This is a genomic window from Microbacterium lushaniae (assembly GCF_008727775.1).
Classification (GTDB): domain Bacteria; phylum Actinomycetota; class Actinomycetes; order Actinomycetales; family Microbacteriaceae; genus Microbacterium; species Microbacterium lushaniae.
Genome location: NZ_CP044232.1, coordinates 3,164,345 through 3,220,289, shown reverse-complemented (window position 1 = coordinate 3,220,289; position 55,945 = coordinate 3,164,345). Strand labels below are relative to the sequence as shown.

Here is a 55,945-nt window from a genome sequence, read left to right as displayed (position 1 = left end):
GGCCGGCAAGGGTCAGGTCCACGAGCACCTTGCGGCGATCATCGTCCATGGGAGTGCGCGTGATGAAGCCGGACTCCTGCAGGCAGTTCACGGTCCGGTTCATCGACGGCGCGGTGACGCGCTCGCGCTCGGCGAGCTCGCCCAGGGTGTGCGGGCCGTGCACCTTGAGCACCGCGAGCACCGCGAACTGTCCGTCGCTCATCGAGTCGACGGCACGTTCGGCGCGAAGTCGGCGGGCCAGCCGGAAGGTGGCCATGCGGACATCGGATGCGGCGGCGCTGAGGTCGGAGGGGGAAGTGTTCGACTCTGTCATGCCGTTGTTTAGCTTAGCTCATTAGTCTTGCTAAGAAAAGGTCGACGGGCGCCCCTAGACTCGGCGCATGCCCGAGTTCGTCGATGCGCACGGGGTCGCCATCGTCTACGACGTCGCCGAGGCCGCCGCACGCCCCCGGGCCGTCGTCCAGCTGCTCCACGGCGTCGGTGAGCACGCCGGCCGCTACGGCGCCCTCACCGCGGCCCTCGTGGGCGCCGGTTACACCGTCTACGCCGACGACCACCGCGGCCACGGCCGGACGGGCCTGCGCCAGCACGGCGGCGATGCGCGCAAGCTCGGCCGTCTGGGCCGGGGCGGGCACCGCGCGGCGGTCGACGCGGTGTGGATGCTGACGCAGCGCATCCGGGCGCAGCATCCGGATCTGCCGCTGATCCTCTTCGGGCACTCGTGGGGGTCGTTCCTCGCGCAGATCCTGCTGAACGATCACCCCGACGCCTATGACGCGCTCGTGCTGAGCGGATCGGGGCTGCGCACCCCGCGCTCGCTCAACGCCGGCGACCTGAACAAGCCGTGGCGCAGCGCCAAGGGCCACGGGATGCAGTGGCTGTCGTCGGACGACGCCGTCGGCGTCGCGTTCGTGGAAGACCCGCTGACCACCTCCGTGCCGATCGCCCGCCTGTTCGGCGTCGCCGAGGGCGTCCGGCTGTACGGGCTTCCGCGACGCGATCTGGGTCGCGACATCCCGGTGCTGCTGATGGTCGGACGTGACGACACTGTGGCCGGTCCGCGCAGCGTCCACCGCCTGGCCGACGCCTACCGCAGCCGCTCGAAGCTCACCGACGTGACGACGCTCGTCTACCCCGGCGCGCGCCACGAGATCTTCAACGAGGTGGCTCAGGCCGACGTGCGCGCCGACCTCCTCGCGTGGCTGGACCCGCGCTTCCCCGCGCGGGACTGACGCGCGGGGAAGCGCCGCCCCCCAGGGCTATTTCGTGCTGAAGGCCGCGTCGAAGGCCGCGCCGGACGGCTCGTACGACGACATCCGCCGCACGAAGCCCAGCGCCTCGGGGGCGCCGACGAGGCGATCCATCCCGGCGTCCTCCCACTCCACCGACAGCGGCCCCTGGTACCCGATCGCGTTGAGCATGCGGAACGCGTCCTCCCACGGCACATCGCCGTGGCCGGTGGAGATGAAGTCCCATCCGCGCCGCGGATCGGCCCATGCCAGGTGCGACGACAGCCGTCCGTTGCGCCCGTTGGTGAGGCGCTTCTTCGTGTCCTTGCAGTGCACGTGGTAGATGCGGTCCTGGAAGTCCCACAGGAACGCGACCGGGTCGATGTCCTGCCACACCATGTGCGAGGGGTCCCAGTTCAGCCCGAAGGCCTCGCGGTGCCCGATGGCCTCCAGCGTCCGCACGGTCGTCCAGTAGTCGTAGGCGATCTCGGAGGGGTGCACCTCGTGGGCGAAGCGCACGCCCACCTCGTCGAACACATCGAGGATCGGGTTCCACCGGTCGGCGAAGTCCTGGTAGCCGGCATCGACCAGCTCGGCCGAGGCGGGCGGGAACATCGCGACGTACTTCCAGATCGACGAGCCGGTGAACCCGGTGACGGTCTTCACGCCGAGCTTCGCCGCGAGCCGCGCGGTGTTCTTCAGCTCCTCCGCCGCGCGCGTGCGGACACCCTCGGGGTCGCCGTCGCCCCACACCACGTCGGGCAGGATGTCGCGGTGCCGCTGGTCGATGGGGTCGTCGCAGACGGCCTGGCCCTTCAGGTGGTTGGAGATCGTCCACACCTTCAGGCCGTTGCGCTCGAGCACGTCGAGCTTGCCCTGCACGTAGGCGTCGTCGTCCCAGCGCCAGGGGTCGAGGTGATCGCCCCAGCAGGCGATCTCCAATCCGTCATAGCCCCACTCCCCGGCGAGGCGGGCGACCTCCTCGAAGGGCAGGTCGGCCCACTGGCCGGTGAAGAGGGTGATCGGTCGCGCCATTGCGGGTGTCCTTTCGCGGAGGGAACGGGAGGTGGATCAGCCGACGTCGAGCCAGGCGCTGCCCTGGGCCGAGCTCTGCTGGACGGCGTCCAGCACGCGCTGCACGTGCAGCCCCTCGGCAAACGAGGGGTGCGGCTGCGAGCCGTCGGCGATCGCGGCGACGAAGTCCACGACCTGGTGGCTGAACCCGTGCTCGTAGCCCAGCATGTGCCCGGTGGGCCACCATGCCGACACGTACGGATGGTCGTGCTCGGTGACGAGGATGCGGCGGAACCCGAGCTCTGTCTCGGCCGCCGTGGCGTCGTAGAACTCCAGCTCGTTCATGCGCTCGAGGTCGAAGGAGAGGGCGCCGGCGGACCCGGAGACCTCGATGCGCAGCGCGTTCTTGCGCCCGGTGCGGAACCGGGATGCTTCGAACGACGCCAGCGCGCCGCTTTCCAGCCGTCCGGTGAACAGCGCGAGGTCGTCGACGGTGACCGCGCCGCGCTCGGCGGAGGCGGTGCCCGACAGGCCGATGCCTTCGCCCAGCAGCGGGCGCTCGGTGACGATGGTCTCCACCACGCCGGAGACGCGCGTGACGTGCTCCCCGGTGATGAACTCGGTGAGGTCGATCGCATGCGCGCCGATGTCGCCGAGGGCACCGGAGCCGGCCCGCTCCTTCTGCAGGCGCCACGTGAGCGGGGCGTCGGCGTCGGAGAGCCAGTCCTGCAGGTATTCCGCCCGCACCTGACGCACCTCGCCGATGCGGCCGGCCGCGACCAGGTCGCGGGCGAAGGTCGCCGCGGGCACGCGCCGATAGGTGAAGCCCACCATGGAGCGGACCCCCTGCGCGGCGGCGCGTTCGGCGGCGGCGGTCATCGCCTCCGCCTCGGCGACGGTGTTGGCCAGCGGCTTCTCGCACATCACGTGCTTGCCGGCCTCCAGCGCGGCGATGGCGATCTCTGCGTGCGAGTCGCCGGGGGTGACGATGTCGACGATGTCGATGTCGTCGCGGGCGATCACCTCGCGCCAGTCGGTGGCCGCCTCGGCCCAGCCCCACTTCTCTGCCGCCGCACGCGTGCTCTCCTCGCTGCGCCCGACCACGACCGCCATCTCGACCGCCGCCGGCAGATCGAAGAAGCGCGGCGCGACGCGCCATCCCTGCGAATGGGCGGCGCCCATGAAGCCGTGACCGATCATCGCGACGCGGAGAGATGTGCTCACAGAGGTGTCCTGTCTGGGGCGGAACGGAAGTGATGTGGGGCGTCCGAGGTTACCGGACGCCCCACGGGCTCAGGATTCGAACGCGAGGTCGATGAACTCCGACACGTTGTCCTTGGTCACCACCGGGGCATCCAGCACGACCCGGTTGGGCACGCTCGGGGTGATCAGGTCGCCCGCGGTCTTCCCCTGCGCGATCAGCCGGGCGAGGGCGATACCGTCCGCAGCCTGCGTCGAGGGGTAGATGACCGTCGCCTTCAGCACGGTGTCGTCCGCCTCGATGGCCTCCATCGCGTTGCGGGAGCCGGCGCCGCCGATCATGAAGAACTCGTCCCGGCCGGCCGAATCGATCGCCGCCAGCACACCGATCCCCTGGTCGTCGTCGTGGTTCCAGATGGCGTCGATCTGCGGGTTGGCCGACAGCAGCTGGGATGCCGCGCTCTCACCGCCCTGCACCGTGAAGTCGGCGGCGACGCGGGGGCCGACCTCGAGGCCGCAGTCCTCCAGCGCGTCCGCGAATCCTTGGGAGCGGTCCTGCGTCAGCGGCAGCGAGTCGATGCCGGCGATCTCGGCGACGACGGCGTCGGTGTTTCCGTCGAGCTGTTCGCAGATGTAGGTGCCGGCGCTGACCCCCATGCCGTAGTTGTCCCCGAGCACCGTCGTCCGCGCGGCGAACGGGCTGGAGAACTCCCGGTCGACGTTGACGACCGGGATCCCCGCCTCCATGGCCTTGATGGCCACTTCGGTGAGCGCCGCACCGTCGCTGGGCAGCAGCACGATGGCGTCCACGCCGTCGTTGATGAACGTCTCCACCGCCGCGATCTGGGCCGTGACGTCGTTCGTCCCCTCGGCCACCTGCAGATCCACGTCGGGGAAACTCTCCGCCGCCGCCAGCGCGCCGGAGTTGATGGCGCCGAGCCAGCCGTGGTCGGCGGCGGGTCCGGAGAAACCGATCGTGACGGTGTCGCCCTCTTCGGCGTTCTCCTCGCTCGTGGTGCCCTGGTCGACGACATCGGCCTCCTCGGCACCCTGGGTGCAGCCGGCCAGAAGTGCGACGACCGCGAGGGCGGCGCCGCCGAACAGCAGTGCGCGGGAGCGCGCAGTGCGCAGTGAATGCATGACTTCCTCCTTGAATGCGATGCAGGGTCAGGGCCGCGAGCCGGTGCTGTGGTGCTCCCCTGGTAGGCCGCGCTGACAGCGTCACGGTAGCAGAGGCGCCCGATGGCGAACAGCTTTTGTTCGCAACCCGTCATAAGCCTCGCGCCACAGGCCGGCCGTGCCGCAACGCCACCTCGCGCGGGTGCGGGTGGTCCGCCAGGGTCCGGAATAGGGGATGCGGGGGCATCGTGTTCTCGCCGGGTCACGTGTATTGTCTGCGACGTGATCAAAGATGACCACCCATCGGCATTACTCGAAGTGCGGGGGGCGACCAAGTCGTTCGCCGGCGTCGCGGCGCTGAAAGGGGTCGACCTGAACGTCCGCCCCGGGGAGGTGCACTGCATCCTCGGCCAGAACGGCGCCGGCAAGTCCACCCTCATCAAGCTGCTCGCCGGAGTGCACCGACCCGACGACGGCACGATCGTGTGGCAGGGCGAAGACGTCGAGATCCCCGACCCCGAAGCCGCACTGCGCCTGGGCATCGCGACGATGTACCAGGAACTCGACATCGTCGACGGCCTGACGGTCGCCGAGAACGTCTTCCTCGGCCACGAGATCGGGCGCGCGGGCTTCACGCGCCGTGCCGACGCCGCCGCGCGCACGCGCGAGCTGCTGGCCCGGCTCGGGCACCCGAACATGTCGCCGCACACCGAGGCCGGCGAGCTCAGCGCCGCCGGCAAGCAGATCGTGAGCATGGCGCGGGCGCTGTCGCATGACATCCGGCTCATCGTGATGGACGAGCCCTCGGCGGTGCTCGACACCGAGGAGGTCAAGAACCTCTTCCACGTCGTGCGCGAGCTGACCTCCGCGGGCATCGCGGTGATCTACATCACGCACCGGCTCGAGGAGATCCGGCAGATCGGCGATCGCATCACGGTGCTCAAGGACGGCCGGTCCACCGCATCCGGTCTCCCGGTGGCCGATACGCCGACGACCGAACTCATCCGCCTCATGACCGGACGCGCGGTGGCGAACGTCTTCCCCGCGCGCGTCCCGGTACCGCCGGATGCCCCCACGGTGCTGCAGGTGAGCGAGCTCGCCCTGGCGGGCGTCTTCGAGGACGTGTCGTTCTCGGTGCGTGCCGGGGAGGTGGTGGGGCTCGCGGGCCTCGTCGGCTCGGGCCGCTCGGAGATCCTGGAGACCGTGTACGGGGCGAGGCGGGCCACCGCCGGCAGTGTGCAGGTGGCGGGCCGGACGCTGCGTGCGGGGTCGGTGACCGCCGCCGTGAGGGCGGGCGTCGGCCTGGCGCCGGAAGAGCGCAAGAGCCAGGGGCTGCTCCTGGACCAGCCGCTCTTCGTCAACGTGACCCTCTCCTCCCTCAGCCGGTACGCGCGGGCCGGCTTCCTCGATGAGCGGGCGGAGCGCCGGGCGGCGCGCGAGCAGATCGAGGCGCTCGAACTGCGCCCCGCCGACCCCGACCGCCCGGCGGCGACCCTCTCCGGCGGCAACCAGCAGAAGATCCTGCTGGCCCGCTGGCTCGTCCACGGCACACAGGTGCTGCTGCTGGACGAGCCGACGCGCGGCGTCGACGTCGGAGCGCGCGCCGAGATCTACGCGCTCATCCGGGCGCTCTCCGCAGCCGGCAACGCCATCGTCGTGGTCTCCAGCGAGATCGAAGAGGTGCTCGGACTCGCCGACACCGTGCTCGTCATCGCCGAGGGGCGCGTGCTCCAGACCGTACCGGCGTCCCACATCGACGAGCACGGTGTGCTCGACCTCGTCATGAAAGGAGCTGCCGCGTGAGCGAGCAGACCGCATCCCGCCCGGCAGCGACATCGCCGTCGCCCTCCGGGCCGTCCGCCCGCGAACCGGTCCTGCGCCGCATGCTGCGCGGCTCGTTCGGCCGCAACCTCGGTCTCATCGTGGCCCTCCTCGTGCTCTTCGTGGTGGGGACCATCACCGCCGGCGACACCTTCACGAGCATCAACAACGTCCTCGTGATCCTGCGGCAGGCCTCGATCATCGGGGTCGTCAGCATCGGCATGACGTTCGTCATCATCTCCGGCGGCATCGACCTGTCGGTCGGATCGGTCCTCGGGCTCGCCTCGATCGTGGCGACCCTCAGCGCCGTGCAGGATCTCGTCGACAGCACGCACTGGATCGTCATGGTCGTCGTGGCGCTGGCCGTCGGCGTGGCCGCGGGACTGATCAACGGCGTCATCATCGCCTACGGGAAGGTCGTGGCCTTCATGGCGACGCTCGCGATGCTCGTCGCGGCCCGCGGTCTCGCGGAGATCCTCGCCGAGCGCCGCACCCTCATCGTCGACTCGAGGGCGTTCGTCTCCGCCCTCAACGCCGACTTCCTGGGCGTGGACATGCTCATCTGGATCTTCGTCCTCGTCGCCCTCGGCGGCTGGATCCTGCTGAACCGCACGACGTTCGGTCGTCGCACGGTCGCCATCGGAGGCAACCGTGAGGCCGCGCGCCTCGCGGGCATCGACGTCAAGCGGCACATCACCTGGCTGTACGCCCTGTCGGGGCTGACCGCCGGCATCGGCGCGATCATGATCCTCGGGCGCACCACCTCGGGCACGTCCACGCACGGCACGCTGCTGGAACTGGATGCGATCGCCGCCGTCGTCGTCGGCGGCACGCTCCTCGCCGGCGGCCGGGGGACCATCACGGGCACCGTGCTGGGCGTCCTGATCTTCGCGACGCTGCAGAACGTGTTCGTGCAGAACAATCTGTCCTCCTCCGTGCAGAACGTGGCGAAGGGCATCATCATCGTGGTCGCCGTGCTGCTGCAGCAGCGGTTCGCCCGCACGAACACCCGCGGGACGTGACGGCCGGCGGTGGCGCCGCACGCGCGGGTGCAGACCGCTGCGGCGGCTGTGATTCACTGACTTCGTGGCACTCATGAGCGAAGAATCGTCGGTGGGCTCCGGCGGTGTCGCCGAGCTGTTCCAGCTGCTGCGCGACGGCGTCCCCCGCACGCGCGCCCAGCTGGCCAAGGCGACGGGGCTGGCCCGCTCGACGGTGGCCGCACGCGTGGAGGAGCTCATGCGCCTGGGGCTCGTGTCGCCGGTGGCGGATGCCGCGTCCACGGGCGGGCGCCCGTCGTCGCAGTTCGCCCTCAACCCGGGCGGTCGTGTCATGGGCGCCGTCGACCTCGGGGCCTCGCACGCCACCGTGGCGCTCATCGACCTGACCGGCGCGATCCTGGTCAAGAGCACCGAACCGCTGGACGTCGCATCCGGGCCGGAGCCGGTGCTGACACGTGTCGTGGCGGCGTTGACGTCGCTGCTGGAGCGCACCGGCCGCTCCGAAAGCGACCTCGCTGCCATCGGGATGGGGGTGCCCGGCCCCGTGCAGCACTCCACGGGGCAGCCGGTGAACCCCCCGATCATGCCGGGGTGGGACCGTTTCGACGTACCGGGGTGGATGCTGCAGCACCTGTCGGCGCCGGCTCTGGTCGACAACGATGTCAACCTGATGGCCCTCGGCGAACGCGCCGTCGCGTGGAACGGTGCCGAGCACCTGATGTTCGTGAAGGTGGCCACCGGGGTCGGGGCGGGCGTGATCTCGGGCGGCCGGCTGCTGCGCGGCGCACAGGGGGTCGCCGGCGACCTCGGACACGTGCGGGTGGCGCGCGGCGCCGACGTGCCCTGCCACTGCGGCAGCCGCGGATGCCTCGAGGCGCTGGCGTCGGGGCCGGCCATCGCCCGCGTGCTTCGTGCACAGGGCATCCCCGCCGACGGCGGCGATGACGTGATCGACCTGGTCAAGCACAACAACCTCGAGGCGATCCAGGCCGTCCGCCAGGCCGGCCGCGACATCGGCGAAGTGCTGACGACGAGTGTGAGCCTGCTCAATCCGTCGGTCATCGCGATCGGCGGCTCGATGGCGCGGGTGGGCGAGCACCTGATCGCGGGCGTGCGCGAAGTGGTCTACACCCGCTCGATGCCGCTGGCCACAGAGCGCCTCGCGATCGTGCACTCCGCCGCGGCGGAGGACGCGGCCGTCATCGGGGCGGGGATCCTCGCCCTCCAGCACGCCCTCGCACCCGAGACGCTGCACCGCATCGTCACCGCGTGAGGCCGCAGCCGGACGTAGGCTGAGGGCCATGCACGGCGAATACAAGGTGCCCGGCGGCAAGCTCGTCGTCGTCGACCTCGAAGACCACGACGGACGCATCGCAGGCTTCCACCTGGCCGGCGACTTCTTCCTCGAGCCCGACTCGGCGCTCGGCGACATCGACGCGGCCGTCAACGGCCTGCCCGTCGAATCCGACGTGGCCACGATCGCGGCGGCGATCCGCTCGGCGCTGCCGGAGGGCGCGCAGCTGCTGGGGTTCACGCCGGAAGCGGTGGGCACGGCGGTGCGCCGCGCGCTCATCACCGCCCCCGGGTGGCGCGATTTCTCCTGGGAGGTCGTGCACGACCAGCCGGTCTCGCCCCTCATGAACCTGGCCCTGGACGAAGTGCTCACCACGCGCGTGGGCGACGGGCGGCGCAACCCGACGCTGCGGCTGTGGGAGTGGAATGAGAACGCCGTCGTGATCGGGTCGTTCCAGTCGGTGCGCAACGAGGTCGACCCCGCCGGCGCCGCCCGTCACGGATTCGACGTCGTACGGCGCATCTCCGGCGGCGGAGCGATGCTCATGGCGGCGAACTCGATCGTGACGTACTCCCTCTACGTCCCCGCATCCCTCGTGGCCGGGATGACCTTCGCCGACTCGTACGCCTTCCTCGACGACTGGGTGCTGCAGGCACTGCGCTCGCTCGGGATCGAGGCGACCTACCAGCCGCTCAACGACATCGCCTCCCCGCACGGCAAGATCGGCGGCGCGGCCCAGAAGCGCCTGGCCAACGGCGGCGTGCTGCACCACGCGACGCTCAGCTACGACATGGACGGGCAGGTGCTCACCGAGGTGCTGCGCATCGGCCGTGAGAAGCTCAGCGACAAGGGCACCCAGTCGGCCGCCAAGCGCGTGGATCCGCTGCGCAGCCAGACCGGCCTGCCGCGTGAGGCCATCATCGAGCGGTTCATCGAGACCTTCACGAAGCTGTACGGCGCGGTTCCCGGCCATATCACCGAAGAGGAATACGCCGAGGCCGAGGCCCTGGTGGCCTCGAAGTTCGCCACCGACGCGTGGCTGCAGCGCGTCCCGTGACCACTCGCGACGGCGGGGCAGACGCGCCCGTCGGGTCGGTCCGCATCCACGCCGGCGACAACCTCCACGTCGCAAGGTCGCTGCCGGACGCCGCCTTCACGCTGATCTACCTCGATCCGCCGTTCAACACCGGCCGCTCGCGGGCCCGCGCGGTGGAGACCATGCTCCCGCTCGCGGATGAGTCCGCGGCATCCGGTCCGGGTCCGGCGGAGGACGGGCTGACGCCGATGGGGCCGCGGTTCGGGTTCCGCGGACAGGAGTACGCGAAGCTGCGGGGCGACCTGCGCGTGTACGACGACCGGTTCGACGACTACTGGGGCTTCCTCGAGCCGCGACTTCTGGAGGCGTGGCGGCTTCTCGCACCCGACGGCACGCTCTACGTGCACCTGGACTATCGCGAGGCGCATTACGCGAAGGTGCTGCTGGACGCCCTGTTCGGCCGGGAGAGGTTCCTCAACGAGATCGTGTGGGCGTACGACTACGGCGCCAAGTCGCGGCGCCGCTGGCCCACCAAGCACGACACGATCCTGGTGTACGTGAAGGATCCGCAGCGGTACTGGTTCGATTCGGATGCCGTGGACCGCGAGCCGTACATGGCCCCAGGGCTCGTGACGCCCGAGAAGGCGGCGCGGGGGAAGCTCCCCACCGACGTGTGGTGGCACACGATCGTCCCCACTTCGGGCCGCGAGAAGACCGGGTACCCGACGCAGAAGCCCGAGGGGATCCTGCGGCGCATCGTGCAGGCGTCGAGCCGCCCCGGCGACCTCGTGCTCGACCTCTTCGCCGGCAGCGGCACGACGGGAGCCGTCGCTTCCGCGCTCGGCCGCCACGCGGTGCTCGTGGACGACAACCCCGACGCGATCGCGGTCATGCGGAAGCGGATGCCGCACGCGATCATCGAGGCCCCCACTGCCGGCGCCGGCGTCGGTTCCCACGTTCGCGCCACTTCGGTGCAATCGCGGCAGTAAGAAGTGGCGCGGTTGCACGGAAGTGGCGCAGACGGGGGATGCGGCGGAAGCGCCGCGGTGATCGAGCGCGAGTACCGCGCCTCGGCATCCCGCAACCGCATCCCGCCGTCGACGTCGCCGGTTCCCCACGTTCGCGCCTGTTCGGTGCAATCGCGGCAGTAAGAAGTGGCGCGGTTGCACGGAAGTGGCGCAGACGGCGGGATGCGGCGGAGCGCCGCGGTGATCGTGCGCGAGGTCGTGCCCGCGCAGACGGGGTGGCGCAGACGGGGGATGCGGCGGCAGCGAAGAGCGGTCAGGCGTCGCGCCACGAGTGGCGCGGGGCGTACCCGAGCAGGCGCCGGGCCTTGCCGATCGACAGCAGCGTGTCGTGCTCGCCGAGGTCTCCGTGCACCGGCACGTCGGGGAAGACCTCGGCGACCAGCTCGGCGTTCGGGCGGCTCATCACGGTGTCGGCGGCGGCGATGATGAACCGGTCGAAGCCGGCGGGGGCCGCCTCCAGCGCACGCTCGATCGCCTGCGCGCCGTCCCGCGCGTCGATGTAGCCCCACAGGTTCCACTTGCGCGAGCGTGGGTCGGCGTCGAAGGACGGGAACTCGGCGTAGTCCTGGGGCACCATGACGTTCGAGAAGCGCAGGGCGGTGATCGAGAGGTCGGGATGCCACCGCACGAGCTCGATCGCGAGCTGCTCCTCGAGGTGCTTGACGAGGGAGTACACCGATTCCGGGCGCGCGGGGTACTCCTCGTCCACCGGGATGTAGGGCGGCGGGACGTCGAAGGGCAGGCCCAGCACCGTCTCGCTCGAGGCGTACACGATGCGCCGCACACCGGAGCGCACGGCGGCCCAGAACACGTTGAAGGTCGCCGTGATGTTGTTGTGGAAGGTCGTCACGTCGGGGCGGAGACCGGGCGCGGGGATGGCGGCGAGGTGCACGACGGCGTCGATCGGCCCACGGTCGTCTCCGGCGCCGCCGAGGGCGTCGATGACCTGCCCGTAGTCGGTGAGGTCGACCTGCACGAAGCCGGGCCGGCGGCGCCCGACTGCGTCGAGAGCGACGATGTCGTGCCCGGCCGCGCGGAGTTCACGTTCGACGACGGTGCCCAGCTTGCCGGATGAGCCGGTCAGTGCGATGCGCATGTCTCAGCGTCGCACGTCCTCACGCCGGTGCGGGCCGTCGCGCCTCATCCCACCACTCCAGGACCCGCAGGGCGTGGAAGGTGAGCCACCGTGACGGCTCACCGGGCGGGGCGTCGACCTCGAACCAGCTGCGCCCCTCGTGGCGCAGCTGCTGGTGCCACGTGCCGTCGGCATCGCGGGCGTCGCGGATGAGGGAGATCGCCTCGGCCATGCGCTCGTCCGCCCCGACGCCGTCGTGCAGCGACGCAGCGCGGAAGTAGTCCGCCGCCCGCAGGACGCTGTAGAACCAGCGGTACGGGTAGGCGAAGTGCGTGGCCCACGGAGCATGGACCTCGCCGGTCGAGCGCCGCCGCATCAGGCCGCGCTCGAGGAGGTACTCCTGCGCGCCGCGGCGCGCCGCCGTCAGCTCCGGGGTCCCGCCGGTGCGCTCCTCGAAATCGAGGATGCCTGTGAGCGCGTTGAGTGTTGAGTGGAAGGAGGACCGGGTGGCGCCCTCGACCCAGTCGCAGTTCCAGCCGCCGTCGCTCAGGCGATGCCCGACGAGCCACCCCGCGATCGGGCTCACGTCGGCCCCGAGCCATCCGCCGTTGGCGAGGGTGTACCCGTTGATGCACGCGTCGACCTCGCCGCCCCAATAGGGAAGGTCGTCGTACTCCCACCGGGCGTTGCGGTGGAGCAGCCCCGCGGTGTCCGGACGCAGCGCATCCGGCGGGACGCCCCACTCCCGGAGGGAGTTGAGCGACCACGTCGTCGCCGTCCAGGGCTGGCCGGGCTCGTCGGGTGACGCGTCGGCGGGGAAGTACGCACCGCCCGCCCACTGCCCGTCCTCGTCCTGCAGCGCCAGGAGCGCGGCGCCGTGACCCTCCGTCACGACGCGCGACCGGCTCTCGCGCCACACCGCCTCGGGCGCGTGATCGAGGTCGCGCTCGACCTGCCAGCGCAGGCTCGGATCACTGTCACGGAGCCACGCGGCGATGTCGTCGTCGGTCATCCCCGGACGATAGCGCCGGCCGCCGACGCGCACCACCGGTCAGACGGCGGTGTAGCCGCCGACGCGCACCACGGTCAGACGGCGGTGTAGCCGCCGTCGATCAGGTACTGCGAGCCGTTGATGAACGACGCGCGGTCGCTGAGCAGGAAGACCACGAGGTGGGCCACCTCCTCGGCCGTGCCCAGGCGCCCGATCGGATGCTTCTGCACGAGTGCCTCGTACGCCTCTCTCGGGAGCGCATCCAGGAGCGGGGTGTCGATGTAGCCCGGATGCACCGAGTTGATGCGCACGCCCTGCGCGGCGTATGCGGCACCCGCCGACTTCGTCATGCCGGCGACGCCGTGCTTGGCGGCGGTGTAGGGCGCCGCGCCGGGTTCGCCGACGATCCCGAGGATGGAGGACGTGTTGACGATCGCGCCCCCGCCCGCGGCGATGATCGCGGGGATCTCGTACCGCATGCCGTAGTAGACGGAGTTGAGGTTGATGTCGATGAGGCGCTGGTAGGCGGCGAAGCCGTCGCTGTCGTCGTAGTCGCCGAGGAGGCCCTGCGGTCCGCCGATGCCGGCGTTGTTGAAGGCCAGATGGAGCCCGCCGAACGCCTCGACCGCGGCATCCACGCCCGACTTCACCTGCCGGGCGTCCGCGACGTCGGCCGGTGCGGCGATGGCCGATCCGCCGGCGGCGACGATCTCGTCGACGATGCTCCGGGTCGGGCCGTCCTTGAGGTCGACGGCGACCACCTTCGCGCCGTTGCCGGCGAGTTCGAGCGCCACGGCCCGGCCGATTCCGGATGCCGCGCCGGTGACGAGGGCCACTCTGCCATCGAATCCGTCAGTCATGTGAAGGCTCCTCTCGGTCGCGCTGAGCGCGGGAGTATCGGACTCTCCCGATCATGACGCGTGCGGGAGGCGCCCCGAGGGGCCTTGACGCGCCCCGCCTACGGGGGAACGCCCGCGCGAGCCCGCCGCCGTCAGGAGGCCAGGTTCACCACCAGGTTGAGACTGGTCGCGAGCACCACGACGCCCCACACGAACGACAGCAGCGCGTGCCGGAGGGCCTGGCGGCGCATCCGGGTGCTCGTCAGCGCCGTGTCCGACACCTGGTAGGTCATCCCGAGTGTGAAGGCGAGGTACGCGAAGTCGTGGTAGCGCGGCGGGTCGGTCTGATTGAAGTCGATGCCGGTGCTCCCGGCGGCGTAGTAGGTCTCCGCATACCTCAGGGTGAACAGGATCTGGATGAGGAACCAGGATGCGGCGACGGTGATCAGGGCCGCTGCCCCGAGCGCCACGGCCGTGGGGCCCCGCACCTGCCCCGACTCGAGCAGCAGGAGACCGATAGCGCCGAAACTCGCGACGCTCGCGAGGATCAGGAGGGTGTGCGCCACCGGCCGCGTCGGGTCTTCACGGGTGGCGTGCTCGGCCGTGGCGACGGCATCCATGCGCAGGACGAAAACCGCCACCCACAGGCAGTATGTCCCCGATGCCACGGTCCAGCCCACGGCCGGCGCGATCAGCCACGACCACGTCGCCCCGGTCACGACCGTGACCACCACCAGAACGATGAAGGTCACCACGAGGCGGGAGGCGGATCTGTGCCACGAGGGCGCGCGGCCCGGGTCCTGCGGCATCGCGGCACCTCCCGTCTTCGGTGGCCGGTCAGGGCCGCCGTACCGGGCGGGCCGCGGCGCGCGGTACCGACCGGGTGAGGGGGCTCAGTGCAGGGCCATGACGGAGGCGTACCCGTCGTGGAGGACGTCGGGCTCGGACGGCGGGCCGCCGAACACGCGGGTGGTGCCGGGGCGCTCGGACCACGCCTCCCACCCGGGTGCGCCGTCGCGCACGAACGCCACGGCGCTGGAGTGCAGGGCGTCGGCCAGACCGCGGGGCGGGGCGTCTCCCGCGATCGCGGCCACGCCGGGAGCGTCGAGGCAGTCGAACCAGAAGGGCACGTCCAGGCAGTGGCACGCCCAGCCGATCACCGGCGAGGTCCACCCGAACCGGTACACCCAGGTCGGGGATGTCCCGCGTGCCGCCGCGACCCGCGGGATGTCGGCGCGGAAGACCAGGTCGGTCGCGTATCGGCCGAGCACGGCCGCGTTGCCCTTGCGGCGCTGGGCGCGGTTGGCCCGCAGGTACGCGCGCTGTCGCGCCCCGCGGAGGCCCAGAGCGGCCAGCACGAGCTCGACCGGCAGGAACCCCAGGATGCCGCGGGCGCGGGCGGTGGCCATCGTGAACTCGTCGTCGGTCGTGCCGAGCACGAGCGGGACCGCGCTCCCCTCCCCGTGCGCGAGAGCGGGGAGCACCGGCTCCGGGACCAGGTCGCCGTCGATCACCGGCCCCCACGGGAGGCCCTCGTTCAGCAGGGAGGTGAGGATGCCGAGCCGGCCGCCGGTCTCGGGTTGCCCGGCCTTCTCCTGCAGCGCGAACAGCCGCTCCTCCGGCACGGAGGCGAATCCTTCGCGGGTGGCGGGGACGCCGGCGGCCGCCGCCAGACGCCGCGTGATCGCCCGGGCGCGTTCGGAGCCGATCTCGGTGAGGGCGGGGGAGATCGCGAGCACGGCGCGGAATAGTCCCCGTGCGGCGGGCATCGACAGGAGGGTGAGCGCCGCGCCGCCGCCGGCGCTCTGCCCGGCGAGGGTCACCTTCGCCGGGTCGCCGCCGAACGCGCGGATCTCGTCCTGCACCCACCGCAGCGCCGCCAGCCAGTCGCGCACCGCCCGGTTGGAGGGGGCATCTTCGATCTCGCCGAATCCGTCGAAACCCAGCCGGTACGACACGGTGACCGTCACGACGCCGTCGCGGGCGAAGGCGGCGCCGTCGTACCACGGGCTCGCCGGCGACCCGGAGACGTAGCCGCCGCCGTGCAGGTAGACCAGCACGGGCAGCGCGGCGTCCTCGTCGACTCTGGGGGTGAAGACGTTGACGTTCAGGGTCGCCTCGCCCGGCACACTGGGCTCGGGGATGAGCGTGGTGCCGGCGTCGCCGCGCTGCGGCGTGGGTCCGAATGCCGTGGCGTCGAGCACGCCCGCCCACGGCTCGGGAGGCACGGGCGCGGCGAAGCGAAGCGCGCCCACGGGCGCCTGGGCGTACGGGATGCCCAGGAACGCCGTGGAACCGTCCCGCGCGATCCCGCGCACGACGCCCTTGCGGGTGCGGACGACGGGTTCGCCGGATGTGGTCATGTGCGCATTCTCCTCGCTGTCACGCCGCCGACCAGCCTCCGTCACTGGCGAGCACGACGCCGTTGACGTTGACGCCGTCATCGCTGAGCAGGAACGTGATGGATGCGGCGACCGCCTCGGCATCCGCCGCATCCGGCATGGCGGCCATCGCGGTCTGCACGCGCTCGGCGCCCAGTGGGGAGGCGAACGTGGCCTGGATGTTGGTGATCGTCGCGCCTGGCGCCACCGCGTTCACGCGCAGCCCGGAAGGCCCGTACATGAACGCCGAGCTCTTGGTCAGGCCCACCACGGCGTGCTTGGACGCCGTGTACGCGGCGCCGGCGGCAGAACCGCGCAGCGCCGCCTCGGACGCGGTGTTGACGATCGACCCGCCGCCCTGGGCGAGCATGATCGGGATGACCGCGCGCATGAGCTTCATGGTGCCGTCGACGTTCACGCGGAACACGCGCTGCCACACCGCGTCGCTCATCTCGGCGACGGGGGTCATGTCGTCCATGATCCCGGCGATGTTCGCCAGTCCGTCGATCGTGTCGCCAGCGGCGGCGACGATGCGCGCGACGGCGGCGTCATCGGTGATGTCGGCCACGAGGGCCTCCATGCCGGTTCCGGGGTGCTCGGCGACGACCTCGTCCAGGCGCTCCTGCGAGACGTCCACCGCGATCACTCGGCCGCCCTCGCGGGCGATCCGGGATGCGGCGGCGCGGCCGATGCCGGAGCCGGCGCCGGTGACGATGACGGTCCGGCCGGAGAAGCGGCCCTGGTCGATCCGCTCGGTCCACTCGCGCAGCGACACGGCGTCACCGCCCTGGGTGGCGGCCTCCGTGACAGCACCGCCGTCGGCGGTGGCCGGAGTGGGCGCGACCGCGCCCTCCGGGACCTCTCCCGCGGCGGCCCGGCGGATGAGGTCGTCGAGCATCTCCTGCGTGAAGCTGCCGCGGCTCATCTTCACGAGGCGCTTGATGGCGAGGCGCCGCACGGGCTTGAAGACCTCGGGTGTCTGGCCGCCCTGGGCCAGCAGGTCGCGCAGGATGGCGCCGCCCACCGGGTCGTCGAGCCAGGTCGCGATGGATGAGTCGCCGCTGAGCGGGGCTCCGGTGTATCCCATGCTTGTTCTCCTCCGTATCGGACTACCGGACAACGGTGTCCGGTATTAAGATTACGCCGGTGTCGCGCAGTCCGGAAGTCCCGCCGAAGCACAATCGCGGGCCCGCGGCGGGCCCCGAGAACCGGCGGGCCCTGCTCGCCGCCGCGCGCGAGGTGTACTCCGAGCGCGGTCCCGGCGCCCCCTTCTCCGCCGTCGCGCGCCGTGCCGGCGTCGGCCAGGGGAGCCTGTACCGCCACTTCCCCGATCGGGTCGCCCTCGCGGCTGCCGTGTTCGAGGAGAACGTCGCCGAACTGGAAGCGATCGCCGCGCCCGGGGATGCCCGGCTCTCCGATCTGTTCGACGCCATCGTGACGCAGGCTCTGCCTTCCTCCGCCTTCATCGAACTGACCACGTCCCATCGACAGGATCCGACGGTCCTGCATCTGGGGGAGCGGTTCCGCACCCTCGTGGACCGTCTCATCGAACGCGAGCGCACCGCCGGCCGCATCGGAAGCCACGTGGAGACCGAGGACGTCGTCCTGGTCGCCGGGATGCTGGCGACGGAGCTTTCGCGCGCCGAGCCGGCCGCGCGCGTCGAGGTGGCCCGGCGCGTGCGGGCACTCGTGGAGCGGGCCTTCGCCCCCTGACGCGCCGGCCCGGAGCTCAGTGGGACGGCTCGGTCTCGCGCCGGTACTGGTAGGGGTTGGACAGGATCTCCTTCTCGGGGATGTCCGGATTCATGCCCTCGCGCCATGCCTCGTCGCCCAGTTCGCTGCGCAGGTACTCGATGGTGTCCGCCAGCTGCGTACGCACACCGGCCAGGTCGCCCGCGACGAGCTTCCCATCGAACTTCACCGCCTCGCCTCCCACGAGCACCGTGTGCACGTCGCCGCGCCCTGCCTGGTAGACGAGGTGACCGTAGGGGTTGACGATCGGCACCATCGTGGGGGAGTCGGGATTGTGGATGAGGACGACGTCGGCGAGCTTGCCCGCCTCCAGGCTCCCGATCTCATCCCACTTGCCCAGCGCCTTCGCCCCGCCCCGGGTGGCCCAGTCCACGACCTCCTCGACGCGGATGGTGGCGTGGGTGACGGTGTCGCCCTTCTCATGGGCGATGTAGTGCTCGAGGGCCCGGTCGGCGCCGATCGTGGTGCGCATCGCGGAGAACATGTCGGCGCTGAACCACACGCTGGTGTCCACCGAGAGCGACGCGCCGATGCCGTGCCGGCGCAGCGCGTGGGCCGGCGGGTAGCCCTGGCCGCACGTCTGCTCGCTCTCGGTCGCGAGTGACACCGTGCCGCCGGTGGCGGCGATCATCTGGTACGACTCGTCGCTGAGCGTGGCGGCGTGGACGTACACCGTCCCGGGCACCATCGCACCGTTTTCGTACATGAGGCGGATGCCGTTGTCGCCGGTGGCCCCCCACACCCCCGCGTGCGTCGTGACGGAGATCCCCAGGTCGCGCGCCGCCTGGAACGCCGCACGCTCGGGGAAGCCCTCGTCGCCGGGCACGTCGAAGGCCAGCTGGGCGCCGAACATGCGGGAGTCATCCCGTGCCTTCTCGATGACCCGGCGCACGGCGGGGTCCTGCGTCCACTCCCACGGGGCGCCGGCGAGGTTGCCGTAGGCCAGCACGAAGCGCCCGGGCGATCCGGCCAGCGCCTCCAGGGCGGCCTCGCCGTGGTCGGGGGTGCGCAGGCCGTGCGACCAGTCCAGGCTCGTGGTGATGCCGGACTCGACGGCGTCCAGCGCCGAGATGCGGTTTCCCGCCGCCACGTCCTGGGGGCGGAACTTCATGCCGTGCTCGAGGTAGTACCAGACGAAGTACTGCGTGAGGGTCCAGTCCGCACCGTACGCGCGCATGGCGGACTGCCACATGTGGCGGTGGGTGTCCACCATGCCGGGCATGACGATGCCGCCCTTCGCGGCGATCTCGAAGACGCCCTCGGGCGCGGCGAGGTCGACGCCGACCTCGGCGATCCTGCCGTCGACGACGAGCACGTCGCCTTCGGGGATCACGGTGTGCGCGTCATCCATCGTCAGCACGATGGCGTCGCGGATCACGATGGGCTGACCGGGCTGTGGTGCGGGAGTACCGGGCATGAGACGTTCATCCTCCTTGATTGCCGTCGGGTGGCCCGCCCCGCGGTGTGCGACATCGCGCACCGCTGCTCGACTGCCGTCGTGCGGGTCGACCTGGGGTTCACAGTAAGCACCACTGGACAGCTTGTCCAGTGGTGCTTTCGACGGCGCGTCTCGAAGGGTCAGAGGAGGTCGCGGCGGGAGACCTCGGCGATCGCGCTCCAGTCGGCGGACTTCAGATCCGGATCCGCCAGCGCCGTCTCGAAGACACGGATGAGGCCGGGCAGCGTCGCGGGAGTCACCCCGACGGAGGCGGCCACCTCCTCCGCGAGCGCGAGGTCCTTGCGGCCGAGACTCATGTGGAACCCCGGCGGGTGGTACGACTCCGCGGCGATGATCCTGCCGTATCCGCCGTAGACCACGCCCCCGAACAGCGTCTGGGACAGCAGCTCGGTGAAGTCCTCGGCCGGCACACCCAGCCGCTCGGTCATCGCGACCGACTCGCCGATGGCCTGGAGCGCGTGGATGATGTTGTAGTTGACCGCCACCTTGACGGCGTTCGCCGCCGAGGCGGTCTCACCCAGTCGCCACACGCGCTTGCCCATCGCCTCCAGGTACGGCATGACGGTCTCGACCGTGCCGGCGGGCCCGGCTGCGAGGATGTTGAGCTGCCCGGCGGCGGCGACTTCCGGTCGGCCCAGCACGGGCGCGGCGACGTAGCCCGCGCCGGCTTCGGTGAGGTGGTGTTCGAGGCGATCGGCCAGTGCGGGCGAGATGGAGGCCATGACGACGTGGATGCGGCCGGATGCCGCCGTCAGCGTGGCCGGAGTCAGCACCTCCTGCACCGCGTCGTCGTCGGCCAGCATCGAGAACGACACGTCCGCTGCGAGCGCCTCCTCGACGGTGGCCGCCGTCGCCCCACGCTCCACGAGTGCCGTCACCGGCGCCTCCGACCGGTTCCACACGCGCACGTCGTGGCCGGCGTCCACCAGGCGCGCGGCCATGCCGCGCCCCATCGACCCGAGACCGAGGAATCCGACGGTGCTCACGCTTCTCCGCGCCCCCACACCGTGTTCTTGTGCGACTGCGCGTCGCGCTCGAGGTTCAGCGGGCCGTCGATCGTGTAGTACCGGCGTCCGGCGACGATGAGCTCCTCGGCGGGGAACTTCGTGATGACCTCGCACCCGTCGGCGGTCACGACGAGCTCCTCCTCGATGCGCGCGGCACCCCACCCGTCGGCCGACGGCCAGTACGTCTCCAGGGCGAACACGTTGCCCTCCTGCAGCACCTCGGGGTGATCCAGCGAGGTCAGCCGGGAGAAGATCGGCTTCTCCCAGATCGACAGGCCCACGCCGTGGCCGTACTGCAGCGCGAACGCGGCCTCCTCGTCGGCGAAGCCGAACTCCTGCGCCGTGGGCCACACCTTGACGATGTCGGCGGTGGTCGCGCCGGGCTTCACCAGCGCGATCGCGCGGTCCATGTACTCCCGGGCGCGCGTGTACGCGTCGCGCTGGGCGGAGCTTGCCGACCCGACCGCGAAGGTGCGGTAGTAGCACGTGCGGTAGCCGTTCCAGCTGTGCAGGATGTCGAAGAACGCCGGGTCGCCGGGGCGGATGAGGCGGTCGGAGAAGACGTGCGGATGCGGCGAGCAGCGCTCACCGGAGATCGCGTTGACTCCCTCGACGTATTCGGAGCCCAGGTCGTACAGCGTCTTGGCGACCAGGCCCACCGCCTCGTTCTCGCGCACGCCGGGACGGAGGAACCGGTACAGCTCCTCGTACGCGGCATCCACCATCGACGCGGCCTGGGTGAGCAGGCGGATCTCGTCGTGCGTCTTCACGCGGCGGGCCTCCATGAACACCTGCTGCCCGTCGACGACCTGGATGCCCTCCTTCTGCAGCGCGAACAGGATCGGCAGCTCGATGACGTCGACGCCCAGGGGCTGATCGGCCACACCGAACTTCTCCAGTTCGCGCTTGATCTTCTTCGCCACGCCCTCGGCGATGCCCGCGTCGGGCGGGAAGGCGCCGCGCAGCGTCGAGATGCCCGCGCGGGCGCCGGACTCCATGCGGGGGCGCTTGGCGCCCTCGTGCGGGGCGCTGGGGTTCGCGTCCATCTCGGCGGTGGTGGTGTCCAGCCACGGGTTGTACAGCTGGTGGTGCTTGGCGGCCGAACCGAAGTCCCACACGATGGGGTCGGTGTTGCGTGTGAGCAGCGCGAAGCGGATGAGCTTGTCCATCGCCCACGTGCCGATGTGGGTGGCGCTCATGTACCGGATGTTCGAGAAGTCGAAGGCGAGCACCGCGCCGAGATCGGAGGTGTCCAGCTGCGCCTTCAGCCGGGCCAGGCGCGCGTCGCGCAGCCGGTCGAAATCGACCCGCTCCTCCCAATCGACGCCGTTCGTGCCGGTCGTGCCGGTGCTCTTCATCGAGTCCTCCTCGGTCGCAGGCGGTGGCGGTGAGGCTGCACGCGCGTGAAGCCGAGCTTAACAGCAGGCGAAGCTCGACGCCCGGAACTCCGGCGCTGCCTGGTCGTCTGGCCGGCGCGGGCGGGCCGCCATCGACCGTGACTGCACAGGCGCGGAAGGCGATCGCTCTACAATGACCCCAGTGCTCGCCGCCTCCACGGCGAACCGACACGGAAGGCGGCGCCATGCCCGAACATCTGGGTGAACGCATCCGGGCGGCTCGGACCGAACGCGGAGTGAGCCTGCGCAGCGTCGCCCAGGCCGTGGGGGTCTCGGCGAGCCTCATCTCCCAGGTCGAGATCGGCAAGACCCAGCCGTCGGTGGCGACGCTGTACGCCCTCGCCAGTCACCTCGGCGTCTCGCTCGACGATCTCCTCGGCATCCCGTCGACCCGGCCACCGGCCGCGCCGATGTTCGGCCACGCCGGTCCTCCCCTCCCCGACGTGCAGCGGGCCGCGGAGAACCCCGTGATCGAGATGGAGAACGGCGTGCGCTGGGAGCGCCTCGCCGCCGGCGCCGGCGGACCGGCCGACGCGCTCCTGGTCACCTACGAGCCGGGGGCCAGCAGCTCGGTGGAGGGCAAGCTGATGCGCCACGCCGGCATCGAGTACGCCTACCTCCTCGAGGGCGAGCTCACGCTCCACCTCGATTTCGAGACGCACGTGCTGCGCGCCGGCGACTCGCTGCAGTTCGACTCGGTGCGCCCCCACCTGTACTCCAACCGCTCCGACGCGGTCGCCCGGGGCGTGTGGTTCGTCGTGGGCCGTCGGCAGCAGAACCGTGCCCTGCCGGATGCTCCGGACGGGGGAGGCGAGGTCCTCGACTCGGTGGGCCCGGCTTCTGCGGTGGACGTCCTGCGGGCGATGGACGACCTGGGCTGACTCAGCGACGGCCGTGACGGGCCGGGCGCGCGTCGGTGGCCCACGGGTCGACGAGCGACTTGATGCGCGTGGAGCGGCCCTCCAGGAGCGGCGTCAGCGCGAGTTCGGCGACGTCGGAGAGCGGGATGACCTCGCCGGCGATGTCGGACCAGTCCTCGCGCGTGCCCAGCAGCCGGACGGCCTCGGGGAAGTCGGAGGCGAACACGTGGGCGACGGTGCCGACGATCGTGTACTCCCGCAGCGTCCACGAGCCCAGCGCGAGCGCGGGCTCGCCCCGCTGGATCCCGACCGGCACGATCGTGGATCCGGGCTTGGCCGCCTCCAGGATGGCGGCGAGCCCCGACGCGGATCCGCTCACTTCGAAGAAGATGTCGGCGTCCATGCCGAGCTCCTCCAGCGTGTCGGCCAGGGTGCTGCCGCCGGCGCGCAGCCCCGCGCTCGCGCCGAGCTTCTGCGCGAGGTCCAGGCGGTCTTGATTCGGGTCGACCACCAGCACCCGTGCGCCGGTGGCGGCGGCGGCGATCGTGATGAACGTGCCGATGCCGCCCGCGCCCACGATCACCGCATCCTGGCCCGCCCGCAGTCCGCTGCGGCGGACGGCGTGCACGCCGATCGCCATCGGCTGCGCGAGGGCGAGCGTGTCGGTGGCCAGCCCGGCGTCGGTGACGTCGAGGAGGATGCCGGCGGGGGCGAGGACGTATCCGGCCAGGCCGCCGTCGTGGTGGAAGCCGATCGTCGTGTACGACCGGCACAGGTTCGTGCGGCCCTCGCTGCAGGGCTTGCACTCACCGCACGCGATGCCGGCGCCGCAGACGACGACGGCCCCGGCGGAGAGGTCGTCCACACCCGCGCCCACGCTCTCGACCGTGCCGACGAACTCGTGGCCGAGCGTGACGGGAGGGGCGGCGAGGACGAGGTGGCGGCCGAACTCCGTCGCGTCGCTGCCGCACACCCCGCACGCGTCGATCCGAACCAGCACCTCCCCGGCGCCGGGCACGGGGACCGATCTCGTCTCGATCCGCAGGTCGCCCACGCCGTGCAGCACGGCGGCGAGCATGTCGGTCACCGGAAGGAGCCCTCCGCGATCGGCAGTTGGACGGCGGCGCGCTCGGCGAGCATCCGGCCGATGAAGCTCTCGTACGCCGCGAGGTGCTCGGGGTGATCCAGATAGGCGTCGAGCCCGGCCTGGTCGTCGAGGACCGCGGCCACGCCGTAGTCGAAGCCGGCCGGGCGCAGGTGCAGGTTGGGGGCGGCGACGTAGGAGCGGAGCTCCGGGATGCCGGCGGCCATGGTCATGAGCGCGTCGGTGAGTGCGGTGACGTCGGCCTCGGTGACGTCGTCCTTCCACCGGAAGGCGGCGATGTGCAGGATCATGCGCGTCCTGTCCCTTCTCTTCTCTTCTTCGAGCCGGGTCGAGCTGTTCAGCGGAGGTTTACATCCGCGACGCGAGGATGCGCCGTGCTCAGGGTATCCCGGAACCACGATGCCGTGATGTAAAGTGCCGCTGTCCAGCGTGGGAAGAGGTCGTCATGGGTCGTCCGCGGATCGCGGTGCTGGGGGCCGGCGCCAACGGGGCTTCGGTGGGGGCCGACCTGATCGCCGCGGGGCACGACGTCACCCTGATCGAGCAGTGGCCCGCGCACGTGGAGGTCATGCGCGCGGAGGGCCTGCACGTGCTCTCTCCCGACGGCGACCTGCACGTGCGGCCGCACGTGATCCACCTGTGCGAGGTGGCCGAGCTCACCCGACCGTTCGATGTCGTCCTGGTGCTGATGAAGGCCTACGACACCCCGTGGGCGGCGCGGATGCTCGCCCCCTATCTCGCCGGCGGCGGCCTGATGGCGGGCGTGCAGAACGGGATGACCACACGGACGGTCCAGGACGCCGTCGGCGCCTCGCGCACGATCGGCGCGGTCATCGAGTGCTCCGCCACGATGGACGAACCCGGCATCGTGCACCGGCACACACCGGTGTCGCGCTCATGGTTCGCGGTGGGCGCCCTGCCGGGCGGCCCGGCCGATCGGGTGGCGGAGATCGCCGCGCTGCTCAGGTGCGCCGGGACGGTCGCGACCGTGGACGACATCGAGGCGGCGAAGTGGATGAAGCTCGTCAGCAACGCCACGCTGCTGGCGACCTCCGCGATCCTGGGGCTGCCGATGCTCGACGCGCTGCACACCCCGGGGTTCCGCGCCGTCATGGTCGCCGCCGGCAACGAGGCGCTCGCCGTCGGCGGCGCTGCCGGGTACCCCGTCCTGCCGATCTTCGGGCTCACCCCCGACGAGGTCGCCGACCGCTCGAGCGTCGTGGACACCATGACCGACAGGCTCTTCGAGGGTTTCGTCGTCCCCGGTGCCACCACCACGGTGCTGCAGGACTGGACGAAGGGCCGTCACGCCGAGGTGGACGATCTCAACGGTCTGGTCGCCGAGGAGGGCCGGCGTCGGGGCGTCGCCACGCCGGTGAACGACGCCGTGGTGAGCCTGGCCCACCGGATCGAGCGCGCGGGGGTGCGCCCCGATCCGGCGCTGCTGAGCGAACTCGTCGCCGCCGCCCCGTGATCGCCACGGCGAAGCGGTAGCCGGTCAGCCGCGGCGATGGCGGTGTTGCCGGCGGCGTTGGCCACCTGGATGCTCGCGTCCAGCGCCTCTGCGAGATGCGGGTGCCGAGGGTGTCGTCGAGGTTGTCGAAGACCGCTGCCGCCGCACCCCAGGGTTTGCACCCGGCGCGCCTGGCTCGTACCTTCCGCCTCCGGAGGGCCGTCAGGCGTCGCGGCGGGCGCCGGCCGAGGGGGTGACGGTGAAGATCCGAGGAGCGCGGAAGCCGGCGGCCTCGAACGCGGCGGCCACGGCGGATGCGGCGGAGTCGACGCGGCCGGCATCCAGCAGCGCGATCGCCGCGCCGCCGAAGCCGCCCCCCGTCATGCGCGCGCCCAGCGCGCCGGCGCCCAGCGCCGTCTCGACGGCGAGGTCGAGCTCGGGCACCGAGATCTCGAAGTCGTCGCGCATCGACGCGTGCGACGCCGTCAGGAGATCGCCGATCGCGCGCGGACCGTCCTTCTCCAGGGCCGCGACGGTGTCGAGCACGCGCTGGTTCTCGGTGACGATGTGGCGCACCCGGCGGAAGGTCACCTCGTCCAGCTGCCGCTCGGCCTTGGGGAGGTCGTCGACCGTGAGGTCGCGCAGCGCCGTGACGCCCATCGCGCGGGCGCCGGCCTCGCACGACGCGCGGCGCTCGCCGTAGCCGCCGGAGGAGTGCGCGTGGGTGACGAGCGTGTCGATGACGAGGAGGTGCAGCTCCTCGCGGCTGAAGCCGAGGTCGACCGAGCGGGCCTCGAGCGACCGGCAGTCGAGGAAGGTCGCGGCGTCCGCCTCGCCGAGCATCGACGCCATCTGGTCCATGATGCCGGTCGGGGCGCCGACGGCGTCGTTCTCGGCGGTGCGGCCCACCCGCGCCAGCGCCACGCGGTCAAGGCCCGCGGCCCACACGTCGTTGAGAGCGACCGCCACGGCGCCCTCGATGGCGGCGGAGGACGACAGCCCCGCGCCCACCGGCACGTCCGAGGCGATGGCGATGTCGAGCCCGCGCGGGGTGGAGCCGGGCGCGGCGGCGCGCAGGGCCCACGCCACCCCGAGAGGGTACGCCGCCCACTCCAGCCCGCCCTCGGCGATGGCACGGTCGAGGTCCGTGAGGGCGACCTCCGCCGGCTCGTCGGTGAACGTCGTCGCCACCCGCAGGGTGTCGTCCTCGCGCGGGGCGAGGGCCGCCGACGTGCGGTGCTCGATCGCGAAGGGCAGCACGAAGCCGTCGTTGTAGTCGGTGTGCTCGCCGATGAGATTGACGCGTCCCGGCGCCGACCACTCCCCGGCGACCGGGCGGTCGGTGAGGGTGGCGAGGAGATCGGTGGCGGCGCTCATGCCGGGTCCGCCACGGTCGTGAGAGCCTCGCGCAGGCGCTCGGCCTGCGCCTCCGGCGGGATGTCGGCGATCCACGCCCCCATGGCGGATTCGGACCCGGCGAGGAACTTCAGCCTGTCGGCGGCGCGCCGCGGGGAGGTCAGCTGCAGGTGCAGGCGCACGGCCTCGCGCCCAGCGTGCACGGGTGCCTGATGCCAGGCCGCGATGTAGGGCGTGGGGGAGTCGTACAGCGCGTCGATCCCGCGCAGCAGCCGCAGGTACAGCGGGGCGAGTTCGGCGCGCTCGGCGTCGCTGGTCGCGGCCAGATCCGGCACGTGCCGGTGGGGGAGCAGGTGCACCTCGATGGGCCAGCGGGCGGCGAAGGGGACGAACGCGCTCCAGTGCTCCCCCTGCAGCACCATGCGCTCCGCGCCCCGTTCGAATTCCAGGATGCGCGCGAACAGGTCGTCCGACGTGCGGGCCGCGGCATCCAGCATCCGCTGGGTGCGGGGCGTGATGTACGGGTAGGCGTAGATCTGCCCGTGCGGATGCGGCAGGGTCACCCCGATCGCCTCGCCGCGGTTCTCGAACGGGAAGACCTGCTCGACCCCCGGCAGCGCCGACAGCGCGGCCGTGCGATCGGCCCACGCCTCGATCACGGTGCGGGCGCGGGTGGGTGTCTGCGTGCCGAAGGACCCGGTGTGCTCGGGACTGAAGCACACGACCTCGCACCGGCCCACCGAGGTGCGCGTGCGCCCCAGGCCCGGCTCGGCGAGGTCGTCGAGCCCGTGCGGGGCGTTCTCGGCCGCGGGGGCGTCTGCGGTGGCGGCGGCCAGTGCCGGGCCGAAGGAGGGCGAGCGGTTCTCGAAGACCGCGACGTCGTACCGGTCGGGGATCTCGGAGGGGTTCTCCGGCGTCTGCGGCGCGAGCGGATCCAGGTGCGCCGGCGGCAGGAAGGCCCGGTTCTGCCGCGCCGCGGCGATGGAGATCCAGTCGCCCGTGAGCACGTCCTGGCGCATCGTCGCGGTGGCCGGCCGCGCGTCGAGGGCCCGCGCGTCGACCGCTCGCTCGGCGGGGAGGGTGGTGCCGGCGTCGTCGTAGTAGATCAGCTCCCGCCCGTCGGCCAGGCGCGTCGGTCGCTTCACGACGCCGGCGCCGAGCTCGACCGTCTCGGCATCCGCGGGCGGCGTCCAAAACTCAGGCGTGTTCACGTCAACACGGTATCCCGGGCCCGTGGTAACGTCAACATTCCTGAATTCTGAGCGGAGGGCGGATGGTGCAGCCGCGGCGCGTGTCGATGTCGGATGTTGCCGCCCGCGCCGGGGTGTCGGGCCAGACCGTGTCGCGTGTCGTCAACGGCAGTCCTCGCGTCGATCCCGCCACCCGAGCCCGCGTCGAGCAGGCTCTGCGCGACCTCGGCTACCGCCCGCACGCGGCGGCCCGCGCTCTGCGGACCGGTCGGTCCCAGACCATCGGCGTCGTCGTGTCGACGCTGGCCTCGGTCGGCAACTCGCGGATGCTGCAGGCCATCTCCGACGCGGCCGCCCAGCGCGACTACGCCCTCGCGGTGGTGACCCTCACGCCGCAGCATCCCATCGCCGAGGCGCTGGCGCGGCTGCGGCACCAGGGCGTGGACGGGGCGATCGTGCTGAACGAGGCCACGACGCTCCTGCGGGGGGTGCAGCCGCCCGCCGGCATGCGCCTGGTGGTCGTGGACTCGCCTCCCGACGACCGGTTCACGATCGTCCAGACCGACCACGCCAACGCCGCGGCGGCAGCCGTCGCACACCTCCTCGCGCGGGGGCACCGCACGGTGCATCACCTGACCGGACCGGGGGAGTCCTACGCCGCGTCCGAGCGCGAGCGCGGATGGCTCCTCGCGCTGCAGCGCGCGGGGGCGCCGGTGCCGCCGGTGGCGCGCGGGGATTGGACCTCGCGCTCGGGGTACGCCGCCGCATCCGCGCTGCCCGGCGCGACCGCCGTCTTCGCCGCCAACGACCAGATGGCGCTCGGGGCGATGCGCGCGCTCGCCGACGCCGGCCTCCGCATCCCCGAAGACGTCGCCGTCGTCGGGTTCGACGACGTCGTCGACGCCGCCGAGTACCGGCCGCCGCTGACGACGATGCGGCAGGACTTCGACGCCCTCGGAGCCCGTGCGCTCACGGCGCTGGTGGCGATGATCGAGGAGGATGCTCCGCCGGCGGCGATCACCGTCGCGGCCGAACTCGTCGTGCGCGACAGCTCAGGGCCGCCGCCGGGCCACCGATAGCATCGAGCGGTGAGTCGCGTCGTCCTGGCCCCCGACAGTTTCAAGGGCACGCTGCCCGCCGCGGCCGCGGCTCGGGCGCTGGCCGAGGGATGGCGCGAAGCACGCCCCCACGATGAGCTCGTGCTGCGCCCCATGGCCGACGGCGGCGAAGGCACGCTCGACGCGGTGGCCACCTCGGTGCGCGGCGCCGAGCGCATCCCCGTCGCCGTGACCGGTCCCGACGGGGAGCGGGTCGCGGCATCCTGGCTCCTGCTTCCGCCGGCACCGGATGCGCCGGTGGGCACCGCGGTGGTCGAGCTGGCGAACACGTCGGGAATCGAGCTCCTCGGCGCGCGGCGGCTGCCGTGGTCGGCGTCGACGGCCGGATTCGGGCAGGCCATCGCCGCGGCGCTGGACGCCGGGGTCACCCGGCTGATCCTCGGGATCGGGTCGAGCGCCTCCACCGACGGCGGCGTCGGGATGCTCACGGCGCTGGGTGCGCGGTTCACGGATGCGTCGGGCGATCCGGTCGCCCCCGGCGCGGCGGGCCTGGACACCGTGGCCGCCGCCGACCTCACGGGCCTGCGGGCGCTTCCCGCCGCCGGGGCCGTCGTGCTCACGGACGTGACGAATCCGCTGCTGGGTGCGCAGGGCGCCGCGGCGGTGTTCGGCCCGCAGAAGGGCCTCGACGACGCCGGGGTCGCCCGCGCCGATGCCGGCCTGGCGCGCCTGTCCGCGCTCGTGCCGTCGGTCGACCCCGCCGCGCCGGGGATGGGCGCCGCCGGCGGGACGGGCTGGGCGCTGGCGGCGTGGGGCGCGCAGCTCGTCCCCGGTGCGCGGCACGTCGCCGACCTCACGGGCCTGCCCGCGGCCGCGGCGACCGCCGATGTCGTCGTGACCGGCGAGGGCGCCTACGACGCGCAGTCGGCGGCGGGCAAGGTGCCCGCGTTCGTCGCCTCGCTCGCGCCCGGCCGCACGGCACTGGTGGCCGGACGCGTCGCCGCGGATGCCGACACGTCGGCCTTCGCGGCATCCCTCTCGCTCACCGACCTGGCCGGGTCATCCGCCGCCGCCCTCGCCGACCCCGCGCGCTGGCTGCACGAGGCCGGGGTGCGTCTCGCGCGCACCCTCGCGGGCTGAGCCCACGTCGCACCGCCGACGAGCGGGCCGGTCGGCTCAGGCGTCGCCGAGGGCGGCGGTGACCACGGCGCGGGCCTCGGCCTGCACCTCGCGCAGGTGCTCCTCGCCGCGCAGGCTCTCGGCGTAGAGCTTGTAGACGTCCTCGGTGCCGGAGGGGCGGGCGGCGAACCACGCGTCGGCGGTCTGCACCTTGACCCCGCCGATCGCGGCCCCGTTGCCGGGCGCGTGCGAGAGCTTGGCGGTGATCGGTTCGCCGGCGAGCTCGGTCGCGGTCACCGCATCCGGCGACAGCTTCGCCAGCTGAGCCTTCTGCGCGGGCGTCGCGGGGGCGTCCACGCGCTGGTAGGCCGAGGAGCCGAACTCGGTCTCGAGCTCGGCATACCGCTGCGAGGGCGTCTTGCCGGTGACGGCGAGGATCTCGGCGGCGAGCAGGCACAGGAGGATCCCGTCCTTGTCCGTCGTCCAGACGCTCCCGTCGGTGCGCAGGAACGACGCACCCGCCGATTCCTCGCCACCGAAGGCGACCGAGCCGTCCAGGAGGCCCGGCACGAACCACTTGAATCCGACGGGCACCTCGTACAGCGGCCGGCCGAGCGAGGCGACGACCTTGTCGATGATCATCGACGACACCAGGGTCTTGCCGACCGCCGCATCCGCGGGCCAGCCCGGCCGATGCGAGAACAGGTAGTCGATCGCGACCGCGAGGTAGTGGTTGGGGTTCATCAGGCCGGCGTCGGGGGTGACGATGCCGTGCCGGTCGGCGTCGGCGTCGTTGCCGGTGAGGATGTCGTACTCGTCGCGGCGGGCGACCAGTGCCGCCATCGCCGAGGGCGAGGACGGGTCCATCCGGATCTTCTCGTCCCAGTCCAGCGTCATGAACCGCCACGTCGGGTCGACATCGGGGTTCACGACGGTGAGGTCGAGCCCGTACACCTCGGCGATGAGCGCCCAGTACTCCACGGATGCCCCGCCCAGCGGGTCGGCGCCGATGCGAACGCCCGCCGACCGGATGGCGTCGATGTCGATGATGCTCGCGAGGTCGCGCACGTATGCGTCGCGGAAGTCGTACTCGCCGAGCGAATCGAGGTCGATGTCGGCGTGCCGGGTGCGCTTGACCCCGGCCAGGCCGCCGGCGATGAGCTCGTTGGCGCGGTCGGCGATCCAGCTGGTGGCATCCGTGTCGGCCGGTCCGCCGTGCGGGGGGTTGTACTTGAATCCGCCGTCGCGCGGCGGGTTGTGCGACGGGGTGACGACGATGCCGTCGGCCCGAGCCGGGTCATCCGCGCCGAGATCGCGGTTGTGGGTGAGGATCGCGTGGCTGAGGGCCGGGGTCGGCACCCAGGAGTCGCGGGAGTCGGTGCGCACGTCGACGCCGTTGGCCACCAGCACCTCGATCGCGGTGTGCTCGGCCGGCAGCGACAGGCCGTGCGTGTCGCGCCCGAGGAACAGCGGTCCGGCGATGCCCTGACCGGCGCGGTAGTCCACGATCGCCTGGGTGGTGGCGAGGATGTGGTCCTCGTTGAAGCTCGTCGCCAGCGACGATCCACGGTGGCCGCTCGTGCCGAACGCCACGCGCTGCTCGGGCACGGAGGCATCCGGCTTGCGGTCGTAATAGGCGTTGATCAGTTCGTCGACGTCGATCAGATCGGATGCTTCGGCGGGGATTCCTGCGCGACTGCTCATCCTCCCAGTCTGCCTCGCGCGCGGGGTTCGCGGCACCGGTTTGACACGATCCGCCGCGTTCTGCCGCCCCGAGGGCGGCGACCCCCGGGGCGAGCCGGGCGCCGGGGCGGGTCTAGGCTGATCGCCGTGACGCCCGAGCACGAGAACCCGCCCGCCCGCCGTACGTACAGCTACCTGGGCCCGGCCGGAACCTTCACGGAGGCCGCTCTGGCGCAGGTCCCGGAGGCCCGCGACCAGATCTGGCGGCCCGTGCGCAACGTCGGCGAGGCGCTCGCCGACGTCGTGGAGGGCCGGTCGGACGCGGCCATGATCGCGATCGAGAATTCCGTGGACGGCGGCGTGTCCACCGCCCAGGACGCCCTGGCGACCATGCCCGGCCTGCGCATCATCGGCGAGTACCTCGTGCCGGTGAACTTCGTGCTCGTGGCTCGCCCCGGCACGCGCATGGAGGAGGTCTCCCTCGTCGCGGCGCACCCGGTCGCCTATGCGCAATGCCTGCAGTGGCTCACGACGACCCTTCCCGCCCACGCGCACATCCCCGCCGCCAGCAACGTCGCCAGCGCCCTCGGGATCCTGGACGGAACGTCGGATGCGGATGCCGCGGTGGCGGCGCCGGGCATCGTGGCCCATCACGATCTGACGGTGCTCGCCGAGGGGATCGGCGACAACCCCAGTGCCGTCACGCGCTTCGTCCTGGTCAGCCGCACCGTGGCCCCGGCCCCGCCCACCGGCGCGGACAAGACCTCGCTCATCGTCGAGCTGCCCGAAGACCACCCGGGCGCGCTGCTGGAGCTGCTGGAGCAGTTCGCCACGCGCGGCATCAACCTGAGCCTGCTCGCCTCGCGGCCCATCGGCGACGCGCTCGGGCGCTACCGCTTCGTCATCGACGCGGACGGCCACGTCCACGACGAGCGGATGGCCGATGCGCTTCTGGGGCTGCGCCGCTTCAGCCCCAAGGTGATCTTCCTCGGCTCGTACGCGCGAGCCGACCGCGCGATCGTGCGCTACCCGCCGCGATACTCCGACGACGTGTTCGCCGAGGCCCGCGACTGGCTGCGCGGACTGCTGAGCGGAGAACCGGAGACCTGATGCCCGCGGTGCTGCGGTACGCGGCGTTCACCGATCCGGATCGGCCCGGCGGCGGCAATCCGGCCGGAGTGGTGCTGGATGCGGACGGCCTCACCGACGCCGAGATACAGCGCATCGCCGCCGAGGTGGGATTCTCCGAGACGGCGTTCCTGTACGCGGACGGCAGCATCCGCTTCTTCTCGCCGGTGGCGGAGGTGCCCTTCTGCGGGCACGCCACGGTCGCGACGGCGGTGGCGCTCGCCGCCCGCGACGGCGCCGGGCCGCTCACCTTCGCGACCCCGGTGGGCGAGGTCGAACTCGAGACCTCGCGCGGGGCCGACGGTGTGCTGCGGGCATCGTTCACGAGCGTCGAGCCGCGGATCGAGGAGTTCGCTCCCGCCGTGCTGCGGCAGCTCCTGCACCTGCTGGGCATCCGGGGGAGGACCTCGACCCCGCCTTCCCGCCGCGTATCGCGTACGCCGGCAACCGGCACCCGGTGCTGGTTCTGCACGACGCCGGTGTGTTCGACGGCTTCGCCTTCGACCCGGCGGCCGTGCGCTCGCTGATGGATGCGGAGGGGTGGGCGGGCACGGTGACGGTCATGCTGCGCGTGGCCGACACGATGTGGGAGGCCCGCAACCTCTTCCCGGTCGCGGCGATCACGGAGGACCCGGCGACCGGTTCGGCCGCGGCATCCTTCGGCGGCTACCTGCGCGCGATCGACGCCGTGGACACCCCCGCGCGCATCGCGATCCGGCAGGGCCGGCACGTGGGACGGCCGAGTCTGCTCGTGGTCGACATCCCCTCCACCGGCGGCGTCACCGTCTCCGGAACCGCCGGCCCGCTCTGATCCGCGGGGCGGCGAGGGTCGCGGTCAGCGCGGTCAGCGGTGCGGGGCGTCCTGGAGGGTCGTCCAGGCGCTGCCCTGCTCGCGGTCCAGCGGCGTCTCGGCCCGGTTGCGCATGAAGAAGATGTAGACCGTGAGGCTCACCGCGATCACCGCGGTGACGTAGACGATGAACCACGTCACCCCGCCGCCGGTGAGCGAGGCCTGGTACACCGCGGGCGCCGTGCCGCCGAACACCGAGTTGGCCAGGGCGTAGCCCAGGCCCACGCCCAGCGCCCGTACGCGCGCGGGGAACACCTCCGCCTTCACGATCGCGTTCACGGAGGTGTACCCGGTGAGGATGACGTATCCGACCGCCGTCAGGGCGAATGCGTCGAGCGGCGACTGCGTCTGCGGGAGGAACGTGATGAGCACCCACGTGTAGAGGACGCCGCCGATTCCGAAGAAGACCAGCAGGGGCTTGCGGCCGATGCGGTCGCTGAGCAGTCCGCCGAGGGGCTGGAGCAGCATGAGGAAGATGAGGCCGAGGAGGTTGGTCCACGTCGCTGCGACGGCGCCTTCCTCGCCGAACGCCGTCTTGACGATCGTGGGGGCGTTGACGCTGTAGGTGTAGAAGGCGATCGTGCCGCCCGCCGTCACGAGGAACACCCACACCAGCGGCCGCCAGTACGACGTGAGGAGCGACTTCAGCGATCCCGAGTCGCGGTCGGTGCCCGAGCGCACCGCCTCCAGATGCTCCTCGCTGAGCGATTCGTCCATCGTCCGCCGCAGCCACAGCACCACGAGGGCCGCGATGCCGCCGATGAAGAACCCGATGCGCCAGCCCCAGTCCTCGACCGCTTCGACCGGCATGACCGCGAGCACGATGAGCAGCGTCAGCTGCGCGAGCACGTGTCCGCCGATCAGGGTGACGTACTGGAAGGAGGAGAAGAACCCGCGGCGGCGGGCGGTGGCGGCCTCCGACATGTAGGTGGCCGACGTGCCGTACTCGCCGCCGGTGGCGAAGCCCTGCACGAGCCGCGCGCCGATGAGGATCACCGCCGCCCACATGCCGATCGCCTCACGCGTCGGCATCACCGACACCAGGAACGAGCACGCCGACATGATCGTGATGCTGACGGTGAGGGCGGCGCGGCGGCCGCGGCGGTCGGCGAACCGGCCGAAGAACCACGATCCGATCGGCCGCATGATGAAGGTCACGGCGAAGATCGCGTAGATGTAGAAGGTCGAGTTGCGGTCGTCCGGAGCGAAGAACTGCGCTTCGAAGTACGTCGCGAACACCGTGTAGACGTACACGTCGTACCACTCGACGAGGTTGCCCGCCGAGCCCTTCACGGTGTTGAGGATGGCGCGGCCGGTGCTCACCGGCGCGCGCGTCGGGCCGGCCGGCGCGGGAGCTGCGTTCACGTGGTCGAGGGTACGCCTGCGTGCGGCATCGTGCCGGGCCTTGCGGGCACGTCGCGGGGCCGTTACACCGCGCCGTCGCACGGAGAACGAGGGCGTGATGTCCTCGGATCCGGGGCGCGTCAGGCCACGCGCGCGGGGGTGGCGAGCAGCTCGAGCGTGCGGATGCGGCCGGGTGCGGTGTCGCGGGGCTCACCGTCGTACGAGCCGGCGACGGGGGAGATCATGACTTCGTCCACGCCGAACCGGGCGGCGAAGGCCGACAGCTCCGCCGACACCTGGTCGCCGGTGCCGACGAACCACTTCGACCGCGCCGCATCCATGAGGCTCTGGGCCAGGCCGTCCCACGGGTCGGCCTGGGCCTGCTCGACGGTCTCGAGCGGGACGAGGGGACGGTTCGTGCGCAGCCGCGCCATCATCCGCAGCTGCGGCAGCGCGCGCGCCTCGGCCTCCTCGGCGGTGGGGGCGGCGATGACGTTGACCGTGAGGAACGTGCGGGGCTCCGGATGCTGCGGGCTCGGCTGGTACTGCGTGCGGTACAGCTCGAGCGCCCGCTCCAGGCCTTCGCCGGAGAAGTGGTTGGCGAACACGTAGGGCAGTCCGAAGCGCGCAGCCAGCTGCGCGGAGTAGTCGCTGGAGCCCAGGAGCCACACCTCCGGAGAGCCGGTGGCGGCCGGGGTCGCGTGCACGGTGTACTCGCCACCGGAGGCGAACCGCACCGTCGCGCCCTCCGGGGAGGACAGGGCGATGATGTCGGTGACGTGGTCGGGGAAGCGCTCCACGTCGCTGGTGGCGCCCGAGCGGTGCAGCAGCTGCGTGATGACCGCGTCGGATCCGGGGGCGCGTCCGAGGCCGAGGTCGATCCGGCCGGGGGCGATGGCCTCCAGCGCCGCGAACTGCTCGGCCACCACGAGCGGGGAGTGGTTGGGCAGCATGACACCGCCGGAGCCGACGCGGATGCGCTCGGTGCGGGATGCGGCGGCCGCGATCAGTACCGGCGGCGTCGTGGAGGCGACCGCGGGCATGTTGTGATGCTCGGCGAACCAGTACCGGCGGTAGCCCAGGCGGTCGGCGTGCACGGCGGAGTCGAGGGAGGAGGCGACCGCTTGCGCGCTCGTCTGCCCGTCGCGGACGGGCACCAGGTCAAGGACAGACAGAGCCAGATCGTTCATCCCTGATGCCAACCGTGGTCGCCGGTCAGCCATTCCCGCTCAGCGGCCGGGAACGTACTTGACCGGGAGCCCGCGCTTGTCCTTCATGACCCCGGCGATGACGAGGATGAGGTCGATGAGCCACCACACGCCGAAGCCGCCCACCGTGATGAGCTTGAGGATGCCGGTGCCGATCTTGCCGAGGTAGAAGCGGTCGATGCCGAATTCGCCGAGGAAGATCGACAGCAGCAGGGTCGCCAGCCACGACTTCTCGCTGACATCGGCATACGGCTGCCGGTTGGGGTAGGGCGGCTGAGACATGCGTTCTCCTGACATGGGCGCTGGTCCGAGCGCGGGCGCTCGCCTGACCGCGGGCGCTGGGTCCGAGCGTAGGCGGTCGGCCGGCTCAGCGGGCGCGTTTGACGACGTCGTACGCGTCGAGTGCCTGACGGCGGGTGGCGGCGAGGTCGACGAGGGGCGCGGGCGGATCGGCGGCGAGGTGCTCGGGCGCCCAGCGGCGGATGTACTCGGAGTTCGGGTCGAACTTCTCCCGCTGGCGTTCGGGGTTGAAGATCCGGAAGTACGGGGCGGCGTCGGCGCCGGATCCGGCGACCCACTGCCAGTTGAACGCGTTGCTGGCCGCATCCGCGTCGACCAGGGTGTCCCAGAACCATTCCTCCCCGAGCCGCCAGTCGATCAGCAGGTTCTTCACGAGAAAGGATGCCGTCACCATGCGCACGCGGTTGTGCATGAAGCCGGTGCGCCACAGTTCGTGCATGCCGGCGTCCACGAGAGCGACACCCGTGCGCCCACGCTGCCATGCCGACAGGTGGTCGCGGTTCGGCGGCGGCCACGGGAAGGCGTCGAACTCGGCGCGCCAGTTCCGGGTGGCGAGGTCGGGGAAGTGGAACAGCGTGTGCCACGCGAACTCGCGCCATCCGAGTTCGGAGAGGAACCGGGAGGCATCGGCTTCACGCTGCTGCACGGCGGCGTGCCACACCTGGTGCGGGCTCAGCTCGCCCCACCGCAGCCGGGGAGACAGGCGCGAGGTCGACTCTGCCGCCGGCTCGTCGCGGGCGCGGTCGTAGCGGGAGAGGTCGTCGGCGAGGAAGTCCGCCAGGCGTGCGGCGGCGGCCGGTTCGCCCGGCGTCCAGTGTTCCGCGAGGCCGTCCGCCCAATCCGGGTGCGTGGGCCGCAGCTCCCACGCCTCGAGGTCGTCGGAGCGCGGGGTCGTCCGCATCCCGGGGATCACGACCGGCGCCGGCAGCGGCGCACGCGGAGCGGGCAGGTTCTGGCAGGCGCGCCAGAAAGGCGTGAACACCGCGTACGGCGTGTCCGACCCGGTCCGCACGGTCCACGGCTCGAACAGCAGTGATGCCGAGAACGAGGCGACCTCCGTCCCCTGCTCCCGCAGGGCGGCCTTGATGGCGGCGTCGATGCCGCGCTCGGCGCCGCCGTAACGGCGGTTCCAGAAGACCGCGCCGGCCTCGAGCTCAGCGACCACCGCCGGCAGCACGGCGGCGGCCTCCCCCCGGCGCAGCACGAGGGTCGACCCGCGTTCGCGCAGCCGGCCGGCGAGCGAGGCGAGAGAGGCGTGCAGCCACCAGCGCGCGGCGCCGCCGAGGGGCCGGATGCCGGGGGACTCCTCCAGCACATACAGGCCCACGACGGGGCCGCCACGTTCGAGCGCCGCCTGCAGCGCGGGGTTGTCGGCCAGGCGCAGGTCGTCGCGGAACCACACGAGGGACGGGCTCGTCATCCCGTCACGCTACGCAGGCCCAGCCCCCGCATCGCGGGCTTGACAGCGGGTCAGAGCGAAGAGGTGTCGTGACCGCGGGGGACGACGATCTGCAGCCCACCGGGAACGATGCGGCAGTAGATGCGCGTGGCCTCGCCGAACTCGTCGCCGTCGAGCTCGACCGGCTGGGCCGGACTCGTCGCCGCCTCGATCTCACTCCCGCTGCGGAAGTGCACCGACGCGTCACGCCCCCGCCGCTCGAGCACCCGGCGCCCGGCGCGGAAGCGCCGCAGGAACGAGTTGTCCCACCAGATCTTGCGCCACACGCCCAGCCAGCCGAACGGCCCGGCCGGCTGGATGACGGCGACGTCGAGCTTGCCGTCGGCGATCGAGGCGTCGGGGATCAGGGCGATGCCCGCCGGCAGCGAGCCGCAGTTGGCGAACAGGATGCTCTGCACCCGCGCCGAGTGCAGGCGGTGCTCGTCGAGCTGGTAGACGATGCGGAACGGCTTGGCCGTCACCAGTGAGCGCGCGGCGCCGTCGACGTACGCCACCCATCCCACGGTCTTCTTCAGTTCCGGCCGCGTGTTGGCGATCATCGCCGCATCCAGCCCCATGCCGGCCATCACGACGAACCCGTGCTCCTCGGTCGAGCCGTCGGTGCGGCGCAGGCGCGCCACGCCGGCGTCGACCGCGAGGACGTCGCCGTCGAAGGTGGCCTGCACCATCGTCTCGGGGTCGGTCAGGGGGAGATTGAGGTTGCGGGCGAGCAGGTTCCCGGTTCCGCTGGGCACGATCGTCAGCGGCACCCCGGTGTCGGTGAGCGCCTCACTCACGGCCCGCACGGTGCCGTCGCCGCCGGCCACGAGGATCGCGTCGGCGCCTTCGTCCAGCGCCGCGCGCGCAGCGTCGTCGCCCAGATCATCGACGGTCGTCTCGAAGAAGAGCGGCTCGGCCCACTCGGCCTCCCGCGCCAGGCGCGCCACGAGGTCGCGCAGCTGCGCGGGGTCGACCTTCGTGGGGTTGTACACCAGGGCCGCGCGCTTGAGCTCGGTGGGCGGAGCATCCATCGTTGTCTGCTCGCCGTCGGCGGTGACCTGACGTGCCTCGCCGACCTCGCCGTCGGTCGTGTCGGGCTCGACGTCGTCGGGCTCGCGGATGACGTCGTCGGGCGCGGCCGCCTCGGCCGGGTCGGGGGCGTCGGTGTTCGCACCGCGCGGGCCGGGAGCATCGGTCGCCGGACGCGGTTCGTCATCGCGCAGCGGATCGGACTTGAACGCCGCCGCTTCGTCCTTCCGCGGAATCGTCTCGTCCGTTTCCGGGGTGTCCGCATCAGGCGCCATGGGTACACACTAGGGCCGCCACGGGACCTGCTAGCCCGTTTGCGCGGCACGTGGTAGGACGGTCAACCCCGGGCCGGAACGGAAAACCGCTGGCCTAGGATTGAGCCGTGATCGACCTGACCCTGCTGCGCGAAGATCCCGAGCGGGTGAAGCGCTCGCAGACGGCCCGGGGTGTCTCACCGGAAACCGTGGATGCTGCGCTCGCCGCCGACCGTGACCGTCGTGCCGCCATCACCACGTTCGAAGAACTCCGCGCCGCCCAGAACGCGCACGGCAAGCGCGTCGCGCAGGCCGCCAAGGACGACAAGCCGGCTCTGGTCGCCGAGGCCAAGGACCTCAGCGAGCGCGTGAAGGCGGCACAGCACGCGGTGACCGCCGCCGAGGAGGCAGCCGACGCCGCCCTGGCGAAGATCGAGAACATCGTGATCGACGGCGTTCCCGAAGGTGGCGAGGAGAACTTCGTCACCCTGCGCACGCACGGCGACGTGCCCCAGTTCGACTTCGAGCCGCTCGACCACCTGGCCCTGGGGGAGAAGCTCGGCGCGATCGACATGGAGCGCGGCACGAAGGTCTCCGGCAGCCGCTTCTACTTCCTCACCGGCATCGGAGCTCGTCTCGAGCTGGCCCTCATGACGCTGGGCCTCGACCGCGCGCTCGCCGCCGGGTTCACCCCGATGATCCCGCCCACCCTCGTCCGCCCCGAAGTGATGCGCGGTACCGGCTTCCTCGGCGAGCACGCCGACGAGGTGTACCACCTCGACGGTGAAGACCTGTATCTGGTCGGCACGAGCGAGGTGCCGCTGGCCGGCTACCACATGGGCGAGATCCTCGACTTCGAGCGCGGCCCGAAGCGCTACGCCGGATGGTCGACGTGCTACCGGCGCGAGGCGGGGTCGTACGGCAAGGACACCCGCGGCATCATCCGCGTGCACCAGTTCAACAAGCTCGAGATGTTCGTGTACGCCGATCCCGAGACCGCGGAGGCGGAGCACCTGCGCCTCGTGGAGATGCAGGAGGGGATGCTGCAGGACCTCGGCCTGGCGTACCGGGTCATCGATGTCGCCGCCGGCGACCTCGGCTCCAGCGCCGCACGCAAGTACGACGTCGAGGCGTGGGTGCCCACCCAGCAGGCGTACCGCGAGCTCACGAGCACCTCCAACTGCACGACCTACCAGGCGCGCCGCCTCGACATCCGCTACCGCCCCGACGGCGGGAAGACGCAGCCGGTGGCGACCCTCAACGGCACCCTGGCGACCACCCGCTGGATCGTCGCCCTGCTCGAGACCCACCAGCAGGCCGACGGATCGGTGCGCGTGCCCGAGGTGCTGCAGCCCTACCTCGGCGGCCTCGCCGTGCTGGAGCCGGTCGCGTGACGCCCGGCGACGCGAAGCTCCCCGACACCGGAAGCGTGCAGGTCGTCGATCAGGACGACGCCGCCGATGTGGTCGACGCGGTCGACGACGCATCCGCCGGTCGCCTGCTCATCGCGCTCGACATCGACGGCACCGTCATCCTCGAGGACGAGACCCCGAGCCCCGGGGTCGTCGAAGCGGTGGCGCACGCCCAGCAGCGCGGACACGAGGTGATGCTCGCCACCGGCCGCAGCTGGGAGAGCACGCACCGCATCATGGAGCTGCTGGACATCCGTCCGGAGTACGCCGTGTGCTCCAACGGGGCGATCGTGATGGGGCGACAGGCTCAGGGACCGGAGGCACCGGCAACGGGCGCTCAGGGACCGGGGGCGGCGGATTCACTGGCCGCGGAGTACGACCGCGTGCACGTGGAGACCTTCGATCCCGCCGAAGTGCTCAGCCTCCTGCAGGAGCACCTCTCCGACGCCCGCTACCTCGTGGAGCTTCCCGACGGCAAGCGCCTGTACACCGAGTACCTGGAGGACTGGAACCTCCGCGGCGCCGACCGCGTCGAGTTCGAGGCGCTCTCGCACCAGCCGGTCTGCCGCGTCGTGGTCGTCTCGCCCGGTCAGACCGACACCGATTTCCTCGAGCTCGTCTCCCGCATCGGGCTGACCCAGGTCTCGTACGCGATCGGCTGGACGGCGTGGCTGGACATCGCGCCGCAGGGCGTCAACAAGGCCACGGGCCTGGAGCTGGTCCGCGGGCGGCTCGGCATCGACCCCGCCAATGTGCTCGTGATGGGCGACGGGCGCAACGACCTCGAGATGTTCGAGTGGGCGCTGCGCAACGGCGGTCGGGCGGTTGCGATGGGGCAGGGTCCCGAAGAGGTGCGCACGGCCGCCGGCGAGGTCGGGCTCTCGGTCACCGAGGGCGGCGTCGCCGCCATCCTCCGCGCGCTGTAGCTCCGCGCCTCACGACGGCGCTCGACTAGACTCGGCCCGTCGACGGATGCCGCAAGGCATCGTCGGGAGGGTTGTCCGAGCGGCCGATGGACCTGGTCTTGAAAACCAGTGGGCAGCAATGTCCCGTGGGTTCGAATCCCACACCCTCCGCACATATCCGCACCCCGCTGTCGCGGCATCACGGAGCCCGGGATACCGGCGGGTGTCCCGCAGGCTCATCGACGAGAACAGCTCTCTGCAGCCCGTCCTCACGGGGTTCTCAGGTGCGCGACCATAAGATGGGCGCCGCGAGACCACCCGGAAGGAAGCCGTGAGCTCGATCAAGCCCGTGAAGCGCGGCCGCCGTACGGTGGCCCGTCACGGTCGGCTGACCTCGCCGCATCCGTTCGCGCAGGTCATGCGGATCATCGCGGTGGCCCTCGCCGTCGTGCTGGTGGCCGGGGCAGGCGTCGCCGCCTACGTCGCCTACGACCTCTCCTCCAGCTTCACCGCCGACGCCGTCGAGCTCGAGGGGCAGGGGCCAGTGCCCCCCGACATCGGGGCGATCGAGGGTGGCGTCAACCTGTTCCTCGCCGGCACCGACGAGTGCGAGCCGGAGTTCGCGGCCTACTTCGGCGATCGCTGCAAGGGCCCGGACTCCGAGGGCACCCTCAACGACGTCAACATGCTCGTGCACATCTCCGACAACCCGCGACGGGTCACGGTGGTGTCTTTCCCGCGCGACCTGATGCTTCCGATCCCCTCGTGCACGGATGAGGACGGCCGCACGACGTCGGCGATGAGCAAGCAGCAGATCAACAGCGCGTTCTCCTACGGCGGCCTGTCGTGCGTGGTCAAGACCGTGTCGGAGCTGAGCGGGCAGAGCATCCCCTTCGCAGCGAAGGTGAGCTTCGGTGGGGTCATCAACATCACCGACGCCATCGGCGGGGTCGATGTCTGCATCGCCAACGGCATCCGCGACCGGCACACCGGCATCGACTGGCCCGCCGGAAACCGCAACATCCAGGGCATCGAGGCGCTGCAGTTCCTCCGCACGCGGCACGGTGTGGGTGACGGGGGCGATCTCGGCCGCATCAGCAATCAGCAGCAGTACATGTCCAAGCTCGCCCGCAAGCTCGTGAGCGAGGATGTGCTGTCCGATCCGGGCACTCTGTACAAGCTCGCATCCACGGCCCTCCAGAACGTCGACCCGTCCACGAGCCTGACCAACCCGCTGCTCCTGGTGCAGATCGCCCTCGCGGTGAAGAACGTGCCGTTCGAGGAGATCGTCTTCGTCCAGTACCCCACGCTCACCGACCCCTACGACGCCAATCGCGTCGTGCCCGACTACGACGCCGCCGAGCAGCTGTGGGCCGCCCTGGAGGCGAACCAGCCGCTGCAGCTGACGGGCGAGATCAGCGGTGGCGACGGCGTCATCGAGGCGGGGGCGCCGGAAGACGGCACTCCCGTCGAGCCGACGGAGCCGGCCGATCCGGTCGAGCCCACCGAGGGCGCGGCCGAGACCCCGAGCCCGCAGGAGAGCGCCGTCGCGCTGCCGTCGACGATCACGGGTCAGACGGCTGCGCAGGACACCTGTTCCAACGGAAACCTCCGGTAGACGCATCCGGCGTTCAACGACGGGTGTTGCGCCGGTTAGTATGGACGGGTGTGTCCGCCGCTTCGGCGTCGGATGCCTGGAGACGTCGCATAGTCAGGCCTAGTGCACCACCCTGCTAAGGTGGAGTCCCCGTAAGGGGACCGAGGGTTCAAATCCCTCCGTCTCCGCCAAATAAACCCCTGGTCAGATGTACTTTAGGGTCGACCAGGATGCCGATTTGCGCAAGATCTGCGAAAAGGTTCTTACGCATTTTGCGGCTGCACCCGGTTCGAGTGGCTGCTGGGCCGCGTGATTCCGCGGATCCTCCCTGCGGAGACCGGGGGAGCTTATCCCTCGGTCTCCACCGTTAGCGCACGGACTGGCGACGATGGGAATCAACAGCAGGGATGACGAGGGATGCGACGTGGTGGCGGAGTGTCGCGTTCAATGCGTTGGCGCGCTGTTGTTCGTCCCCGACGCCTGCCGCAAGCTCTGCCCATTCATCGACGGGGAGTTGAGTAGTTCCTCAACGACGAGCAGCGGCGCTCGCACTTCGACGAAGGGAACGGGGAAGGGGAGGAAGAGCATCTCCTCGTCCAAGGCGTCAATCGGATTCTCCCATCCAGCGGGCGGGTTGGTGGCGGTCGGCTGCGTTCACTCGCGATCGCCCATGACGCGGGGGCAATGTCAAGCAAGAACGGCACCCGTTACGGGTGGTCCGACTTTCGGTGGGGCTCATTTCTGGCGCTCGAGCTGCTGACGGCGCTCAGCGAGAATTTCCCCAGTTCTGGTGGTCGGATTCCAGTGATCGTCGTTACAGGCCGTGGCCTGAGAGGTAGCGAAATGGCGTGCGGCCTGCCAGTCGAGCGTCTCCAGGGCCGTTGGTTGAGTTCTACGCTGACACGGATCAGGTCGGCGGTCGCGCAACTCCTGCTGAAGCATCCCAACCGGTGCCCGCTGACGGTGGGCAGCGATAGCGAGGATTTGTGCACCCCCTGCGCGAATAGTCAGGAGGGTCGCGCTCAGTGAGGCCTCATCATGGCGTCAGTGATCGCGTCCGAATGCCGTTGGATCCATGCGATTTTTCCGTCATACCGACGGGCGGCGTCTTCGGTCCACGGATCGACGAAGCCCGGGGCCCCAGTGGCGACCTGACTCTCGACGAAGCGGCGCGCCCCGAGCTCAGCGTCCAGCAGCACACCGACGAACTCGCGGCGATCGTCAGAGTCGAGGCCGTAGGCATTTACGAACTGTCGCAGTCGGCCAATCGGATCGCGCACGCCGAGGCTCGCGGCAGCTGGGTGATCCGGGTTGGTGATGGGAACCCAATAGCGGGCAGTTTGCGCGACATCCCATACACGTCGGCCGGGAGCGGCGAAGTCGAAGTCCAGTAGCGCGGAGGCCTTCCCCCGACGGAAGACAACGTTCTCGATGCAGACATCGTTGTGGCACACGACGGGACCGCCTGCCGGGTCAGCAAGCGCACTGGACCAGGTCGCGTTGGCAGGGATTCGCCACGCCACGGTGGCGTCGTGGAACATGCGCAGCAGCCGGGCGACGGAAACCAGCGCGCCCTCGGTACCTGCCCAACTCGGGCGCGGCGACAATGCGACATCCCCCACCAGGTACTCGACCACCTCGACGGACCCGTCGATCGCGACCGGGACGGGTGCCTCGACGCGGCTGTGGGTGCGTAGGTAGCGCAGCAATGCGTGGAGCGTCGCGGCGTTCGGGGGAAGCGGGCGCCGCACATGCGGGCCTACGCGAATCACCTGGCCAAAGTTCGCAACGCCACCCTGTAACTCCTCGATATCCATGCGCAGAGCGTAGCCATACGTCGGTGGCGCACGAATGGTGATCAACGCCTGGCGCGCGCTACATCTGCACTGGCGGTTGCGGATCGCTCCCAGGGGGGCCGAAACGCGCGAAACGGTCCCAGAGCGCCTTCAGCACCTGAGGATCCGGTCTTCCTCAGCGGGCGGCGTCGCCGATGATCCTCGGCGTGAGCTCGCCCTCCTGCGCGATGGCAATGCCTTCCTCGATCACTTGTCGGCCGTGAAACTGGCGTGCCGAGCCAATTCCGCCAGCTGAAGACGGAAGCCAGGGTGCCATCGCACCGGCACGGCGCTCTCCCGACGATCGAGCCCCGCATCCAATGGCTCACCACTAGGCAACGGGGCCGCGCACGTGGTCGATAGCGGCTCGCCAGGTCGGGGGCTTCATCTTTGTCGGGATCCGGAAGTCTTGGGCTCCGCGATGTAAGGCATCAAGGCAGCGGGCGACGGGTGTCGTAATGGGGGACGGTGGGTAGGCGACTTGGCGACCCGCGTACCCAGGCCGCGATGCTTCCGATGAAGCCGGCGAGGCACAGCGCCGCGATGGCAAGCGCGAGAATCATCTCCAAGGTCCTTCCTAGGTCTCGATGCCCGGCATCGGAGGCGGATCACGCCGTTCGATCGGCGGGTATGAGCGTGGCGTGACGTCCCGTGTCGTCCACCCTGATTAGAAGAACCCCGCGGGACGCGGGGTTTGGTTCTTAATGACGAGACGCGCTGCTGCTGCTCCTGGGATCCTTTGCGGGGCGGGCGTGCTGCGTACCGGTCACGGTCGCAAACGCGAGGAAGACGCCCCACGCGGCGACAACTGCAGCGACCACTGAGTTCCACCAGTTCGGTGTCAGCCACGGGAACGAGCCGAGGGCGAATGCGACCCCGGTGAGGATGCCGAATGCTCGGCCGATGCGTCCGGCGGGTGTCGACCAGCTGAGCGCCACCGCGGCAACGGTGAACCCCAGGACCGCCAGGTGCAGGGCGCCGAACGCCTCGCTGACGACCAGCGCCATAGCCTCTCCGGATAGGCGGATTCGATACACCGGGTAAACCAGGCGCCCCAATTCGAGAAGCAGGACGACGAGTGCGACGAGCGCGACCGCGAGACCCGTTGTACCGACCGTCGTCCGCACGGAGGAACCGACGTTGTTGATGCGGAAGAGGCCGCGGGCGGCGGTTCCCCAGCAGATGATCGCGAAGAACAGCAGTTCGTCGCTCCACGAAAGCAGTGAGTCGCCGCTCTCGACCCACGCTGCCATCTCGCTCGCGTTCGATGGTGCACCCGGGAGCAGCGACATAAGCAACAGCGCGCCGCCGGTGAGGACCGCCCCCGCAACCATGATCCATCGGTACCCCCGCGACGAGATCACCCGGTCCTTCGTTCTTGTTTGCACCATCGGTGCGTCCCTTCGTCGTTGTCAGCGATCTGCCGTGAATCCCTGCGCACATTGGCTCGGTTCTCGGCCAGATACGCCATCCGACAGCCACATCGAATATCAGAGTCACCGCGCGCTAGTGTGTTATCGTACCTGAGTACCTTGGTACTAAGGTAGCAAGGGAGCAAGGGAGGATCATGAAAAACATTGATGTTGAACGCGTCCAGACCGGCGTGCGGCTCGAGAAGAGACTCGTAAAGGTCATGAAGGCGGTGGCGGAACTTCGCGATATCACGCTCGGCGATCTCATCGAGGGGCTCGCCCTGCACGCCTTCGATGGGGTGCAACCTTTCTCGGAGGAGACCCTGGAGGCAGTCGCCCGCCTCAAGATGATCTATGGCCTCGACCTGGATGCCTCACATAGCCACCGACTCGCGGACGCAAACTCCGTCCCGGAAGATGGTGCGCCGTTCGTTGCCTCGCACCGCCGATTCGCACACCGGATCGCTCTCCCTCTGGCCGCCATCGACGCCGTGGAGCTCTTCACGCCGCAGGGCGAGTTGCTCTGGGCCGAGGGTTGGGATCCGACGTTCCTTCATCCGGTCGATGGCGTGACGCGTCCCGGGCTGGTCTTCACCACGGGCGCGGACCTGGAGAAGACGTATTGGACGGTTGCGGATTTCGACCGCGTCGGTGGGCGCGCCCGCTACATCAGGGTGACGCCTGCATCACGATCCGGGATCGTCGAGGTCGCCGTCCAGCCCGTTGGGGCGGGGACGTGCGAGGTGGAAGTCGCTTATGAGTTCACCGGGCTGACCTCCGTCGGCAATGCTGCCATTGAGGCTATGTCGGAGGAGGATTTCGAGGCGATGATCGATGGCTGGGGCGAGATGATCGCCGCCTACATCGACGGCCGCGAATCGCAGCCGACGTGAGGCGCTGATCAGGAACCGCTCCTTGCCGGCCGGATGGCTTCGGCGAGGATCAGGCTGCACCCCAGGACGATGACGATGAGGGAGCCGACGACGCCGAGAACCTCCACGACACGTGGGGATATGCTTCCGCCGAAGAGGGCGCCTACGGCGGCGAGGATCAACTGCCATGCAACCGACGCGGCGGCGACCGCCCCGATGAAAACGAGCGGGGGCTCGACTCCCGACCACTTCGCCGACTGCGCGCCGGCGAGTGCAAGGAAGTAGGCCAGCGTCAGCGGATTGACGGCCGTGAGCAGGAAGAAGCGAACGAAGATGCTCACGGACCGGGCCGGACGGATATCGGGACGGGGCGGCTGAGAGGACGCTCGCCGACCGCCGCGCTGCCGTGCTGTGAGCCAGAGCTGCCAGCCGCCGAATGCGACGAGCGCCACGCTCGACACGTAGATCGGAGTGTCGCCCCACGATCGCAGAGATGCCGCGATCGCGCTCCCCCCGCCGACAGCCGCAGCGCAATACAACGCATCCACCAGCGCTACCGCCGTTGCTCCCGCAGAAGCCCGGGCGAATCCTGAGACGATCCCCTCGCGGAGGATCAGCACCCCGATCGCCCCGAGCGGGATCGCGACGCCGAATCCGGCAGCCAGGCCCGCCGCGGCAGCGAGGAGAAGGGTATCGTTCATCGACGCATCTCCCCGTTGTGCGGACTGCGCGCCCAGAGGTCGATCGTAGACCATGGTCCCCCCGGCTGTCACCCCTGTATTTACACTGAGCCACCCGATGCGCCGCACGAGCGGCACTCACTCGGATCACATCGTGTAACGCGGGGGATGACGACAATCCTTCGCTGTCTGCGATCGAAGAAATGACGCTTCTCGAGCCCACCGACGACAAGGAAGTCGCTGACATGCGCGCATTGAATGCGCGGACCAGAGTCGAGGTTCTGCTGTTCCTGAGGGAATCCGACGGGCGTGTTCATGGCGCTGCTGCTTCCCTCTCTGCTCTGTTGCTGCAAGCCCTTCGTGGTCCCAGGCGCCATGGAGCCCATCGGCGGTAACAACGCACGGTCGCTGATCCTCGCCCCATCGACTCTTCGTTCCAGTGGCCATCGCGGTGGCGGTGGCGAGCGTCGCGATCACGAACTACCCGTCGGCCGTCGGTACATACCGGGAGACCGGCGTGCTTCGTCGACTCGCTGTCACCCCGGTCGGAGCCCAGCGTCTGCTGTTTGGGCAGCGGGTGGTCAGCGGGCTGTCGCTTGTCGGGGCAGTTGTGATTGCTCTGCTTTTTGCGCTGGTCGCGTTCGATGCCCTGCAGCCCGCGAACCCGGCGCTCGCGGCGATGGTCCTGGGTGCCGGCGTGGGGGCGATGATGGCGGGTGGGATCTGTGATCGCCGGTCTGGGGCTGCTCGTGGTCATGGCGTGCATGTTCACGCTAGGGATGTGGACGCCAGGACCGCTCATGCCGGAACCGATCCGAGTGGTCTCGGCCCTGACGCCGATGGGGGCGATCACGCAGGCGCTCACCGGGGCCTGGTACTCGGGTTCCGGCTCCCTCACCCCGTTCCTGGTCATGGCCCTGTGGGCATTGATCACAGCGGTCGGTGCGGTGAAGGTGTTCAGATGGACATGAGTCCCGGAGGGCGCTGCCCCACCGTGCGGGGTCATAGCGGTCCGAGCACCTGCGTGGGATCCGCCTCCAGCACCAGGGCATCCAGCACCTCGAGGAGCTGCCGTTCCTCGTAGCGGAAGTGGCTCTCCATGATCGCGCCGACCCCTTCCAGGTGCAGGGCCAGGTCCGCTGGCGTCCCCGGCCGGACGAGGGACAACTCGAGTCCAGTCACCAGGTGGGCGATCATCGAATGGTCCTGCTGCAGGTACCGAAGTGTGTCGCCCAACTCCGGGTGTGCTGCGGCAATGGCGGGAAATAGCTCCCGGTCCTCGCCTTCGTGATGCCCGGTCAGCGCCACACAGAACCCATGGCAGAAGAGCAGGAGTTCACGTCCTGCGGCTTCGGCACCGCGCCCGGCCGCAGCCGCCTTCTGTGCAACCTGGAGAGCTCTGCGCAACCGGTCATGGACCCGTCGTAGCTCATCCGCCCAGGCGATCAATCGCGCACGCTCGCGCACGCCTGCATCCGACTCATCGGTTCGGGCCTGCTGCCCGGCGTTCTCGCCCTCAGCCACGTGAGGGCGGAGGGGTCGACATCATCATGTCTTCCTCCTACGTGTCCCACGCCTCCATGCCTGACACGGTCTGTCACCAGCACGCGACGCTGCCGACAACCTAGCATCAGGCGACCGGCTCCAGCGTTCCGACCGCGCAGCGTCGGAGAATGCCGTCAACCGTTGCTGGCGCGTACGAGGTAGCCGGACTGGGTATGGTGGGACCGCTCGTTCTTCTGCATCGCAGCATCCACAGTTACATAGGAGCGAGCGCGACGCCGTTGAGCGCGCGATCGATGACGTCACCGGCAGCAGCCGATTTCTCTTCTTCGACGAGCTGCACGTGCACGACTCGGGCGACGCTCGGCTCTTGACCAGACTGCTCGATCACGTCTTCGCACGAGAACTGACGGTGCTGGCCACGTCCAACTACGCACCCGATGACCTCCTGCCCAACCCGAGCTGGCATCACATCTTCGAGCCCGGTATCGCCCTCATCAAGGCCAACATGGACGTCTTGCCGCTTCACGGCCCTACTGACTACCGGACGACCCATGACGACCATTCACGCGGCTTCGCTGCGGGCATCTGGTCGAGGGGCCTACACCCGTTCACGTCGTTCGCGCCGCACAGCGTCACTGTCCACGGGCGCTCCTTCGTGGTGACGTCAACAGGCGGCGGCGAGCTGACGGCGACTTTCGATCAGCCCTGCCGCACCCCCACGTCGACGGTGGAATACCTGCAATGGGCTCGCGACTTCACCCGCTGGGCGGTGGCCGACATCCCTCGATTCAGCGCCGCCGACCCAGAAGCGCAACAGTGATTCATCAACCTCGTCGACGTCCTCGTCGACGCGAACATGCCGGTCGACTTCTTCGCCGCCGTCGACCTCGACGGCTTCCTTGAAGACGCCTCCCAGCGCCCCGATGCTTTCCGCATGGCGAGCCGCCTGCGGCTCTTGCAGACGATGGCCGTCCCGAACTCACTCCCGGAACCTGATCGCCCGAAACCCGGTTTCGATACGGACCACGTTTGCGGCCCGCAGTCATCCCGCGAGAACTCTTGTATGCCCACAAAGCTCGCGCGGTAGGGTGCATAGGCGGATGCCTCGAACGTACGTCCCGTGCGCCGCGTCTCGGCCCCACGGTGTGCGTAAGAATCGCGTAAGCCTGAGCGATTCTGACTCTCTCTGAACGTCGTCGAACGTGACTGCGAACCGCGTCGAATCAAGGTGGATCACCATGAGCGACCCTGGGCGCTCGTCCCTGGGCCGGGTTCGAATCCCTCCGTCTCCGCCAAGAATCCCAGATGGATTGCTATTTTTGTAGCGCCTTGCGTCCCTTTTGAGTCCGGAGTGAGACGCGAATAGGCGCGGTTGCTGGCCCCGGGTGGCGTCCGCTGCGACGCAGCTATGAAGCGGCCGGTTTGGCACCCTCATCGGGCGCGTCTGCGGGCACGGTATCCGAGCACCTCGGTCGCGATTGTTATGAGTCACCCCATGAGAAGTGGGGCGCGCGGAAGCGGACCGGGCTTCGGGCAGGCCTTATCGAACAACGGGCTCGAACCCGCTACTCGCTCGTAGCGGTCACTGACCCTGGTTTCGTGCTCGTGGGGTCACGCCATACTGAGCGCATGTCGCTTCACCGTGGAATCGTCAGGCCAGGTCAGGATCCCACCGGGCGAGGAAGAGTCAACGTCCGGATCCCCGACGTGAGTACCCATGCGCAGTGGGCGGAGCTGCTAATCCCCTTGGGCGGCGCAGGCGCCGTGGCTCCGGGAGAAGGCGATGGCGTGTGGGTCATGTACGAAGGCGGCAACTCCGCAACTCCCGTCATCATCGGACACGTGCGAGAGCCCTCACTCATCACGGCGGTTGAGCTCGGTGCGGAGCTGGGCCACGACGACGGCCAGCGACCAGGCCGCAGGGTGCGTCAGTACCTGCGCAGACGCTACCCGGATCACAAGCCGAACTCACGCTGGCTCCTGACGGCCGAGCAAGCCAACGACGTCCGCGAGCACTTCCGCGCGCGCTGATGGTCGTCAACGGATAGCTCGTTGGTATCGGAACCGTCGCTCGATCAGCGACCGGCTTCCGGGCGGGACGCCGGCGCGGTTTAATCGCGAAGGGGACGCTGGGTGCCAGCCGTCAATCTTGGATGAAGGAATGCAGAGTCGACATCAGTTGGGTCTTCTGCGAGCCGATCCAGAAGAGGTGACTTGGGGAACTGAGTTCGACGAGGTCGGCGTCGGGGATGACGCGCGCGAAGTCCTCCGCATGGGTGAACGACACCCCACCGTCGCTTCTGGAGGCCGTCACCATGGTCGGGCACTTTACGGCTGACATCGCCTTACGCCGCGCGTCAGCCCCGCGGGGATGCGCTTGGCGCAGGTCATTCGTGAAGCCGGAATCCGAGCGCATGGCACGGAACAGGCTCTGGGCCTCATCCTTGTCGGCCACACTCATCTGATCCCACCACTGGCTGGTGGGGAGGTTCGATAGCTGGGACAACATCATTCGTAACCCGGCGTCGGACCGCACGACACTTCGCACCAAGCCCCAGACCGCACCCTGAAAGAGAGGCGAGAACACCACCGGGCCGAGGAGCGCCTCTGCGCGGGTGTCGGGGTATTGCTTGGTCGAGGGCGCGCAACTGTGAAGAATCAGGCGCTGCACGCTCGGCCCGCCGCCAGCAGCGACGTGCACCGCCTGCAGTCCCCCGAACGAAACCCCCACAGAGGCAGCGACCGATGAAATCCCGAGCTGTTCACACACCTCCCCCACCAGAGGGGTGAACTCCGCAGCGGTGAGCCGGCCAACCCGGGTACCGCCATAGCCGGGACGTGAGAACGAGACCACCTCGTGGCCCAACCCGGCATACAAGCTCCGCCCGCAGTCCGTGGCCGCGCGGCAATGACCACCGGGGAAGAACAGCACCGCTGACCTGTCCCCGGGCACGTGCAGGATCTCCACCGCCCCTGCGCTCGTCGAAACGAGCCGCGTGCCCACCATCGCCCCAGTGTGGCGGTGTTCGAGACTGCGCGGTAGTCGACCGGCTAAGGGGCTGCTGGCGTCTGCACTAAAGCAGGACGTAGTGAGCGATCGGGCGAGATCGGCAGTGTTCGACTACCGCAAGCGGCCGCCCAACCCAGCGCAACTTCACGCTCACGTGAGGGTTTTCGTGGATGTGGGGATGTCGGAGAAGACAATCTCCATGAGCGGGCTCCCGGCCATCCAGTCCTCGACGTGCTGGGGCTGTCGAACGATGGCGGGATTGTGGGGTTGGTTGAAGTCGTCGACGATGTACTCGAAGATTGGCTGCCTCTGCGCGGGATCGGTGACTGGCAGGGCGGTCGCCCGAAGGTCGGCACGGATGCCGTGTTTGAGATGGAAGAGGAACTCGGGGTTGGCCAGCAGGTTCGAGTACCAGTCGCGGCGTGCGGGGGTGCTGCTGAGGTACCACCGGCCATAGACGCGATGGAACCAAATCTCGATCCGGCGAGGCTTCCCTGACCGGGCACCGATGGTGGTGATGTCGACGGTGCGCTGCCAGGCCGTGGAATCACGGCTGATGTTCAGCGCGCTCAGGATCTCGGTGGTGGTGGGCATGATTTCCCCTCGTGCCTCGCATCCTCCGCCGTGGACCGATCCAGGGCGGAGGATGGTGTGTGGTTAGACCGTGAGGTCCCATTCGGCGGCCTGCGCTTCACGGGTCTCGTGCTCCATCGACGGCGGGAACACGTTGCGGTATGTGGTGATCTCGCCGGTGATGACCTTGACGATCACGTCGACCATGTTCTGCGGGTCTTCCTGCCCGACCAGGGTGAACGGCGGTTCCCAACCCGGCAGGATGGCCGTCTCTGGGTCATACCAATAGGTGGATGCCTCGAGCGCGGTGTCGTTGAAGCCGGTCAGGTAGAACCCGGGCTGCACCGTAGCCACACTGATCCCCTTGGGCTTCAGCTCCTCGCGCAGAGTCGCGGCAATTGCTTCAATGGCGTATTTCGTCGCGCTGTACGCGCCGCCGAAGGGTGGAGTCTGCAGGCCGGCGTCCGAGGAGTTGAACACGATCTTTCCACTGCCCCGCGCGGCCATCCGTCGGATGAAGCCCTTAGTCAGTTCCATCGGGGCGAACACGTTCGACTCGAAATTCGCCCGAAGGCGGGACATCGGGAGGTCCGTCAGCGTTCCGCTGTGGGCGACGCCGGCGTTGTTGAACAAGACGTCGATGTCGTAACGGAGGGCGTGAGCGACATCAATCTCGTCGAACAGGTCGAGCTTGATGACCTCGATGTTTTCCAGACCTGCTGCCGCGATCTCCTGACGCAGCTGCCAGGCCTGCGGCCAGATCTGCACGCCAGCGATCACCCGATATCCGAGGCGCGCGAGATCGAGTGCGGTCAGGCGGCCGAAGCCGCTGCCTGCTCCGGTAATAAGAACGGTCTCCATGATGTTCCTCAACCCTCAAAAACTACTAACTGGTTCGTATGCGAACGTAGCTCTCGCCGGCCATCATGTCAACGGACTAGTTAGTAGTTATGCTGAGCGGATGACGACGACGACCAAGGGTGAAGCCACGATGCGGCGAATCCTCGACGCCGCCTCCACGGAATTCGCCCGCTATGGGATCGCCGGAGCGCGGGTGGACCGGATCGCTGCCGCCGCGAACTCCAACAAGGCCCAGATGTACAGCTACTTCGGCAACAAGGACGCGCTCTTCGACGCGGTCTATGCCGAGCACATCGGTTGGATGATCAATTCCGTTCCGCTTCGCGGAGACGACCTGCCGGGCTATGCGGCTGAGTTGTACGACGCGTACCTCGCCCACCCGGAAATCGTCCGACTCACCACCTGGGCACGCCTTGAACGCCACCCAGTCGGCGACCTCTACAACGACGGCAACGACCACAACCGGGGAAAGACCGACGCGATCCGGGAAGGCCAGAGGTCCGGCAACATCGACCCCGAGCTCGACGCCGATGACATCCTCTCGATCGTTACAGCCATGTCGATGGCATGGTCCCCGGCCAGCGCGCTCGTCGCAGCCAGCGCGGACGAACCCGGAACGGTGCACGCACGCCGCAAGAGCGCTCTCGTAGTGACGGTGCGCGGGGCGTTCTCCGGGCACCGTCGCTAACGAGGACGGCACACAGGCAACCGCAAACTTGTGGTCGGATAACCGTCACATAGCGGTGAACGCAGGGTGGACGGCGCGCGCCATCCCATCACTTGCCTCGCTGGCCGATCCCTTCAGAAGCGGTTCCCAGACAACCGGCGGTCAACCAGCGAATGGGAGGGGACCGGCGAGCTGTTCCGTGAGGGCGATGCTTTCGAAGAGCCGGGCCCTGCTCAGATTTTCCACGCCTCCAGAGCCTCCCTAGGGGAGAGGGAGCTTATAGGCGTAGATGCAGTCGAAATCAGCCGGGCTCGTGAGTGCTCCGTATGCCCGCGCCGCTTCCTCGTACGGTCGGGAATCGAGGATGTGGGCCCCGATAACGAGCTGATGGAGAACTCTGCCCGGGAACCCGCTGTGTTCTCGGCTTTGTACGACCGTCACGCCACAGCTGTCTATCGCTACGTCGCGCAGCGACTCGGGGACGATGCCGCTGACGACGTCATGTCCGAAACGTTCTTAATCGCTTTCGAGCGGCGAGCCTCGTGCGACCCAGCCGCTCTCAAGGCGCGTCCATGGTAGCTGGGCATCGCCACCGGTCTGATGCGCAAGCACACGAGGTTGGAAGCGATTGCGTGGAGGGGCATGTCTGCCGACCTCGCCGCTCAGATCGGTCCCGACCTGATCGACCAAGCGGGCGCGCTGCTGAACAACGGCCCGGTTCGGCTGCGTGGTGCAGCACGGTCCGGCTCGGAAAAAGGGTTGCGTTCGGCTCGCGTGGATGCGTAATGTGCATTTGTAGCGGTCTCTTACATTTCCCACCCAAGGAGTAGCAGCGATGAACCAACTGAATAAACGTCGGCGCATCACGGGTCCAGTCGCTGCTGCGACCGGGCTCATGTTCGTGCTCACTGCCTGCGGTGGCTCTGGCGAAACGGGCGAGAGTGCCGACGCTGACGCGCTGACCATTGCGATTTCGTCGAGCCCGAGCGCGGACGCGCTCCAGTCCATTGCGAAGGACTTCGAGGCCGAGACCGGCGTCGCGATCGAGTTCGTGGACATCCCGTACGACCAGCTCGCATCGCAGGTCCTCCTGGGTGCGAGACAGTCGGGACAGGGTTTCGACATCGTTCAGTACGACAGCCCCATGCTCGCGGCTCTGGCGGAAGCGGGCGCGTTGGCAGACATCTCCGACCGGATCGACTCGTCGAGCGAATACGATGCTGCAGACTTCTCCGAGCAGGTGAACGAGTACGGGCAGTACGGCGGTAAGAGCTTTGGTGTTCCGCTCTCCACCGAGCCATACGTGCTCTGGTACCGAAGTGACCTCTTTGAGGAACTCGGCCTGACGCCCGAGCCGAACTGGGAGACCTACACCGCAAATGCCCGCGCACTCGAAGCGTCCGGTATCGACGGCAATGGCTCAGGCTTCGGAGCCCAGATCGGCGGGTACTACTGGCTCGAGTCGATCTACCTGCACGGTGGAGCGCTGCTCGACCCCGAGACCTGTTCGCCGACGCTGGACTCCCCGGAGGCGCTTGCTGCGACGGAGGCGTACCTCGGCCTTCTCGACACGACGCCCGCGTCGGTGGTGAACGGG

The 55,945-nt window shown here is 70.0% G+C and carries 55 protein-coding genes and 2 tRNA genes (2 of these 57 cut by a window edge); 27 read left to right on the top strand and 30 right to left on the bottom strand.

The window, feature by feature from the left end:
- Positions 1-313, bottom strand: the 5' portion of a protein-coding gene (locus tag F6J85_RS15585; protein ID WP_238706983.1) for a MarR family winged helix-turn-helix transcriptional regulator. The gene continues 131 nt to the left of window position 1, outside the view; 313 of the gene's 444 nt are visible here — the first part of the coding sequence; the start codon lies at positions 311-313; the stop codon falls past the left edge of the window.
- 67 nt (positions 314-380) lie between these two features.
- On the opposite strand from F6J85_RS15585, the gene F6J85_RS15580 reads away from it, so the two are divergent.
- Positions 381-1,232 carry an alpha/beta fold hydrolase gene (locus F6J85_RS15580; RefSeq protein WP_150926431.1) on the top strand — a complete coding sequence of 284 codons (852 nt, stop codon included), beginning with the start codon at positions 381-383 and terminating at the stop codon, positions 1,230-1,232.
- Positions 1,233-1,259: 27 nt separating this feature from the next.
- Here the strand turns inward: F6J85_RS15580 and F6J85_RS15575 are convergent, their stop codons facing one another.
- The 3 genes from F6J85_RS15575 to F6J85_RS15565 form a co-directional block, all read right to left on the bottom strand.
- Entirely contained in the window at positions 1,260-2,264 is a 1,005-nt protein-coding gene (locus tag F6J85_RS15575; protein ID WP_150926429.1) for a sugar phosphate isomerase/epimerase family protein, read from the bottom strand.
- A gap of 36 nt (positions 2,265-2,300) precedes the next feature.
- Complete coding sequence (locus F6J85_RS15570; RefSeq protein ID WP_150927522.1) at positions 2,301-3,443, bottom strand: Gfo/Idh/MocA family protein; 1,143 nt, start codon at positions 3,441-3,443, stop codon at positions 2,301-2,303.
- Between the two features lie 93 nt (positions 3,444-3,536).
- Entirely contained in the window at positions 3,537-4,583 is a 1,047-nt protein-coding gene (locus tag F6J85_RS15565) for a substrate-binding domain-containing protein (protein WP_150926428.1), read from the bottom strand.
- Positions 4,584-4,844: 261 nt separating this feature from the next.
- Here F6J85_RS15565 and F6J85_RS15560 point away from each other — a divergent pair, with 261 nt between their 5' ends.
- The 5 genes from F6J85_RS15560 to F6J85_RS15540 all read left to right on the top strand — a co-directional run bounded on the left by F6J85_RS15560 (position 4,845) and on the right by F6J85_RS15540 (position 10,703).
- A complete protein-coding gene (locus F6J85_RS15560; protein ID WP_238706982.1) occupies positions 4,845-6,365 on the top strand; it encodes a sugar ABC transporter ATP-binding protein in 1,521 nt (506 codons plus the stop codon).
- Positions 6,362-7,405: an ABC transporter permease gene (locus tag F6J85_RS15555; RefSeq protein WP_420846098.1), complete on the top strand. Its 1,044-nt coding sequence runs from the start codon at positions 6,362-6,364 to the stop codon at positions 7,403-7,405. The genes F6J85_RS15560 and F6J85_RS15555 overlap by 4 nt, the downstream gene beginning before the upstream one ends.
- A 73-nt stretch (positions 7,406-7,478) precedes the next feature.
- Positions 7,479-8,657 (top strand): ROK family transcriptional regulator, encoded by a 1,179-nt coding sequence (locus F6J85_RS15550; protein ID WP_150927515.1) that lies wholly within the window; start codon positions 7,479-7,481, stop codon positions 8,655-8,657.
- Between the two features lie 28 nt (positions 8,658-8,685).
- Positions 8,686-9,735 carry a lipoate-protein ligase LplAB gene (locus F6J85_RS15545; protein WP_150926426.1) on the top strand — a complete coding sequence of 350 codons (1,050 nt, stop codon included), beginning with the start codon at positions 8,686-8,688 and terminating at the stop codon, positions 9,733-9,735.
- Positions 9,732-10,703 carry a DNA-methyltransferase gene (locus F6J85_RS15540; protein WP_150926424.1) on the top strand — a complete coding sequence of 324 codons (972 nt, stop codon included), beginning with the start codon at positions 9,732-9,734 and terminating at the stop codon, positions 10,701-10,703. The genes F6J85_RS15545 and F6J85_RS15540 overlap by 4 nt, the downstream gene beginning before the upstream one ends.
- A 292-nt stretch (positions 10,704-10,995) precedes the next feature.
- Here F6J85_RS15540 and F6J85_RS15535 read toward each other — a convergent pair whose 3' ends face one another.
- The 6 genes from F6J85_RS15535 to F6J85_RS15510 form a co-directional block, all read right to left on the bottom strand.
- Positions 10,996-11,838 (bottom strand): NAD-dependent epimerase/dehydratase family protein, encoded by an 843-nt coding sequence (locus tag F6J85_RS15535; RefSeq protein ID WP_150926422.1) that lies wholly within the window; start codon positions 11,836-11,838, stop codon positions 10,996-10,998.
- 19 nt (positions 11,839-11,857) lie between these two features.
- Positions 11,858-12,829 carry a squalene cyclase gene (locus F6J85_RS15530; RefSeq protein WP_150926420.1) on the bottom strand — a complete coding sequence of 324 codons (972 nt, stop codon included), beginning with the start codon at positions 12,827-12,829 and terminating at the stop codon, positions 11,858-11,860.
- Between the two features lie 74 nt (positions 12,830-12,903).
- Positions 12,904-13,668, bottom strand: coding sequence for an SDR family NAD(P)-dependent oxidoreductase (locus F6J85_RS15525; protein WP_150926418.1), 765 nt, complete (start codon positions 13,666-13,668; stop codon positions 12,904-12,906).
- Between the two features lie 131 nt (positions 13,669-13,799).
- The gene (locus F6J85_RS15520; RefSeq protein WP_150926416.1) at positions 13,800-14,456 is read right to left on the bottom strand and encodes a DUF1345 domain-containing protein; all 657 of its coding nucleotides are present in this window, start codon (positions 14,454-14,456) and stop codon (positions 13,800-13,802) included.
- Positions 14,457-14,540: 84 nt separating this feature from the next.
- On the bottom strand, positions 14,541-16,010 hold the full coding sequence (locus F6J85_RS15515) for a carboxylesterase/lipase family protein (protein ID WP_150926414.1): 1,470 nt from the start codon (positions 16,008-16,010) through the stop codon (positions 14,541-14,543).
- 19 nt (positions 16,011-16,029) lie between these two features.
- Positions 16,030-17,115: an SDR family NAD(P)-dependent oxidoreductase gene (locus F6J85_RS15510; RefSeq protein ID WP_150926412.1), complete on the bottom strand. Its 1,086-nt coding sequence runs from the start codon at positions 17,113-17,115 to the stop codon at positions 16,030-16,032.
- Between the two features lie 59 nt (positions 17,116-17,174).
- On the opposite strand from F6J85_RS15510, the gene F6J85_RS15505 reads away from it, so the two are divergent.
- On the top strand, positions 17,175-17,741 hold the full coding sequence (locus tag F6J85_RS15505) for a TetR/AcrR family transcriptional regulator (protein WP_191906653.1): 567 nt from the start codon (positions 17,175-17,177) through the stop codon (positions 17,739-17,741).
- 16 nt (positions 17,742-17,757) lie between these two features.
- On the opposite strand, the gene F6J85_RS15500 is transcribed toward F6J85_RS15505, so the two are convergent.
- From F6J85_RS15500 to F6J85_RS15490, 3 genes are all read right to left on the bottom strand, one after another.
- Positions 17,758-19,197, bottom strand: a complete 1,440-nt coding sequence (locus F6J85_RS15500) for an amidohydrolase family protein (protein ID WP_150926408.1) — start codon at positions 19,195-19,197, stop codon at positions 17,758-17,760.
- A 161-nt stretch (positions 19,198-19,358) separates the two neighbouring features.
- Complete coding sequence (locus tag F6J85_RS15495; protein WP_150926406.1) at positions 19,359-20,225, bottom strand: NAD(P)-dependent oxidoreductase; 867 nt, start codon at positions 20,223-20,225, stop codon at positions 19,359-19,361.
- Positions 20,222-21,604: a M24 family metallopeptidase gene (locus F6J85_RS15490; protein ID WP_150926404.1), complete on the bottom strand. Its 1,383-nt coding sequence runs from the start codon at positions 21,602-21,604 to the stop codon at positions 20,222-20,224. Before F6J85_RS15490 ends, F6J85_RS15495 begins: the two co-directional genes overlap by 4 nt.
- Positions 21,605-21,828: 224 nt before the next feature.
- Here F6J85_RS15490 and F6J85_RS15485 point away from each other — a divergent pair, with 224 nt between their 5' ends.
- On the top strand, positions 21,829-22,524 hold the full coding sequence (locus F6J85_RS15485; protein ID WP_150926402.1) for a helix-turn-helix domain-containing protein: 696 nt from the start codon (positions 21,829-21,831) through the stop codon (positions 22,522-22,524).
- Position 22,525: 1 nt separating this feature from the next.
- On the opposite strand, the gene F6J85_RS15480 is transcribed toward F6J85_RS15485, so the two are convergent.
- Complete coding sequence (locus tag F6J85_RS15480; RefSeq protein WP_238707136.1) at positions 22,526-23,581, bottom strand: zinc-dependent alcohol dehydrogenase; 1,056 nt, start codon at positions 23,579-23,581, stop codon at positions 22,526-22,528.
- Positions 23,582-23,586: 5 nt separating this feature from the next.
- Positions 23,587-23,898, bottom strand: coding sequence for a Dabb family protein (locus tag F6J85_RS15475; RefSeq protein WP_150926398.1), 312 nt, complete (start codon positions 23,896-23,898; stop codon positions 23,587-23,589).
- A gap of 155 nt (positions 23,899-24,053) precedes the next feature.
- Between F6J85_RS15475 and F6J85_RS15470 the strand changes: the two genes are divergently transcribed.
- Positions 24,054-25,082 (top strand): ketopantoate reductase family protein, encoded by a 1,029-nt coding sequence (locus F6J85_RS15470; protein WP_150926396.1) that lies wholly within the window; start codon positions 24,054-24,056, stop codon positions 25,080-25,082.
- Positions 25,083-25,283: 201 nt separating this feature from the next.
- Here F6J85_RS15470 and galK read toward each other — a convergent pair whose 3' ends face one another.
- Positions 25,284-26,438: a galactokinase gene (galK, locus tag F6J85_RS15465; protein WP_150926394.1), complete on the bottom strand. Its 1,155-nt coding sequence runs from the start codon at positions 26,436-26,438 to the stop codon at positions 25,284-25,286.
- Complete coding sequence (gene galT / locus F6J85_RS15460) at positions 26,435-27,628, bottom strand: galactose-1-phosphate uridylyltransferase (protein ID WP_150926392.1); 1,194 nt, start codon at positions 27,626-27,628, stop codon at positions 26,435-26,437. Before galT ends, galK begins: the two co-directional genes overlap by 4 nt.
- A gap of 62 nt (positions 27,629-27,690) precedes the next feature.
- Here galT and F6J85_RS15455 point away from each other — a divergent pair, with 62 nt between their 5' ends.
- The gene (locus F6J85_RS15455; protein ID WP_238706981.1) at positions 27,691-28,686 is read left to right on the top strand and encodes a LacI family DNA-binding transcriptional regulator; all 996 of its coding nucleotides are present in this window, start codon (positions 27,691-27,693) and stop codon (positions 28,684-28,686) included.
- A gap of 9 nt (positions 28,687-28,695) precedes the next feature.
- Positions 28,696-29,805 carry a glycerate kinase gene (locus tag F6J85_RS15450; RefSeq protein WP_150926390.1) on the top strand — a complete coding sequence of 370 codons (1,110 nt, stop codon included), beginning with the start codon at positions 28,696-28,698 and terminating at the stop codon, positions 29,803-29,805.
- Between the two features lie 36 nt (positions 29,806-29,841).
- Here the strand turns inward: F6J85_RS15450 and pgm are convergent, their stop codons facing one another.
- Positions 29,842-31,488 (bottom strand): phosphoglucomutase (alpha-D-glucose-1,6-bisphosphate-dependent), encoded by a 1,647-nt coding sequence (gene pgm / locus F6J85_RS15445; RefSeq protein WP_150926388.1) that lies wholly within the window; start codon positions 31,486-31,488, stop codon positions 29,842-29,844.
- Between the two features lie 126 nt (positions 31,489-31,614).
- Here pgm and pheA point away from each other — a divergent pair, with 126 nt between their 5' ends.
- Genes pheA through F6J85_RS18230 form a run of 3 tightly spaced genes read left to right on the top strand, consistent with a single transcriptional unit; the run spans position 31,615 to position 33,406 of the window.
- Positions 31,615-32,577: a prephenate dehydratase gene (pheA, locus tag F6J85_RS15440; RefSeq protein WP_150926386.1), complete on the top strand. Its 963-nt coding sequence runs from the start codon at positions 31,615-31,617 to the stop codon at positions 32,575-32,577.
- The gene (locus F6J85_RS15435; RefSeq protein WP_202980843.1) at positions 32,577-33,122 is read left to right on the top strand and encodes a PhzF family phenazine biosynthesis isomerase; all 546 of its coding nucleotides are present in this window, start codon (positions 32,577-32,579) and stop codon (positions 33,120-33,122) included. Before pheA ends, F6J85_RS15435 begins: the two co-directional genes overlap by 1 nt.
- Positions 33,026-33,406: a PhzF family phenazine biosynthesis protein gene (locus F6J85_RS18230; RefSeq protein ID WP_338037109.1), complete on the top strand. Its 381-nt coding sequence runs from the start codon at positions 33,026-33,028 to the stop codon at positions 33,404-33,406. Before F6J85_RS15435 ends, F6J85_RS18230 begins: the two co-directional genes overlap by 97 nt.
- Positions 33,407-33,439: 33 nt before the next feature.
- Here the strand turns inward: F6J85_RS18230 and F6J85_RS15430 are convergent, their stop codons facing one another.
- The 5 genes from F6J85_RS15430 to F6J85_RS15410 all read right to left on the bottom strand — a co-directional run bounded on the left by F6J85_RS15430 (position 33,440) and on the right by F6J85_RS15410 (position 39,039).
- On the bottom strand, positions 33,440-34,810 hold the full coding sequence (locus F6J85_RS15430; protein WP_202980841.1) for an MFS transporter: 1,371 nt from the start codon (positions 34,808-34,810) through the stop codon (positions 33,440-33,442).
- Between the two features lie 119 nt (positions 34,811-34,929).
- The gene (locus F6J85_RS15425; RefSeq protein WP_150926384.1) at positions 34,930-35,979 is read right to left on the bottom strand and encodes an LLM class flavin-dependent oxidoreductase; all 1,050 of its coding nucleotides are present in this window, start codon (positions 35,977-35,979) and stop codon (positions 34,930-34,932) included.
- A 39-nt stretch (positions 35,980-36,018) separates the two neighbouring features.
- Positions 36,019-36,279, bottom strand: a complete 261-nt coding sequence (locus tag F6J85_RS15420; RefSeq protein ID WP_150926382.1) for a TM2 domain-containing protein — start codon at positions 36,277-36,279, stop codon at positions 36,019-36,021.
- An 85-nt stretch (positions 36,280-36,364) separates the two neighbouring features.
- Entirely contained in the window at positions 36,365-37,717 is a 1,353-nt protein-coding gene (locus tag F6J85_RS15415; RefSeq protein ID WP_150926380.1) for a cryptochrome/photolyase family protein, read from the bottom strand.
- 50 nt (positions 37,718-37,767) lie between these two features.
- Positions 37,768-39,039 carry a diacylglycerol/lipid kinase family protein gene (locus F6J85_RS15410; protein ID WP_150926378.1) on the bottom strand — a complete coding sequence of 424 codons (1,272 nt, stop codon included), beginning with the start codon at positions 39,037-39,039 and terminating at the stop codon, positions 37,768-37,770.
- Positions 39,040-39,146: 107 nt separating this feature from the next.
- Between F6J85_RS15410 and serS the strand changes: the two genes are divergently transcribed.
- From serS to F6J85_RS15385, 5 genes are all read left to right on the top strand, one after another.
- On the top strand, positions 39,147-40,412 hold the full coding sequence (gene serS / locus F6J85_RS15405; protein ID WP_150926376.1) for a serine--tRNA ligase: 1,266 nt from the start codon (positions 39,147-39,149) through the stop codon (positions 40,410-40,412).
- Complete coding sequence (locus tag F6J85_RS15400) at positions 40,409-41,356, top strand: HAD family hydrolase (RefSeq protein WP_150926375.1); 948 nt, start codon at positions 40,409-40,411, stop codon at positions 41,354-41,356. The genes serS and F6J85_RS15400 overlap by 4 nt, the downstream gene beginning before the upstream one ends.
- 65 nt (positions 41,357-41,421) lie before the next feature.
- Positions 41,422-41,506, top strand: a tRNA-Ser gene (locus F6J85_RS15395).
- A 160-nt stretch (positions 41,507-41,666) separates the two neighbouring features.
- The gene (locus tag F6J85_RS15390) at positions 41,667-42,953 is read left to right on the top strand and encodes an LCP family protein (protein ID WP_238706980.1); all 1,287 of its coding nucleotides are present in this window, start codon (positions 41,667-41,669) and stop codon (positions 42,951-42,953) included.
- Positions 42,954-43,031: 78 nt separating this feature from the next.
- A tRNA-Ser gene (locus tag F6J85_RS15385) sits at positions 43,032-43,123 on the top strand.
- An 831-nt stretch (positions 43,124-43,954) separates the two neighbouring features.
- Here F6J85_RS15385 and F6J85_RS15380 read toward each other — a convergent pair.
- Both F6J85_RS15380 and F6J85_RS15375 read right to left on the bottom strand, forming a co-directional pair.
- Positions 43,955-44,749, bottom strand: a complete 795-nt coding sequence (locus F6J85_RS15380) for a phosphotransferase (RefSeq protein ID WP_150926373.1) — start codon at positions 44,747-44,749, stop codon at positions 43,955-43,957.
- Positions 44,750-45,468: 719 nt separating this feature from the next.
- On the bottom strand, positions 45,469-46,101 hold the full coding sequence (locus tag F6J85_RS15375; RefSeq protein WP_150926371.1) for a hypothetical protein: 633 nt from the start codon (positions 46,099-46,101) through the stop codon (positions 45,469-45,471).
- Between the two features lie 233 nt (positions 46,102-46,334).
- Here F6J85_RS15375 and F6J85_RS17830 point away from each other — a divergent pair, with 233 nt between their 5' ends.
- Positions 46,335-47,072, top strand: a complete 738-nt coding sequence (locus F6J85_RS17830; protein ID WP_202980840.1) for a hypothetical protein — start codon at positions 46,335-46,337, stop codon at positions 47,070-47,072.
- A gap of 8 nt (positions 47,073-47,080) precedes the next feature.
- On the opposite strand, the gene F6J85_RS15365 is transcribed toward F6J85_RS17830, so the two are convergent.
- Entirely contained in the window at positions 47,081-47,752 is a 672-nt protein-coding gene (locus F6J85_RS15365; protein WP_191906652.1) for a LysE family transporter, read from the bottom strand.
- Positions 47,753-48,447: 695 nt separating this feature from the next.
- On the opposite strand from F6J85_RS15365, the gene F6J85_RS15360 reads away from it, so the two are divergent.
- A complete protein-coding gene (locus F6J85_RS15360) occupies positions 48,448-48,702 on the top strand; it encodes a hypothetical protein (protein WP_150926367.1) in 255 nt (84 codons plus the stop codon).
- A 31-nt stretch (positions 48,703-48,733) separates the two neighbouring features.
- On the opposite strand, the gene F6J85_RS15355 is transcribed toward F6J85_RS15360, so the two are convergent.
- Positions 48,734-49,255 (bottom strand): hemerythrin domain-containing protein, encoded by a 522-nt coding sequence (locus F6J85_RS15355; RefSeq protein ID WP_238706979.1) that lies wholly within the window; start codon positions 49,253-49,255, stop codon positions 48,734-48,736.
- A 70-nt stretch (positions 49,256-49,325) separates the two neighbouring features.
- On the opposite strand from F6J85_RS15355, the gene zapE reads away from it, so the two are divergent.
- Positions 49,326-50,057: a cell division protein ZapE gene (gene zapE / locus F6J85_RS18070; protein ID WP_275094066.1), complete on the top strand. Its 732-nt coding sequence runs from the start codon at positions 49,326-49,328 to the stop codon at positions 50,055-50,057.
- Positions 50,058-50,866: 809 nt separating this feature from the next.
- Positions 50,867-51,268, top strand: a complete 402-nt coding sequence (locus F6J85_RS18190; RefSeq protein WP_275094051.1) for a phage baseplate assembly protein V — start codon at positions 50,867-50,869, stop codon at positions 51,266-51,268.
- 112 nt (positions 51,269-51,380) lie between these two features.
- On the opposite strand, the gene F6J85_RS15340 is transcribed toward F6J85_RS18190, so the two are convergent.
- The 3 genes from F6J85_RS15340 to F6J85_RS15330 all read right to left on the bottom strand — a co-directional run bounded on the left by F6J85_RS15340 (position 51,381) and on the right by F6J85_RS15330 (position 53,681).
- A complete protein-coding gene (locus tag F6J85_RS15340) occupies positions 51,381-52,244 on the bottom strand; it encodes an alpha/beta fold hydrolase (RefSeq protein ID WP_150926363.1) in 864 nt (287 codons plus the stop codon).
- Positions 52,245-52,397: 153 nt separating this feature from the next.
- Entirely contained in the window at positions 52,398-52,841 is a 444-nt protein-coding gene (locus tag F6J85_RS15335) for a nitroreductase/quinone reductase family protein (RefSeq protein ID WP_150926361.1), read from the bottom strand.
- A 63-nt stretch (positions 52,842-52,904) separates the two neighbouring features.
- Positions 52,905-53,681, bottom strand: a complete 777-nt coding sequence (locus tag F6J85_RS15330; protein ID WP_202980839.1) for an SDR family oxidoreductase — start codon at positions 53,679-53,681, stop codon at positions 52,905-52,907.
- A gap of 100 nt (positions 53,682-53,781) precedes the next feature.
- On the opposite strand from F6J85_RS15330, the gene F6J85_RS15325 reads away from it, so the two are divergent.
- The 4 genes from F6J85_RS15325 to F6J85_RS15315 all read left to right on the top strand — a co-directional run.
- The gene (locus tag F6J85_RS15325) at positions 53,782-54,369 is read left to right on the top strand and encodes a TetR/AcrR family transcriptional regulator (RefSeq protein ID WP_150926359.1); all 588 of its coding nucleotides are present in this window, start codon (positions 53,782-53,784) and stop codon (positions 54,367-54,369) included.
- Between the two features lie 366 nt (positions 54,370-54,735).
- Positions 54,736-54,927, top strand: a complete 192-nt coding sequence (locus F6J85_RS15320; RefSeq protein WP_150926357.1) for a sigma factor — start codon at positions 54,736-54,738, stop codon at positions 54,925-54,927.
- Positions 54,928-54,990: 63 nt separating this feature from the next.
- Positions 54,991-55,134 (top strand): hypothetical protein, encoded by a 144-nt coding sequence (locus F6J85_RS17775; RefSeq protein WP_191906651.1) that lies wholly within the window; start codon positions 54,991-54,993, stop codon positions 55,132-55,134.
- Between the two features lie 49 nt (positions 55,135-55,183).
- Positions 55,184-55,945, top strand: partial view of an ABC transporter substrate-binding protein gene (locus tag F6J85_RS15315; RefSeq protein WP_150926355.1) — the 5' portion only. It continues 528 nt past the right edge of the window; 762 of the gene's 1,290 nt are visible here — the first part of the coding sequence; it begins with the start codon at positions 55,184-55,186; its stop codon lies off the right edge, out of view.

Excerpts from the sequence above, each read along its gene's own strand:
- F6J85_RS15580 (WP_150926431.1), top strand. The coding sequence starts at position 381 with ATGCCCGAGTTCGTCGATGCGCACGGGGTCGCCATCGTCTACGACGTC.
- F6J85_RS15575 (WP_150926429.1), bottom strand. The coding sequence starts at position 2,264 with ATGGCGCGACCGATCACCCTCTTCACCGGCCAGTGGGCCGACCTGCCC.
- F6J85_RS15570 (WP_150927522.1), bottom strand. The coding sequence starts at position 3,443 with ATGATCGGTCACGGCTTCATGGGCGCCGCCCATTCGCAGGGATGGCGC.
- F6J85_RS15565 (WP_150926428.1), bottom strand. The coding sequence starts at position 4,583 with ATGCATTCACTGCGCACTGCGCGCTCCCGCGCACTGCTGTTCGGCGGC.
- F6J85_RS15550 (WP_150927515.1), top strand. The coding sequence starts at position 7,479 with ATGAGCGAAGAATCGTCGGTGGGCTCCGGCGGTGTCGCCGAGCTGTTC.
- F6J85_RS15545 (WP_150926426.1), top strand. The coding sequence starts at position 8,686 with ATGCACGGCGAATACAAGGTGCCCGGCGGCAAGCTCGTCGTCGTCGAC.
- F6J85_RS15535 (WP_150926422.1), bottom strand. The coding sequence starts at position 11,838 with ATGCGCATCGCACTGACCGGCTCATCCGGCAAGCTGGGCACCGTCGTC.
- F6J85_RS15530 (WP_150926420.1), bottom strand. The coding sequence starts at position 12,829 with ATGACCGACGACGACATCGCCGCGTGGCTCCGTGACAGTGATCCGAGC.
- F6J85_RS15525 (WP_150926418.1), bottom strand. The coding sequence starts at position 13,668 with ATGACTGACGGATTCGATGGCAGAGTGGCCCTCGTCACCGGCGCGGCA.
- F6J85_RS15520 (WP_150926416.1), bottom strand. The coding sequence starts at position 14,456 with ATGCCGCAGGACCCGGGCCGCGCGCCCTCGTGGCACAGATCCGCCTCC.
- F6J85_RS15515 (WP_150926414.1), bottom strand. The coding sequence starts at position 16,010 with ATGACCACATCCGGCGAACCCGTCGTCCGCACCCGCAAGGGCGTCGTG.
- F6J85_RS15510 (WP_150926412.1), bottom strand. The coding sequence starts at position 17,115 with ATGGGATACACCGGAGCCCCGCTCAGCGGCGACTCATCCATCGCGACC.
- F6J85_RS15500 (WP_150926408.1), bottom strand. The coding sequence starts at position 19,197 with ATGCCCGGTACTCCCGCACCACAGCCCGGTCAGCCCATCGTGATCCGC.
- F6J85_RS15490 (WP_150926404.1), bottom strand. The coding sequence starts at position 21,604 with ATGAAGAGCACCGGCACGACCGGCACGAACGGCGTCGATTGGGAGGAG.
- F6J85_RS15485 (WP_150926402.1), top strand. The coding sequence starts at position 21,829 with ATGCCCGAACATCTGGGTGAACGCATCCGGGCGGCTCGGACCGAACGC.
- F6J85_RS15480 (WP_238707136.1), bottom strand. The coding sequence starts at position 23,581 with ATGCTCGCCGCCGTGCTGCACGGCGTGGGCGACCTGCGGATCGAGACG.
- F6J85_RS15475 (WP_150926398.1), bottom strand. The coding sequence starts at position 23,898 with ATGATCCTGCACATCGCCGCCTTCCGGTGGAAGGACGACGTCACCGAG.
- F6J85_RS15470 (WP_150926396.1), top strand. The coding sequence starts at position 24,054 with ATGGGTCGTCCGCGGATCGCGGTGCTGGGGGCCGGCGCCAACGGGGCT.
- galK (WP_150926394.1), bottom strand. The coding sequence starts at position 26,438 with ATGAGCGCCGCCACCGATCTCCTCGCCACCCTCACCGACCGCCCGGTC.
- F6J85_RS15455 (WP_238706981.1), top strand. The coding sequence starts at position 27,691 with ATGGTGCAGCCGCGGCGCGTGTCGATGTCGGATGTTGCCGCCCGCGCC.
- pgm (WP_150926388.1), bottom strand. The coding sequence starts at position 31,488 with ATGAGCAGTCGCGCAGGAATCCCCGCCGAAGCATCCGATCTGATCGAC.
- F6J85_RS15435 (WP_202980843.1), top strand. The coding sequence starts at position 32,577 with ATGCCCGCGGTGCTGCGGTACGCGGCGTTCACCGATCCGGATCGGCCC.
- F6J85_RS15425 (WP_150926384.1), bottom strand. The coding sequence starts at position 35,979 with ATGAACGATCTGGCTCTGTCTGTCCTTGACCTGGTGCCCGTCCGCGAC.
- F6J85_RS15420 (WP_150926382.1), bottom strand. The coding sequence starts at position 36,279 with ATGTCTCAGCCGCCCTACCCCAACCGGCAGCCGTATGCCGATGTCAGC.
- F6J85_RS15415 (WP_150926380.1), bottom strand. The coding sequence starts at position 37,717 with ATGACGAGCCCGTCCCTCGTGTGGTTCCGCGACGACCTGCGCCTGGCC.
- F6J85_RS15410 (WP_150926378.1), bottom strand. The coding sequence starts at position 39,039 with ATGGCGCCTGATGCGGACACCCCGGAAACGGACGAGACGATTCCGCGG.
- F6J85_RS15380 (WP_150926373.1), bottom strand. The coding sequence starts at position 44,749 with ATGGATATCGAGGAGTTACAGGGTGGCGTTGCGAACTTTGGCCAGGTG.
- F6J85_RS15375 (WP_150926371.1), bottom strand. The coding sequence starts at position 46,101 with ATGGTTGCGGGGGCGGTCCTCACCGGCGGCGCGCTGTTGCTTATGTCG.
- F6J85_RS17830 (WP_202980840.1), top strand. The coding sequence starts at position 46,335 with ATGAAAAACATTGATGTTGAACGCGTCCAGACCGGCGTGCGGCTCGAG.
- F6J85_RS15365 (WP_191906652.1), bottom strand. The coding sequence starts at position 47,752 with ATGAACGATACCCTTCTCCTCGCTGCCGCGGCGGGCCTGGCTGCCGGA.
- F6J85_RS18190 (WP_275094051.1), top strand. The coding sequence starts at position 50,867 with ATGTCGCTTCACCGTGGAATCGTCAGGCCAGGTCAGGATCCCACCGGG.
- F6J85_RS15340 (WP_150926363.1), bottom strand. The coding sequence starts at position 52,244 with ATGGTGGGCACGCGGCTCGTTTCGACGAGCGCAGGGGCGGTGGAGATC.
- F6J85_RS15335 (WP_150926361.1), bottom strand. The coding sequence starts at position 52,841 with ATGCCCACCACCACCGAGATCCTGAGCGCGCTGAACATCAGCCGTGAT.
- F6J85_RS15330 (WP_202980839.1), bottom strand. The coding sequence starts at position 53,681 with ATGGAGACCGTTCTTATTACCGGAGCAGGCAGCGGCTTCGGCCGCCTG.
- F6J85_RS15325 (WP_150926359.1), top strand. The coding sequence starts at position 53,782 with ATGACGACGACGACCAAGGGTGAAGCCACGATGCGGCGAATCCTCGAC.
- F6J85_RS15320 (WP_150926357.1), top strand. The coding sequence starts at position 54,736 with ATGGAGAACTCTGCCCGGGAACCCGCTGTGTTCTCGGCTTTGTACGAC.
- F6J85_RS17775 (WP_191906651.1), top strand. The coding sequence starts at position 54,991 with ATGTCTGCCGACCTCGCCGCTCAGATCGGTCCCGACCTGATCGACCAA.